Source organism: Methyloversatilis discipulorum (assembly GCF_000527135.1).
In the GTDB taxonomy this organism is placed as follows: Bacteria; Pseudomonadota; Gammaproteobacteria; order Burkholderiales; family Rhodocyclaceae; genus Methyloversatilis; species Methyloversatilis discipulorum.
The window spans coordinates 628,363-685,887 of record NZ_AZUP01000001.1 but is presented as its reverse complement, the minus strand read 5'-3'; the positions used below and the strand labels follow the sequence as shown (position 1 = coordinate 685,887).

The 57,525-nt window shown below is 66.7% G+C and carries 48 protein-coding genes and 3 tRNA genes (2 of these 51 cut by a window edge); 19 read left to right on the top strand and 32 right to left on the bottom strand.

The features are described 5' to 3' along the window. The 3 genes from METFAM1_RS0103130 to METFAM1_RS0103120 all read right to left on the bottom strand — a co-directional run. A protein-coding gene (locus tag METFAM1_RS0103130; RefSeq protein ID WP_019918091.1) for a leukotoxin LktA family filamentous adhesin crosses the window boundary here: on the bottom strand, positions 1–10,757 show its 5' portion. It extends 5,503 nt beyond the left edge of the window; the window shows 10,757 of its 16,260 coding nt (coding positions 1–10,757); it begins with the start codon at positions 10,755–10,757; its stop codon lies off the left edge, out of view. Positions 10,758–10,902: 145 nt separating this feature from the next. After that, positions 10,903–11,616, bottom strand: a complete 714-nt coding sequence (locus METFAM1_RS20095; protein ID WP_232419637.1) for a PEP-CTERM sorting domain-containing protein — start codon at positions 11,614–11,616, stop codon at positions 10,903–10,905. Positions 11,617–11,772: 156 nt separating this feature from the next. After that, complete coding sequence (locus tag METFAM1_RS0103120; protein WP_232419634.1) at positions 11,773–12,423, bottom strand: response regulator; 651 nt, start codon at positions 12,421–12,423, stop codon at positions 11,773–11,775. On the opposite strand from METFAM1_RS0103120, the gene METFAM1_RS0103115 reads away from it, so the two are divergent. Then, entirely contained in the window at positions 12,422–13,798 is a 1,377-nt protein-coding gene (locus METFAM1_RS0103115) for a sensor histidine kinase (RefSeq protein ID WP_088178176.1), read from the top strand. The genes METFAM1_RS0103120 and METFAM1_RS0103115 overlap by 2 nt on opposite strands. 98 nt (positions 13,799–13,896) lie before the next feature. On the opposite strand, the gene parC is transcribed toward METFAM1_RS0103115, so the two are convergent. Next, a complete protein-coding gene (gene parC, locus METFAM1_RS0103110; protein ID WP_019918087.1) occupies positions 13,897–16,149 on the bottom strand; it encodes a DNA topoisomerase IV subunit A in 2,253 nt (750 codons plus the stop codon). Positions 16,150–16,286: 137 nt separating this feature from the next. Then, positions 16,287–18,218: a DNA topoisomerase IV subunit B gene (locus METFAM1_RS0103105; RefSeq protein ID WP_019918086.1), complete on the bottom strand. Its 1,932-nt coding sequence runs from the start codon at positions 18,216–18,218 to the stop codon at positions 16,287–16,289. Between the two features lie 163 nt (positions 18,219–18,381). Between METFAM1_RS0103105 and METFAM1_RS0103100 the strand changes: the two genes are divergently transcribed. After that, positions 18,382–19,278, top strand: coding sequence for a recombination-associated protein RdgC (locus METFAM1_RS0103100; RefSeq protein WP_019918084.1), 897 nt, complete (start codon positions 18,382–18,384; stop codon positions 19,276–19,278). A gap of 158 nt (positions 19,279–19,436) precedes the next feature. After that, positions 19,437–19,904, top strand: a complete 468-nt coding sequence (gene bfr, locus METFAM1_RS0103095; RefSeq protein WP_019918083.1) for a bacterioferritin — start codon at positions 19,437–19,439, stop codon at positions 19,902–19,904. Between the two features lie 144 nt (positions 19,905–20,048). Here the strand turns inward: bfr and METFAM1_RS0103090 are convergent. From METFAM1_RS0103090 to METFAM1_RS0103010, 17 genes are all read right to left on the bottom strand, one after another. Next, positions 20,049–20,124: transfer RNA gene (locus METFAM1_RS0103090), tRNA-His, on the bottom strand. A 54-nt stretch (positions 20,125–20,178) separates the two neighbouring features. Further along, a tRNA-Arg gene (locus METFAM1_RS0103085) sits at positions 20,179–20,255 on the bottom strand. Between the two features lie 29 nt (positions 20,256–20,284). Beyond that, a tRNA-Pro gene (locus METFAM1_RS0103080) sits at positions 20,285–20,361 on the bottom strand. Between the two features lie 100 nt (positions 20,362–20,461). After that, a complete protein-coding gene (gene pnp, locus METFAM1_RS0103075; protein ID WP_019918082.1) occupies positions 20,462–22,549 on the bottom strand; it encodes a polyribonucleotide nucleotidyltransferase in 2,088 nt (695 codons plus the stop codon). Positions 22,550–22,711: 162 nt separating this feature from the next. Further along, positions 22,712–22,981, bottom strand: coding sequence for a 30S ribosomal protein S15 (gene rpsO / locus METFAM1_RS0103070; RefSeq protein WP_019918081.1), 270 nt, complete (start codon positions 22,979–22,981; stop codon positions 22,712–22,714). A 67-nt stretch (positions 22,982–23,048) separates the two neighbouring features. After that, positions 23,049–23,978 carry a tRNA pseudouridine(55) synthase TruB gene (gene truB, locus METFAM1_RS0103065; protein WP_019918080.1) on the bottom strand — a complete coding sequence of 310 codons (930 nt, stop codon included), beginning with the start codon at positions 23,976–23,978 and terminating at the stop codon, positions 23,049–23,051. A gap of 1 nt (position 23,979) precedes the next feature. Further along, on the bottom strand, positions 23,980–24,351 hold the full coding sequence (rbfA, locus tag METFAM1_RS0103060) for a 30S ribosome-binding factor RbfA (protein WP_019918079.1): 372 nt from the start codon (positions 24,349–24,351) through the stop codon (positions 23,980–23,982). An 18-nt stretch (positions 24,352–24,369) separates the two neighbouring features. Beyond that, positions 24,370–27,132, bottom strand: a complete 2,763-nt coding sequence (gene infB, locus METFAM1_RS0103055; protein WP_024300412.1) for a translation initiation factor IF-2 — start codon at positions 27,130–27,132, stop codon at positions 24,370–24,372. 11 nt (positions 27,133–27,143) lie between these two features. Continuing rightward, positions 27,144–28,616, bottom strand: a complete 1,473-nt coding sequence (gene nusA, locus METFAM1_RS0103050) for a transcription termination factor NusA (RefSeq protein ID WP_019918077.1) — start codon at positions 28,614–28,616, stop codon at positions 27,144–27,146. Further along, the gene (gene rimP, locus METFAM1_RS0103045) at positions 28,613–29,065 is read right to left on the bottom strand and encodes a ribosome maturation factor RimP (protein WP_019918076.1); all 453 of its coding nucleotides are present in this window, start codon (positions 29,063–29,065) and stop codon (positions 28,613–28,615) included. Before rimP ends, nusA begins: the two co-directional genes overlap by 4 nt. Before the next feature lie 157 nt (positions 29,066–29,222). Then, positions 29,223–30,320 carry a 23S rRNA pseudouridine(2605) synthase RluB gene (gene rluB / locus METFAM1_RS0103040; protein WP_019918075.1) on the bottom strand — a complete coding sequence of 366 codons (1,098 nt, stop codon included), beginning with the start codon at positions 30,318–30,320 and terminating at the stop codon, positions 29,223–29,225. After that, the gene (gene scpB, locus METFAM1_RS0103035; RefSeq protein ID WP_019918072.1) at positions 30,307–30,879 is read right to left on the bottom strand and encodes an SMC-Scp complex subunit ScpB; all 573 of its coding nucleotides are present in this window, start codon (positions 30,877–30,879) and stop codon (positions 30,307–30,309) included. The genes rluB and scpB overlap by 14 nt, the downstream gene beginning before the upstream one ends. Further along, the gene (locus METFAM1_RS0103030; RefSeq protein WP_019918071.1) at positions 30,836–31,675 is read right to left on the bottom strand and encodes a segregation and condensation protein A; all 840 of its coding nucleotides are present in this window, start codon (positions 31,673–31,675) and stop codon (positions 30,836–30,838) included. Before METFAM1_RS0103030 ends, scpB begins: the two co-directional genes overlap by 44 nt. After that, a complete protein-coding gene (locus METFAM1_RS0103025; RefSeq protein ID WP_024300410.1) occupies positions 31,675–32,877 on the bottom strand; it encodes a tryptophan--tRNA ligase in 1,203 nt (400 codons plus the stop codon). The genes METFAM1_RS0103030 and METFAM1_RS0103025 overlap by 1 nt, the downstream gene beginning before the upstream one ends. An 18-nt stretch (positions 32,878–32,895) precedes the next feature. Then, complete coding sequence (locus tag METFAM1_RS0103020) at positions 32,896–33,552, bottom strand: site-2 protease family protein (protein WP_019918068.1); 657 nt, start codon at positions 33,550–33,552, stop codon at positions 32,896–32,898. 35 nt (positions 33,553–33,587) lie between these two features. Further along, positions 33,588–34,214 carry an L-threonylcarbamoyladenylate synthase gene (locus METFAM1_RS0103015; protein WP_019918066.1) on the bottom strand — a complete coding sequence of 209 codons (627 nt, stop codon included), beginning with the start codon at positions 34,212–34,214 and terminating at the stop codon, positions 33,588–33,590. 36 nt (positions 34,215–34,250) lie between these two features. Further along, positions 34,251–35,108, bottom strand: coding sequence for a 3',5'-nucleoside bisphosphate phosphatase (locus METFAM1_RS0103010; RefSeq protein ID WP_019918065.1), 858 nt, complete (start codon positions 35,106–35,108; stop codon positions 34,251–34,253). Between the two features lie 81 nt (positions 35,109–35,189). On the opposite strand from METFAM1_RS0103010, the gene gcvH reads away from it, so the two are divergent. Then, the gene (gene gcvH / locus METFAM1_RS0103005; protein WP_019918064.1) at positions 35,190–35,567 is read left to right on the top strand and encodes a glycine cleavage system protein GcvH; all 378 of its coding nucleotides are present in this window, start codon (positions 35,190–35,192) and stop codon (positions 35,565–35,567) included. A 36-nt stretch (positions 35,568–35,603) separates the two neighbouring features. On the opposite strand, the gene METFAM1_RS0103000 is transcribed toward gcvH, so the two are convergent. From METFAM1_RS0103000 to ppx, 6 genes are read right to left on the bottom strand one after another with little or no spacing between them, the layout of a single operon-like run. Continuing rightward, positions 35,604–36,320 carry a GAF domain-containing protein gene (locus METFAM1_RS0103000; RefSeq protein ID WP_019918063.1) on the bottom strand — a complete coding sequence of 239 codons (717 nt, stop codon included), beginning with the start codon at positions 36,318–36,320 and terminating at the stop codon, positions 35,604–35,606. Then, positions 36,317–36,907: an ABC-type transport auxiliary lipoprotein family protein gene (locus METFAM1_RS20090; RefSeq protein WP_019918062.1), complete on the bottom strand. Its 591-nt coding sequence runs from the start codon at positions 36,905–36,907 to the stop codon at positions 36,317–36,319. Before METFAM1_RS20090 ends, METFAM1_RS0103000 begins: the two co-directional genes overlap by 4 nt. Before the next feature lie 12 nt (positions 36,908–36,919). Beyond that, entirely contained in the window at positions 36,920–37,888 is a 969-nt protein-coding gene (locus METFAM1_RS0102990) for an MlaD family protein (RefSeq protein ID WP_019918061.1), read from the bottom strand. 2 nt (positions 37,889–37,890) lie between these two features. Next, positions 37,891–38,661, bottom strand: coding sequence for an ABC transporter ATP-binding protein (locus METFAM1_RS0102985; protein ID WP_019918060.1), 771 nt, complete (start codon positions 38,659–38,661; stop codon positions 37,891–37,893). Further along, positions 38,658–39,779, bottom strand: coding sequence for an MlaE family ABC transporter permease (locus METFAM1_RS0102980; RefSeq protein WP_019918059.1), 1,122 nt, complete (start codon positions 39,777–39,779; stop codon positions 38,658–38,660). Before METFAM1_RS0102980 ends, METFAM1_RS0102985 begins: the two co-directional genes overlap by 4 nt. Before the next feature lie 10 nt (positions 39,780–39,789). Next, on the bottom strand, positions 39,790–41,292 hold the full coding sequence (gene ppx, locus METFAM1_RS0102975; protein WP_019918058.1) for an exopolyphosphatase: 1,503 nt from the start codon (positions 41,290–41,292) through the stop codon (positions 39,790–39,792). A gap of 155 nt (positions 41,293–41,447) precedes the next feature. On the opposite strand from ppx, the gene ppk1 reads away from it, so the two are divergent. Beyond that, positions 41,448–43,544 (top strand): polyphosphate kinase 1, encoded by a 2,097-nt coding sequence (ppk1, locus tag METFAM1_RS0102970; RefSeq protein ID WP_019918057.1) that lies wholly within the window; start codon positions 41,448–41,450, stop codon positions 43,542–43,544. A 77-nt stretch (positions 43,545–43,621) separates the two neighbouring features. Then, positions 43,622–44,020 carry a hypothetical protein gene (locus METFAM1_RS0102965; RefSeq protein WP_024300409.1) on the top strand — a complete coding sequence of 133 codons (399 nt, stop codon included), beginning with the start codon at positions 43,622–43,624 and terminating at the stop codon, positions 44,018–44,020. A gap of 68 nt (positions 44,021–44,088) precedes the next feature. On the opposite strand, the gene METFAM1_RS0102960 is transcribed toward METFAM1_RS0102965, so the two are convergent. Next, a complete protein-coding gene (locus METFAM1_RS0102960) occupies positions 44,089–44,571 on the bottom strand; it encodes a thermonuclease family protein (protein ID WP_019918055.1) in 483 nt (160 codons plus the stop codon). A gap of 168 nt (positions 44,572–44,739) precedes the next feature. On the opposite strand from METFAM1_RS0102960, the gene METFAM1_RS0102955 reads away from it, so the two are divergent. The 6 genes from METFAM1_RS0102955 (at position 44,740) to METFAM1_RS0102930 (ending at position 48,742) form a co-directional block, all read left to right on the top strand. Further along, the gene (locus METFAM1_RS0102955) at positions 44,740–45,120 is read left to right on the top strand and encodes an arsenate reductase (protein ID WP_332308736.1); all 381 of its coding nucleotides are present in this window, start codon (positions 44,740–44,742) and stop codon (positions 45,118–45,120) included. Further along, complete coding sequence (hslO, locus tag METFAM1_RS0102950; protein WP_019918053.1) at positions 45,117–45,989, top strand: Hsp33 family molecular chaperone HslO; 873 nt, start codon at positions 45,117–45,119, stop codon at positions 45,987–45,989. Before METFAM1_RS0102955 ends, hslO begins: the two co-directional genes overlap by 4 nt. Before the next feature lie 62 nt (positions 45,990–46,051). Further along, a complete protein-coding gene (gene minC, locus METFAM1_RS0102945) occupies positions 46,052–46,852 on the top strand; it encodes a septum site-determining protein MinC (protein ID WP_019918052.1) in 801 nt (266 codons plus the stop codon). Positions 46,853–46,872: 20 nt separating this feature from the next. Beyond that, complete coding sequence (gene minD / locus METFAM1_RS0102940; protein ID WP_024300408.1) at positions 46,873–47,688, top strand: septum site-determining protein MinD; 816 nt, start codon at positions 46,873–46,875, stop codon at positions 47,686–47,688. Positions 47,689–47,690: 2 nt separating this feature from the next. Beyond that, a complete protein-coding gene (minE, locus tag METFAM1_RS0102935) occupies positions 47,691–47,948 on the top strand; it encodes a cell division topological specificity factor MinE (protein WP_019918050.1) in 258 nt (85 codons plus the stop codon). Continuing rightward, positions 47,945–48,742: a fused MFS/spermidine synthase gene (locus METFAM1_RS0102930; RefSeq protein WP_024300407.1), complete on the top strand. Its 798-nt coding sequence runs from the start codon at positions 47,945–47,947 to the stop codon at positions 48,740–48,742. Before minE ends, METFAM1_RS0102930 begins: the two co-directional genes overlap by 4 nt. 54 nt (positions 48,743–48,796) lie before the next feature. On the opposite strand, the gene METFAM1_RS0102925 is transcribed toward METFAM1_RS0102930, so the two are convergent. The 3 genes from METFAM1_RS0102925 to acuI form a co-directional block, all read right to left on the bottom strand. Next, the gene (locus tag METFAM1_RS0102925) at positions 48,797–49,120 is read right to left on the bottom strand and encodes a c-type cytochrome (RefSeq protein WP_019918047.1); all 324 of its coding nucleotides are present in this window, start codon (positions 49,118–49,120) and stop codon (positions 48,797–48,799) included. 12 nt (positions 49,121–49,132) lie between these two features. After that, positions 49,133–49,450, bottom strand: coding sequence for a c-type cytochrome (locus METFAM1_RS0102920; RefSeq protein ID WP_019918046.1), 318 nt, complete (start codon positions 49,448–49,450; stop codon positions 49,133–49,135). A gap of 129 nt (positions 49,451–49,579) precedes the next feature. Next, complete coding sequence (acuI, locus tag METFAM1_RS0102915; protein ID WP_019918045.1) at positions 49,580–50,569, bottom strand: acrylyl-CoA reductase (NADPH); 990 nt, start codon at positions 50,567–50,569, stop codon at positions 49,580–49,582. Positions 50,570–50,708: 139 nt separating this feature from the next. On the opposite strand from acuI, the gene arsS reads away from it, so the two are divergent. The 7 genes in view from arsS to METFAM1_RS0102880 are tightly spaced (at most 10 nt apart) and all read left to right on the top strand, a layout consistent with a single transcriptional unit that may run on beyond the window. Then, positions 50,709–51,671 carry an arsenosugar biosynthesis radical SAM (seleno)protein ArsS gene (arsS, locus tag METFAM1_RS0102910; protein ID WP_019918044.1) on the top strand — a complete coding sequence of 321 codons (963 nt, stop codon included), beginning with the start codon at positions 50,709–50,711 and terminating at the stop codon, positions 51,669–51,671. A 10-nt stretch (positions 51,672–51,681) separates the two neighbouring features. Then, complete coding sequence (locus METFAM1_RS0102905) at positions 51,682–53,076, top strand: sodium:solute symporter family transporter (protein WP_019918043.1); 1,395 nt, start codon at positions 51,682–51,684, stop codon at positions 53,074–53,076. Further along, the gene (locus tag METFAM1_RS0102900) at positions 53,073–54,020 is read left to right on the top strand and encodes a hypothetical protein (protein WP_232419632.1); all 948 of its coding nucleotides are present in this window, start codon (positions 53,073–53,075) and stop codon (positions 54,018–54,020) included. Before METFAM1_RS0102905 ends, METFAM1_RS0102900 begins: the two co-directional genes overlap by 4 nt. Next, positions 54,017–56,167 carry a dihydrolipoyl dehydrogenase family protein gene (locus METFAM1_RS0102895; protein ID WP_024300406.1) on the top strand — a complete coding sequence of 717 codons (2,151 nt, stop codon included), beginning with the start codon at positions 54,017–54,019 and terminating at the stop codon, positions 56,165–56,167. The genes METFAM1_RS0102900 and METFAM1_RS0102895 overlap by 4 nt, the downstream gene beginning before the upstream one ends. Then, on the top strand, positions 56,164–56,850 hold the full coding sequence (locus METFAM1_RS0102890) for a TIGR04283 family arsenosugar biosynthesis glycosyltransferase (protein WP_019918038.1): 687 nt from the start codon (positions 56,164–56,166) through the stop codon (positions 56,848–56,850). The genes METFAM1_RS0102895 and METFAM1_RS0102890 overlap by 4 nt, the downstream gene beginning before the upstream one ends. After that, entirely contained in the window at positions 56,843–57,472 is a 630-nt protein-coding gene (locus METFAM1_RS0102885; RefSeq protein WP_019918037.1) for a TIGR04282 family arsenosugar biosynthesis glycosyltransferase, read from the top strand. The genes METFAM1_RS0102890 and METFAM1_RS0102885 overlap by 8 nt, the downstream gene beginning before the upstream one ends. Next, positions 57,466–57,525 carry the 5' portion of a DUF3047 domain-containing protein gene (locus METFAM1_RS0102880; protein ID WP_019918036.1) on the top strand. 672 nt of this gene lie beyond the right edge of the window, so 60 of the gene's 732 nt are visible here — the first part of the coding sequence; its start codon is at positions 57,466–57,468; its stop codon lies beyond the right edge, outside the window. The genes METFAM1_RS0102885 and METFAM1_RS0102880 overlap by 7 nt, the downstream gene beginning before the upstream one ends.

Below are 57,525 nucleotides of genomic sequence, written 5' to 3'. Positions count from 1 at the left end.
GCACCGCTGCCGGTCTCGTTGATCGTCATCAGTTGCTGGTTGTGGATGCCGGCGTCGACCAGCCCGCTGACCGACACGCCGGCGCGCGACTGCTCGATGCTGCGGCCGCTGTTCTGTTCGATCGATACGTCGCCGCCACCGAACAGATTGCTCACCCCGCTGGCGATCGCACTGGCCGCCTGGCTGTAGAGGTCGCGTGCCACGCCCTGGCCGTCGACGCGATGGCCGAAACCCTTGTCGGCGCTCAGGTTCACGTCCTTCACGCTGCGCAGCGTGCCGACGATGGTGATCTGGTTGTCCTGGTTCAGCAGTGCGTCGGCACCCCAGTCCGAACTCGAGATCGGTACTGCCGCGTTGTTGTAGAGGTCGGCCGTCGCGACTGTGGAGAACGTGTTGCGCGCGCCATTGGCATCACGCCCGGCGCCGATGTTGATGAAGCCATCCGCGCGGATATCGCTGCCGCTGCCGACAGAAGCCCGCGAACGGACACGCAGGTCGGACAGCGAGTAGCCGTCGGCATAGGCGGCCAGACCCCAGGTCTTGGAATTGGCGCGCACCTCGACGTCGGCCACATCGCGCGCCGCCATATTGAAGTCGCCCACGGTGTCGATCACCGCATTGTTGCCGACGCGCGCTTCGGTCCGACCGATGTCGTCCGCCGATGGCGTCAGCGGAGTAGCGTTCAGCCACGCCTTGGCCTCGGCGTCGGCCGCACTGATCGCGCCGCCGGCCTCGAGCTTGGCGCGGTCGCGCAGCATCACGTCGGACACCGCGTTGAAGTTGGTGCGGCCGGGGTCGTCCTCGTCGCCGAGCACGCGCACACGCGCACCGTCGCCCACCTCGACCAGCGTGATGTTGTCCACCGTCGTTTCGCTGGAACCCGCCGCACCGCCGGCGAGACCGCCGGCCCCGGCGAACACGTTGAATTCGGCGAGCCAGGGCTTGCGCGTCTGGTTCAGCGCAAGCACGTCCAGATCCCAGGTGCGCAGGTTGGCACCGGCCTTGATGCCGGCCACGACGCGCGCATCGATATCGTTGCGCGCCTGCGCACCGCTGGCGCCGACGACACCGGCCGACAGCGAGTCGACGCGCGAATTGAAGGTGGCGGTGTGGTCGGCGCGCACCTCCATGCGTCCGTCTGTCGCCGTGCTGAGCGCCGCTGCCGTCGTGCCGCCGCCGAGCAGCGCCTGCGTGTTCGACAGATTGCGGGTCGACGCCACCGCCACGGCGCCGGCGATGACACCGCCGGAGCCGGCTTCGGCGTCAGCATAGGTCTGGTCGTGTCCGGTGGCCACCACCGACAGCGCCGAGCCGACGCTGCCGGTGTTGCCGTTGTCGATCGACGCCAGCGTGACCGAGCCGGCCGTGGCCGATGCCAGGTTGGCGCCGATGGCGAGCAGACCGCCTATCGTGACGCCGCTGGTTTCCGCTGTCTGGCGCGTCTGGTTCGACGCGTTCAGACTGGTGCTGCCGCTGATGGCAAAGCTGTTGTTGCCGCCCACCGTCGCGTTAACCAGCGCCGTGCTGCCAGCCCAGGAATCGCTGCCATTGGCACCGACCAGCAGCGAGCCGCCGGTGGCGTTCGCGTACGAGTAGGCCGTTTCGCCCAGCGTCGGCAACAGCGTCGCAGCGTTCAGCGACAGGCTGCCGGCGGTGATGCTGTTGTTGCGCCCCATCGTCGCGTAGGACTGGGTCGCCGCCGTTGCTTCCGCCAGCGACACGCCGATCGATACCGCCAGCGAGCCGTTGTAGCCACGCGAAACCGCACTGACCTTCGGCGTGCTGCGTGCGGCGACCGAAATCGCCGAACCCGGCGCACTGACCGTCACCCGGTCGGCAATGGCCGCCCGTGCCGCACCCGTGGCGCTGGCCGTCGCTTCCGATCCGGAACCGGCTGCCACGCCGCCGGAGCCGGCTTTCGAACTTGCACTGACGGCGTCGCTGCGTGTCGACTCGACCGCCAGCGCGCCGCCGCCCAGAGTGACCGAAGTCGCAGCCGCCTGACTGGTGGTATCGGCTTCGCCGATCTGCGCCGTACTGCTGCCCGCCTTGTCGGCACGTGCGATGACGATGCCGGCCGCCACCACGCCTACTGCGTAGCCTTCGGCGTGCGCACTGGCGTCCATCGCGTCACCGGCGAGCACGCGCACGTCGCCGGCCGCGCTGCCGACCGTCGCCTGGGTGCCATCACCCAGCTTGGCGACGACGGTATTGGCCAGATCGGCCGTCGCCACCGCAGCGCCGACGCCGACCAGACCGCCGGCCGCCTGATAGCTCTTCACGTTCACCGCCGCCGTGCCGGCCTCCAGCCGTCCGGTGCTGGCGTCGAGTTCGATGTCACCCGTATCGGCACGCAACGTGATCGCGCCGTCGGTCGTCGCCCGCACATCGTGGCGCACGTCGAGCACGCCGACCGCTGCACCAACGCCGGCAATGCCGCCCAACGCTCCGCCACCGACCAGCACATCCACCTTGTCCTTCTCGGACGCCGTGATGCGGATGTTGCCGCCGGCGCGCAGCGTATTGGCCGCCGTATTGGCGGTATCGACCACGGTCGCGCGCGTCGAGCCGTCCGGCGCGGCGCTGACGCTGCCCTTGGCTGCCACCTTGCCGCTGGCGTTGATGCGCGTGATGTCCGACTGCGAGAAGTTGCTGCCGGTGCTGATGTTCCCTTCGTCATCACCGGTCTTGAGCTGGTCACCGCTGGAGAAGGCATTGGCCTTGCTCAGCGTGCCATTGTTGTCCTTGTCCGCCTCGTCCGACGCGTCGCCGCTCAGGCCGGCATTCATCACCGTGACCGCCACTGCACCGCCGATACCGACGGTGCCGCCGGCCGCCGCAGCGACCGCCGCATTCGACATATTGCGCTCGGCGCGCGCGGTGACCGCGATGTCGTTGTCTACGTCGACATTGCTGTCCTGGATGGTGGCCGTCGTCGTGTTGTCCACCTTGGTCACCGAGGCACCGGCACCTGCACCGCCGATGCCGCCGACCGCCGCCACGCCGGCGCGGCTTTCGGTCACCACGCTGTCGGTCGCCTGCACCGCCAGTCCACCGCTGCGGTCCGCTGCGCTGCCGACCCGGCTGTCGACCACCTTGGCGGTGGTCGTGCTATCGATGATGCCGACCGCCACCGCGCCGGCAATGCCGGCCGCACCGCCACCGGCACCGCCGATGGCCCAGGTGCGCATTTCGGTCGAACTGTCGGCCATCACGTTGACCTGACCGTCGGCATCGATACCGCCGCCATCGACGCGGGCCTCGGTCGTGCTGGTATCGAGGCCCACCGCGAAGGTGCCCGAACCGGCCACGCCGCCGGCCGCCAGGCCGCCTCCGGCCACCAGGAAGACGGAGTCGTGGTCGGCGCGGATGTCGAGCGCGCCGACGCGCCAGACGGCGTCGTCCGAATAGGCTTCGGTGGTGCTGGTGAACTTGGCGACCGAGCCGCTGCCCACCACCGCCACTGCACCGCCAGCGGCGCCGACGACGATGGACGACACGCCCTGGCTGGAGCGCGCCTTCACCGTCGCCGCGCCCTTGGCGGTGACCGAACTTGTGCTGCCGCTGACGCCGGCACGTGTGTCGCGATCGAACACGTTCACGTCGGCCGACGCGCCGACACCGGCGAGGCCGACCGCGATCGAGCCGATGAAGGTGTTGCCGTAGGCGTGGTCGGCCGCCTTGATGCTGACCGCCTGCGCAGTGCTGGCGGCACTGTTGTCGCCGCCATTGAGCACCGAGTCGGTCACCGTGGCGGTGGTTTCGCCGCCGATGATGTTCATGCTAACGGTGGCCGCGACGCCGGCGAAGCTGCCGCCGGCGACGTTGGCGACAGCCGTCGTTGTCTGGTGGGTCGAGGTCGCATTGACCGCGATGCCGCGCACGTTCTCGCGCGTGCGCGACGCGACGAGGTCGGGCGCGACGAAGGGGTTGGACGAAGAATAGCCGCCGCCGCTCTGGTTCATCCGGTCGATGCTGGCGCGCAGGTTCACGCCGCCGATCTCGCCGGTGTTCACGCTGACGCCACTGCCCTGCTGCGCGCGTGCCGCCACCGAACTGCCGCGGATGGCCGCTTCGGTCGCACCACCGATCTCGTTCACCGTGGCCGACGCGCCGACGCCGGCGGCGGTGATGCCGATGCCGGCCGCGCCGGCCAGCACCGTGATCTTGTCGTCCGACTCGGCCAGCACCGCGACGTTGTCGCGCGCTTCGATGTCGGCGCCTTCCTTGATCACCGCACGGGTGTCCGAGTTGATCAGGTTGACCGCCACCGATCCGCCAACGCCGACATCGACGCCACCGCCAATGCCGACTGCCGCGGTCTTGATCGTCGCCAGCGAATCGGCGCTGAGGATCAGGTTGGTCACGTCGAAGCCGCTGCTCTTCAGACCGGACACCGTGGCGTGCGTCGAATTGGCGATCTTGTTCACCGCGATGGCGGCGCCGACGCCGGCCGAGCCACTGATGCCGACCGCGCCGGCCAGCGCATTGATGCGCGCGCTGTCGACCGCGTTGACCGACACCGCAGCGGTGCCGCCGCTGATGTCGGAGCCGGTGACCTCGGCGACCGTCTTGTTGTCCGTGCGGTTGCTCGATGCCGAACCGGCGAAGGCACCGGTAGCCGCACCGGCGCCGGCCACCGAGCCGGATTCGATCAGCGCCGTGTTGCTGCCGGTCAGCGTCAGCGAAGCCGCGCCGCCGATGGTGCTGTCATGGACGCGCGCCTTCGCCGTGTTGCGCACCCAGTTGTCGCCGACCGCTCCGCCCACCGCTGCGTTGCCCGAGAAGGCGGCGGCACCGGCCAGCGACTTGATGGTCGATGTGTCGGATGCCTGCAGCGTGATGGCCGAGTCGTTGTCGACGTTCTCCAGCGTGCTGCCGACGATTTCGGCGGTGGTGACGTTGCCGCCTTCGCCACCGGCATTGGTGTCGCCGGAATACATGCCGATGTGGTTGAGGGTGATCGAACCGGACAGCGCCACGCTCTGTGCGCCGCCAGCGGCCAGCGCCAGCGTCTCGATGGTGGCCGTCTCCAGCGCGGTCAGGCTCAGCGCCGACGCGTTGCGCACGGTCGCGTCATCGATCGAGGCGAGCGTCGTATTGCCGATCTTGTTGTAGCCGAAGGCGCCGCCGACCGCGCTGCCGCCGATGCCCACAGCGACCGCACCGGCCAGCGACTGCAGACGCGAGCTGTCGGTCGCACTGACGGTGACCGTGTTGCCGTCGCCGCTGTCTTCCAGCAGCGCGTCATCGACCGTCGATTCGGTCCGGTTGCCGATGAAGTTCACCGAGATCGACGCACTGACCGCTGGCGAACTGCCCAGCGCCAGCCCGCCGGCGACCGACAGGCTACGGATGCGCGCGTCGGACAGCGAAGTAAGACTCAGCGTGCCCGCGGCGTCGACATGGGCGCGGTCGATCTGCGCCTGCACCGTGTTGAAGATTTCCGAGTAGGCGACCGAGGCGCCGATGGCCACGCTGTTCATGCTGGCCGAGAAACCGCCGGCCAGCGTGTCGATGCGCGAGCGGTCCTTCGCCTCTATCGTGACGCTGGCGGCCGACACGTCGTCGAAGGCGGTGTTGCCCTGCGGCGCACTGACGTTCGCCAGCAGATCGTTGTCGATGAAATTGACCGACACCGAGCCGACACCCGACACCTTGCTCGACGCGCCGACACCGACGGCGATCGAGGTGATCAGCACGTCGGATTCCGCCTTCACGTTCAGCCGGCCGGCCGCGCCGGTGACGTCGACCTTCGAATTCTCGACCTTCGCGGTCAGGTCGTTGTCGATCGAACTCCAGTTGAATGACGCGCCGACCGCATTGCTGTTGCTGCCGATATTGACCTGCAGGATGCCGGCCACCGAGGTGATGCAGTTGCCGCTGGGCGTCGCGCCGGCGCCACTGCGACCGCAGTAGTCCAGCCCCTTGACCGTGTTCTCGCGCTGGTTGCCGGGCTCTATCGTGTCTTCGAGTGCCGCATCGGCGCCGCGGTCCTGCGCCAGTACGTCGACCGCGCCAGTGGCCGTGACCGAGGACAGGCCGACGATCTGCGCCGTGGTGTCGTTGTCGATTTCGGTGATGACGACCGCACCGCCGATCGAATTCGCGTTGTTCGACGCAGACGCCTGTCCGTGCGCAGCACCGGCGCCGATCTCGGTCGCGTTGAAGGCGCGCACGGCCGCGCTGTCGACGCCGCTCACCGTCGAACCGCCGGCGATCTCGGCGGTGACGATGTTGGCGACATCGGAATAGGTGACCGCGCCGCCGGCGCCGGTCTTGCCACCGATGGCCAGCGTGCCGCCGCCGGTACCGATGAACATGCGGTTGTAGGCGGTCACGTCGAGCGCGCGGCCGCCGCCGGCAGCGCCGGTCAGATCGGTCGAATTCAGCGCGGCGCGTATCGTGTTGTCGATGATGGACAGCGACAGCGAGCCGGTCAGCGAATACGAACTCTGGTTCTGATTGCTGCTCGCGTTGGCCGCAACGCCGATGGCGATCGACAGCTGCTCGCCGCCGGCCAGCGCCTGCACCGTCACGTCCTGCGTGTCGTTCAGGTCGGCGTTCTCGACCAGGCCTTCGACCGTGTTGTCGATCATGTTCACCGACACGCTGCCGGTGACCGCGGCCGACTTGTTCTGGCTCGGGTTGTTGGCGCGCGTGAAGGCGGCCGCACCGGAGGCGGTGACGATGTCGAGGTCTGACACGCCGAGCACGGTCAGCTTGGCCGCGCTGCCCCCATCCGCCTGATCCACCGTCACGCCGGCCAGCTTCGCGCGCGTCACGAGCGTCACGTCATTGACCGCCGCGCTGCCGGCGGCTGACAGGCCGAAGCTGGGCTTGGACTGCGTGCCCTGGCTGCTGGTATTGCCCTGCTTCGAGGTCGAGGTCGGCTTCAGTTCGACCATGCCGGCGATCTTGGTCTGCACCTCTTCGTACTTGCTCTTGATGCTGCCGAAGAAGCCGCCCTGCGAACTGCTTTCGCTGCTGCTGCCGCTGACCGCCACCGCGCCGGTCACCGCGATCGCCTCCATGCGACCGCTGGCGCGCGCCTCCACCGTCACGTCGCCGGACTGGATGACGGCATTGGTGATCGCGCGCTGGCTGCTTCGCGTGTCGCCTTCGTTCAGCGCCTCGCTGTCGTTGTCGCCGACCAGCGCCTCGGTGGTGCCGGTGACGCCGTTGTAGGCGATGCCGAGGCCGACGCCGGCCGATTCCGACTTGTTGAAGCCGCCGGCGATCGACCACAGCACCGGTTCGTCAAGCGCGGTGATCGACAGCGTGCCGGCGCGCAGCGTGGCTTCGTCGTCGACCAGCGCCCGCGTGTTGTTCGTCACCTCGACGATGGACACCGAGCCGTTGATGCCGAAGCTCGATCCGTAGCCAGCGATCGTCGCCAGCGAAATGACCAGATCCTTGCCCCCGGCAGAAATGTTCACTTCGTCGGTCGCGCGCGTGCCGGTGACGGTGTAGCTGCGCTGGCCGGCGGTGCTGCCGCTGACGCTTTCGGTTACGCCCTGGATGGCGGCGCCCTCGCGCACGAACACCAGGCTGTCGCCGTTCAGGATTTCCTGCGTATAGGCCATGCCCAGGCCCTTGCTGCCGCTGCCACCACCGGTGCCGCCCGGCAGGAAGTGACCGCCGTGGAACAGCAGCGTCACGTCACGCTTCGCACTGATGTCGGCTGGCGCACCGAAGGACCAGTCCTGCAAGACCTGTTCGTCTTCCGAGGTCGAACTGTCGTCGGCCACGGTTTCGTAACTTGCCGTCCAGGCGCCGCTGGCGTTGCCGGTCAGGTTCAGCTTCGCCGATTCCTGCACCTCGGTCTTCGCCGCGTGATCGAACTGCAGCAGGCTGAACGAGCCGGACAGCGAAATCGCGTTGTTCGAGTTGTCGGACGTGGACTTGGCGGCCGAGGCGCCGTTGAACACGTCGAGGATGCCGGTGAGGTCGTTGAACCAGTCCTTCACCGTGGACAGGCCGTCCCAGCGGGTGAAACTGCCGCCGGTGATCAGCGTCTCGCGCACCGGAATGATCACGTCCGACGCGACCGCGATGCGCGGTGCGGTCACCGTGGCGCTGCGGCCTATGGTGGCGAGCGCGTCATGGCTGAAATTGCCGATGGCGATGCCGGCCGAGAAGGTGTTGCGGGCGGTGTTGCCGGTGGCGCGGTCCTTCGATTGGGAAATCGCCGAGGCCTCGGCCACCACCTGGATGTCCGAGCCCAGCGTGCGCGCCGCCACGACCGCGCGGTCGCTGGCATGCACGTTGGCGTTCGGGCCGATGCTGGCCGACGCCGTCGCGTCGCTGTCCACCCAGGCGATGGCGCCGCCAATGCGCAGCGAGGTCGATTGCGGCTTCTGCGCCTTGGCGTCCGGCTCGGCACCGGAGAGCAGCTTTTCCCACAGTTTTTCCTCGATGAAGCCGCCGGTGTCGGTGATCGGCTTGGCCTTCTCCTTCGCCGCGTCGAGGATGGCGTCGTTCAGCGAGGTGCCGACCTTGGCTTCGGCCGTGGTGGCATTCGAGGTGTTGTCATTGATCGCCAGCACCTGCACCTTGGTCGCGTCGGCGACGTTGGCGTTCAGCGATGCATTCGCTTCCGACGACAGCTGGCTTACCGCGATCGCGGCCGCCGCCTTGCCTTCGTTGCCGAGCGACGCGGTGACCGAGTTGGTGAAGGTGTTGCGATTGGTCGCCGCCACCGTCACGTCGCCCGACACCTGCACCGTGGCGCCGGCCTCTACCGTCGCGTTTGCCTGAACGTCGGCAAAGGTGAGGCCGAGCGCAAAGCTCATCTGCGAACTGGCGTCCTCGCCCGGATCGGCCGCTTCGACCGATGCTTCGAGCGTGGCGTCGTTGTTGGCGCGCACGTTGAGGTTGGCGGCGCGCACGGTGGCACCCGACTTCACGTCCACGGTCGCGGTGGAACTGTTGCGCGCATACAGCGCGCCCAGACCCAGCGGCGTGTTCACCTGGGTGCCCGGGCCGCTGATGCCGGTGTCCGGCGCAGCACCGGCCGACGTGAGGTTGTCGGCCAGCAGTGTCAGGTCCTGCGTCGCCTCGACCACCGAGCCCGCCTTCAGCGTGATGGTCGAGGTGCCGACCGCCTGCGAATGGACGATGTTCAGGCCGAGCAGCGTGGCGCCGATGCCCAGCAGGCCGGTGGCGCCTTCGGTGGCGAAGTTCGCCGCGTTCTGTTCGAAACTGCCTTCGTCGAAGACCCAGCGGTTCTGCACGTCGGTCGATGCGGTCATCGACACGTTGCGACCCTTGACCGTCGCGTTGTCCAGTTCGATCGACGCACTGGCTTCGCGGTAGCCGAGGATGCTCACCGACGACACCTTGTGCGCGGTGAAGGTGACATCACCGCCGCTGAAAAGGCCGCCGCCGTGCGCCAGCACTTTGCTGCCGGACTTGAGCAGGATATTCGGCGCTTCGAAGGTGATGTTGCCGGAGTCGCCGGTCGATACGCCGCCCACGTGGTCGCTGCTGACCAGTCGGCTGGACACGACGATGTTGTCGTTGACCGTGATGCTGTTGGTCGCCTGCAGCAGCAGGTTGGCGCCGCTGACGGTGACGCCGCTGTCGGCGCCGCCCGGTACGCCGCTGTATGCGGTGGCGCCGCGCAGCAGGTTCTGGCTGAGCACGATGTTCAGCGGGTCGATCAGCACCAGGCCGGCCGTACCGCCGCCACGGCCGTCCGCATAGAACTGGCCGCCAGCCAGCTCGACCGTGTCCTTGGCCGAAAACTCGACGAAGCCGCCGTCACCGCGCGAGCCCGCGCTGGCGTCCATCACCGCGCCGCTGCGGATGACCGCGTTGCGCTGCGCCAGTGAATCGATGCGGCCACCATCGGAGCTTTCGCCATCACCGGCGGCCGTCACCATCGCGTCGATATCGGCCACGATGTCGCGACCGGCGCGCAGCGTGATGTCGCCGCCGTCGGTGCCGGCGCCGCCGCGGGCGTCCAGCGTGCCGGCGATTTCGATGTCGTCCGCCGCCGCTATATATATACGGCCGGCGCGCTCGACCACCCGGCTGCCGATGGCCAGGCCCTGCGCATTGACCACGTCGGTGAAATCGGGTGCCTGGCCTTCGAAGCGGGCGCCAGTCAGCACGGCACCCTTGACGCTCACCGTGCCGGCCGCCAGTTCTACGCCGTCGATCGCGTTGATGCGGCCGTCGATGCGGATGGCCGCCGACGACAGCGGCGCCGTGCCGTTCAGCAACTGAGCCAGCGCGCCGGCGTCGACCACGCCCGGCGCGGTGAAGAAGCGGTCAACGAACGCCTGCGTAGGCGTGCTCATCGACACTGCGCCAACGTTCACGATGCCGCCGGCACCGACCACGAAACCGTGCGGATTGGCGAAATAGACGTTGCCGCCGATGCGCCCGTCGCGGATGGCGTTCAGCGTGCCGTGGATGTCGGTGCGCGTGTCGCGCACGATGTTGACCAGGTTCAGAGCGCCGCCCGGCACGTGCAGGTTGGCCGTGTGACCCGCGTTGACGCTGAAGTGCTTGAAGGAGTTGAAGCCGGTGTTGCCGGACACCGTCGCGGTCCGCACGTCGGTCACCGCGCCCGCCGTCGTCACCGTGGTCAAGGTCTGGCCATCGGCCTGTATCGCCTGCGCCCAGGCCGCGGGCGACATCAGCAGCGGCAGACTGGCCACCCCGACCATCAGTCCGTGGCCGTTACGGAGGGTGGCAACCAGAGTGCGCAGCCGGGGCTGGCTGCGGCGACGTTGTGCGGTTTTCATGACCTGGCTCCTGAGTGCTGCAGTGCCCGTGGATGCTGTCCACATGTAGGAATATTTCTTACACAAGTGTAAGCCGATGTGTAAGAAGTGATGTGAATTCTTTCCGCCACCGGCTGCCGGATCCGATTGTTTTCTTTGACTTTCATCAACATTCCGAGCCGTCCGTCACGGTCGGAAGTTCGGTCCTGCGTCGACGGCGTGCACACAGCGCGCCGACGGCCAGCATCGCCAGCATCAGCGAATCCGGCTCCGGGATCGGCGTCACCGTCGGGCCGGTGAGCAGGAAGGTCGCGTACAGGTCGCGCAGGTGGTACGCCGGCGTGTTGGCCGGCAACTGCACCGCCTGCGTGTAGAAGGCATTCGGCGTCACCGTCAGCGTGCCGGTGGCGCCGAGGTCGAACGAGAGCGACTGCATGGCGAAGGCGTTGATCTGATACTGGTCGTTGGCGATCTCCTGCACGCCCAGATCGAACTCGAAATACTTCGTGATGCCGAGCACCGTCAGACCGACCGAGTACGGCTGGTACTCGATGCCGGTCATTCCGGGGTCCGCCGGCCCGGTCCCGGCGAAGAAGGTGAAGAACCGGGTCTGCTGGCCAACGTCCGGGGTCAGGTCCAGCGCCGCGCTCAGGCCGACGAACTGCACGGTGGCGGAGACGGCCGGGGTGGACTGGAAATAGGTCTGCACCGGGGAACCCGTGGTGCTGAAGCTGATCGGCACCGCCTGCACGGCGCCGGCGCACAGGCCGAAGGCGAGCGCCGCTGCCGCCGGGAAACGGTTGATCATCTGAACCCCCTTGTATTGGTCTTTTACGTAGCCTGGTCGCAGACCCCGCGGTTGCCGGCGCGCGCTGCGCATGCGGCAGCGGCGTCCGGCGCTCACGGGTGGATGCGGAATGAGGAATGCCCCGGCTACCCGGAAAATCCATACCGCATTGGAGCGCGCCCACCCGGCGGGGGTAAATACGCACAAGCGCGTAGCGCGGCGGCAATCAGCAGGCAGGCAGGGAATTGCTCACGCTTCGGGCAGCCGGTGCCGCACCGCCCAGGCCACCAGTTCGGCTGCATTGCGCAGTCCGAGCTTGCGCGCGATGTTTTCGCGGTGCTTGCGCACGGTGTGTTCGGAAATGCCCAGTTCGGCACCGATCTGCTTGCTCGACAGACCGCGCCCGACACGCCCGGCAATGTCCATTTCGCGCGTGGTCAGTCCTTCGTGCGCGTCGTCCGTGCCGTGCGCGAACAGGGTCGCCAGTTCCGGGCTCACGTAATAGCCGCCCTCGGACACCGTCATCATTGCGGCGACCAGCGCGTCGGCGTCGTCCGTCTTCAGCATGTAGCCCTGGGCGCCGAAGGCCAGCGCGGCCTGGAAGGAGGCGGCGTCCTGACGCGCGGTCACCACCAGCACCCGCGTCGCCAGACCGGCGGCGGCGATGGCCTGCATCACGCCAAGGCCGTCCAGACCGGGCAGGCCGAGATCGAGCAGCAGCACGTCGGGCGACAGGCTGCGCACCAGCTCAAGCGCCCGCTCGCCGTCGCCACAGTCGCCCAGCCAGCGCACGCGCGGCTCGGCCGACAGCATCAGACGCAAGCCCTGGCGCACCAGCGCGTGGTCTTCGGCAACGACGATGCTAATCTCGCGGGCGTCCATGACTGCGGAAACTACCATGACCGGAACATCCGCCACGCTCGACGACGCCACGTCGCCCGGCGATTCGGACGCCGTCCGGCGCGACCTGCTGGGTGTGCTTTTCGGTCACACGCCCACCATCGTCGCCGGCAATCTGGCGGTGTCGCTGACCGCGTCCGCGGTGCTGGTGAGCGCCCAGGGGCACGGCATCGTCTGGCTCTGGCTGGCCGCGATATGGGTTCTGGTCGGCCTGCGTTACGCGCTGGTCCGCCAGCTGCGGCCGCAACTGGCCACGCTGCAGGGTGGCGGTCTCGACCGTGTCGAGGCGGCCTACACCACTGTTGCCGGATTCACCGGTCTGGCCTGGGGCCTGCTGCCCTGGCTAGGCTACGAGGGGCGCGACCCCTTCATGGACTTCTTCAGCGTCGCCATGCTGGCGGGCATGGCCGGCGGCGCGGTCACCGCCACCACCGCCCTGCCGCGCGCACTCAACCTCTACCTCGTCTGCGCGCTGCTGCCCTTCATCGTCAAGTCGTGGCTGATGGGCGGGCTGATCAATATCGGCGGCGGCCTCACCTTCCTGTTCTACCTGCTGGTGCTGGTGTCCTTCGGCCGCAACGCACACGCGACGATGCGCAACGCACTGCTGCTGACCCGTCAGAACGCTCGTCTGGCGGACGATCTGCGGCAGGAACGCGACGCCGTCAAGGCCGCCATGCGCGCCAAGAACCTCTTTCTGGCCGGCGTCACGCACGACCTGCGCCAGCCGGTCCACGCGGTCGGACTGCATGTGCGCTACCTGCGCTCGCAGGACCCGGCGGGTCTCGGCCGCGACCAGCTCGAAGAAGTCTGCGGCGGCATGGACGCCGCGGTACGTGCGATGAGCCGGCAGCTCACGCGGCTGCTCGAACTGTCGCGACTGGAGGCCGGCGAAGCCCGTGTGCTGCGGCGGGCAGTGCCACTGTCCGAGGTGTGGGCCGCCTGCGCCGCGCAGTTCATGCCGCTGGCGCAGGAAAAGGGACTGGACCTGCGCTTCCGTCCGACTGCGCGGGTGGCAGACAGCGATGCAATGATGCTGCAGTCCATTCTCGACAACCTGGTGTCGAACGCGGTGCGCTATACCGAGCGCGGCCGCGTGCTGGTCGCCGCCCGGCCGCGAGGCGACAGCGTGCAGCTGCAGGTGTGGGACACCGGCCCCGGCATCGCCGCCGAGCATCTGCCGCTCATCTTCGTTCCGTATCGTCGCTTCGACGACCGCAGCGCCCGCCACGACGAAGGTCAGGGCCTCGGACTGGCGCTGGCGCGCGGTCAGGCCGACGCACTCGGCCACGCACTCGCGGTGCGCTCGCGCCCCGGTCACGGCAGCACCTTCACCGTTACGGTGCCGCGCGCCGGGGCAGCGCCGCGCGGGTGACCGACGCCGCCAGCGTGCGGCATCTACAGAGCGCCCCCTTCGTCACCCGCTGCAATCGAGCAAGCTCCCTCGGGAGCCTGCCGACGCTGCAGACCCGTTCAGCCTTCGAGCTTCCTGCCCTTGGTCGCCCGCACGCCGCGCCAGTTCATCAGCGACGCTTCGTCGATGTTCAGCGTCTTCGGCCGGCCGCGCGAGCCCGGCACAGTCAGCGCGAGACGTTCGCGGAACACGTCGAGCAACTGCAGCGACTCGCCGTCGGGCAAGGTCATGATCTTGACGCCCTTGCCGCCCGACAGCTCCTTCATCTCTTCCAGCGGGAAGGCCAGCAGGCGGTCGCCGCCCTGCGCGACCACCCACTTGTCGCCCGGCCGCAGTTTCACCGGCGGCAGCGCAGTACTGCCGTCCGTGTTGAGGAAGGCCTTGCCGGCGCGCTGGCGGCTCACCATGTCCTCGATCGCGCAGACAAAGCCGTAGCCGCCGTCGGACGCCACCAGGAAACGGCTGCCCGGCTCGCCGGTCAGCACGGCCACCAGCTTCTTGCCGGCGAGATCGGCCAGCGAGGACACCGGCACGCCGTCGCCCTTGCCACTCGGCAGATCGGTCGGCTTGATGGTGTAGCTGCGGCCGTCGCCGTCGATCAGCACGACCGGCCACACGGTGCGGCACTTCAGCACCGCCAGCGGACCATCGCCGGCCTTCCAGGTCAGCGCGGCCTCGTCCACGTCATGGCCGGAGCGCAGCCGGCCGAAACCACCGCGTGACACGATGACGGTGACCGCCTCGTCGATCTGCGGCACTTCGCGCGAGCGAGTCGCCTGCGCGTCGGCATTGATCAGCGTGCGGCGCTCGTCGCCGAAACGCTCGACGTCGGCGCGCACCTCGTCGCGCACGAAGGTGCGCAGTGCGGCATCGCTGCCGAGAATGCCGAGCAGGCCGGTGCGTTCGGCGTCCAGTGCGTCGCGCTCGCCCTGCAGCTTGATGGCCTCCAGCTTGGCCAGTTGGCGCAGCCGGATTTCCAGCACGTCTTCGGCCTGACGCTCGGTGATGCCGAAGCCGGCCATCAAGTCGGCCTTCGGATCGTCGGCGGCGCGGATGATGGCGATCGCGCGGTCGATGTCGAGCAGGATGGCCAGACGGCCATCGAGGATGTGCATGCGCTCGTCGATGTCGGCGATGCGCTGCGTGAGCCGTCGCGACACGGCAGCGAGACGGTAGTCGCACCACTGGCGCAACACGGCCGGCAGGCCGATCTGGCCCGGGCGACGGTGGGTGTCGAGCAGCGTCAGGTTCAGGCTGGCGTTGCACTCGAGGTCGGTATAAGCGAACAGGAAGGCCAGCAGGTCTTCCTGGCTCACCGCGCGCGACTTCGGTTCGATCACCAGACGCACCGGGTGGCGCGCGTCGGATTCGTCGCGCACCGAATCGATCAGCGAGGTCGCCAGCGTCTTGGTGCGCGCCTGGTCGTCACTGATCTTCTTCTTGTCGCCCTTGGGCTTGGGGTTCGCCAGATCGTCGATGCGGCTCATCACGGCACCGGTACTCACGCCCGGCGGCAGCGCGGTAACCACGATCTGCCACTGGCCGCGCGCCAGCGCCTCGACCTCGTAATTGGCGCGCATGCGGAAGGAGCCGCGCCCTTCCTTGTAGGCGGCGACGATGCTCTCGCGCGACGAAATGAGCGTGGCGCCGTTCGGGAAGTCCGGTCCCTGGAAGCAGTCGATCACGTCGTCGTCCGGCATGCGCGGATCGATCAGCAGCTTGCAGGTGGCGTCGCCGATTTCGCGCAGATTGTGCGGCGGGATTTCGCAGGCCATGCCGACCGCGATGCCGGAGGCGCCATTGGCCAGCACGACGGGCAAGCGCGCCGGCAGCAGCGAAGGTTCCTGCTGCGTGCCGTCGTAGTTGGGCTGGAACTCGATCACGCCGGCGTTCAGCTCGGACAGCAGCACGTGGCGCGCGAACGGCGTCAGGCGGCACTCGGTGTAACGCATGGCGGCCGCGTTGTCGCCGTCCATCGAACCGAAATTGCCCTGCCCGTCGATCAGCGGATAGCGCAGCGTGAAGGGCTGGGCCAGACGGACCATGGCTTCGTATACCGACGAATCGCCGTGCGGGTGGTACTTGCCGATCACGTCGCCGACCACGCGGGCGGATTTCTTGTGCGCGGCATCGGGCCGGGCGAAGCCGTCCATCGCGAACAGGATGCGGCGCTGCACCGGCTTCATGCCGTCTTCCAGCCCCGGCAGCGCGCGCGAGGTCACCACCGACATCGCATAGGTCAAATAGGCCTGCGCCGCGTGCGCATCGACCGGAATGTCGGCGATGTCGGGTTCGAACAGGTTGTCAGTCAACGGAGTGCTCCGGGTGTTTCGTTGTGTGTTTGGAGGGGCTGGGGACGAGGGGCTAGAGACTAGGGAAGAGGTGTGGCTTTGCCACACGGGATGAACGCAACACCGCGCGGCGCTCCAGTCCCTAGTCCCTGCCCTCCTCAAGCATCCGGCACGACCTTGTCGCCTTCCAGTTCCATCCAGCGACGGCGGCGTTCGGCTTCTTTCTTGCCCATCAGCATGGTGAAGGTGTTCAGCACCAGATCGGGGTCGGCCCCCTGGGTGATGCGGATGAGCCGGCGCGTTTCCGGATTCATCGCGGTTTCCTTCAGTTCGTCCGGATTCATTTCGCCCAGACCCTTGAAGCGGCTCACCGTCAGCGCGCTCTCGGCAATACCGTCGGCAATCAGGTTGGCCAGTATGGTGTCGCGCTCGGCCTCGTCCAACGCGTAAAGACGGCGCGCCGGTCGGGTCTTGGTCGGCGCGATCTTCACGCAGTACAGCGGCGGCTGGCCGATGAACACGTGGCCACGTTCGATCAGCTTCGGGAAGTGACGCAGGAAGAGCGTGAGTTGCAGCGTCTGGATGTGGGCGCCATCGACGTCGGCATCCGACAGAATGATGATCTTGTGATAACGCAGGCCGTCGAGCACCGCGTCCGGCGCGTCCGGCTTGTGCGGGTCGATGCCCAGCGCCACCGCGATGTCGTGCACTTCGTTGTTGGCGAAGATCTCCGACGAGTCGATCTCGAAGGTGTTGAGCACCTTGCCGCGCAGCGGCAGCACCGCCTGGAACTGCCGGTCGCGCGCCTGCTTGGCGCTACCGCCGGCGGAGTCGCCCTCGACCAGGAAGATTTCGTTCTGTTCCGGCGAGGTGCCGGTGGCGTCGGTGAGCTTGCCCGGCAGCAGCGTGACGCCGGAACCGGCGCGCTTTTCCACCACCTTGCCCGCCCGCGCGCGGGTTTGCGCACTCTTGATCGCCAGACCGGCGATGCGCTGCGCCTCGGTCGCGTGGTCGTTGAGCCAGCGGTCCAGCGTGTCCTTGATCGCTTCGTACACGAGCTTCACCGCCTCGCGGTTGTTCAGCTTGTCCTTGGTCTGCCCCTGGAAGCGCGGCTCCAGCACCTTGGCGCTGAGCACATAGCTCGCATGCTGCGACACGTCTTCCGACTGCAGCGCGAGCTTGGCCGGCATCAGGCCGTGGTGGGTGGCGTAGTCCTTCACCGATTCGAACAGCGCCTGCCGCATGCCGGACTCGTGCATGCCGCCGCCCGGCGTCGGAATCAGGTTCACGAAGGACTCGCGCACCGACACGCCCTCGGGGAAGGCGATCGCCCATTCGGCGCCCTCGCCCTCGTCGTAGCCGGCGATCGCCGTGCGCGCACCGCAGAACAGCTCGCACTTCGCGTCGCCGATCTCCTCGCGCAGATAGCCTTCGAGACCATTGGCGTACTGCCACTCCTGCACCGCCCCGCTCTCTTCGTCCTCGAAACGGATGCGCACGCCGGGCAGCATGGCGCTGCGCGCGCGCAGCAGATGCTCGATGTCGGCACGCTTCACCTTCGAGCTGGCGAAGTACTTCGGATCCGGCCAGGCGCGCACGCGGGTGCCGGTATGCGACTTCGGGCAGCTGCCGACTTCGGTCAGTCCCTGCGAAATGCCGTGGTCGAAGGTGATCGAATGTTCCTTGCCGCCGCGCTTGACCGTCGCCTCCAGCCGGGTCGACAGCGCATTGGTCACCGTCACGCCGACACCGTGCAGACCGCCGGCGATCTTGTAGGCCTTGCCCTCGAATTTGCCGCCCGAGTGCGGGATGGTGAAGATGACCTCGATCGCCGGCACCTTCTTGGTCGGGTGGATATCGACCGGAATGCCGCGACCGTTGTCCTCGACCGACACCGAGCCGTCGCCGTGCATCACGACGCGGATGCCGTCGGCGAAGCCGCCCTGCGCCTCGTCGCAGGCGTTGTCGATCATTTCCTGGATGATGTGGTTCGGACTTTCGGTCCGGGTGTACATGTCCGGCCGCTTCTGGATCGGCGCAATGCCCTCGAGCACCTGGATTTCAGCGGCGTTGTAGCTGGGAGTCGTCATCGGAGTGAATCAGCGGAACGGGAGCGCGGCACGCGCCGCGCGGAAGGCCGCTAGTGTGCACGGAGAGGGGCGCGGCCGTCGATATTGACATGCGCCCACCGACGCGGCAGCGCCTGCCGCCCGACTCCACTCATATACACTGCGTCCCTTTTTGCCCGACGCCATGTGGTTCAAGAACCTGCAGATCTACCGCCTCACCGCCCCCTTCGCGCTCGCACCTGAACAACTCGACGAAAAGCTCGCCGCCAAGGCCTTCCAGCCGGGCAGCAGCGCGGAAATGCAGCGCATGGGCTGGATGTCGCCGCGCGACAACGGCGCGCTGGTGCACGCGGTCGGCGGTCAGATGCTGATCACGCTGCGCACCGAAAAGAAGCTGCTGCCGGCCACCGTCATCAATCAGGTCGCCAAGGCACGTGCCCAGGAAATCGAGGAAAAGCAGGGCTACAAACCCGGCCGCAAGGAAATGCGCGAGCTGAAGGACAGCGTCACCAACGAACTGCTGCCGCGCGCCTTCGCCATCTGGCGCGATACGCAGGTGTGGATAGACCCGGTCAAGGGTCGCATCGTGGTCGACGCAGCCGCCAGCGCCAAGGGCGACGAGGTGATGCAGCTGCTGAACGAGTGCGTCGAACAGCTGGGCGCCCGACCGCTGCAGACCGCGCTGTCGCCGGTATCGGCGATGACCTCCTGGCTGGCCGCCGACGAAGCGCCTGCCGGCTTCAGCATCGATCAGGACACCGAACTGCGCTCCAGCACGCAGTCCAAAGCGACCGTGCGCTACGTGCGCCATGCGCTGGAAGCGGACGACCTGCGTCGCCACATCGAAGCCGGCAAGCAGTGCACCCGTCTGGCGCTGAGCTGGATGGACCGTGTTTCGTTCACGCTGACGGAGAACCTCGCAGTCAAGCGGGTCGCGCCGCTGGATGTGCTGACCGAGAACGACGACGGCAGCGGCGATGAAGCCGAGCGTTTCGACACCGATTTCGCGCTGATGACCGGCGAGGTCAGCCGCCTGATCGATCACCTCGAAGAAGCGCTGGGCGGCGTCACGTCGAACTGAGCGCATCACCGGGAAGAAAGACCGATACGGCGACTGCGAATGAATACGGTTCTCACCACGACTTCGCGGGACGCCACCAAACCCAGCACAGAAGCCAGAATGGGCGCATCATCGAACAATCTTCGTATGCGCCGGACATCCGGGAAGTGAGATAAGCCATGCAAGGAAAACAGGTCATCCTCGACGCGCTGAACGCGCTCTTGGTCTACGAACTGGCGGCACGCGACCAGTACTTCATCCATTCGCGCATGCTCGACGAATGGGGCTTCAGCAAGGCCGCCGCGCGCATCGCGCATGAAATGGAAGACGAAACGGGCCACGCCGACGCGCTGATACGCCGCATCCTGATGCTGAGCGGTACGCCTGACATGAAACCCGCCCCGCTCAATGTCGGCCACGACGTCGTCAGCATTTTCGAGAACGATCTGGCGGTGGAGATTTCAGTCGTGAAGCATCTGCGCGAAGTGATGGCACTGACCGAGAAGGAGCAGGATTACGTCACCCGTGATCTGCTGCTGCCGATGCTGAAGGACACCGAAGAGGACCACGCGCACTGGCTGGAACAGCAACTGCGCCTGATCAAGCTGATGGGCGAGCAGAACTACCTGCAGAGCGCTGCGGGCTGAATGCTGACGGCGGCGATGGCCGGGGCGTGCGCTCCGCCATCGCTGCACGATGCCATGCCTCGGCACGTGCCATGACGACGCGCACCTCGCGCGCGACAAATGTCGGCGCGACGGGCTCGCACAATCAACAACAGGGGAATTGGGTGGGGTGGCTGATGGGACTCGAACCCACGACAACTGGAATCACAATCCAGGACTCTACCAACTGAGCTACAGCCACCACTGGAACGGATGCCAAACGGGCAACCGCTTTGAAACTCTCTCAGGCCTTTGCTGGCCTGCCCGGCAGGAATCGAACCCGCAACCTACGGCTTAGAAGGCCGTTGCTCTATCCAGTTGAGCTACGGGCAGGTACTAAGAACGGTGTTGCGGACCGATTATGGTCGGGGTGGAGGGATTCGAACCCCCGACATCTTGCTCCCAAAGCAAGCGCGCTACCGGGCTGCGCTACACCCCGAGAGGCCGAGATATTACCGGCCGACCGGGGTGCGGTCAATGCCTGCAGAGCGTTTCAGCGAAATATCTTCAAAGAAATTCGCTGGACGCCCCGCAGGACATCAGCCCTGCTCGCCGTTTGCCTCCGGCGCAGCCAGCAGTGCCTTCATCGACAGGCGGATGCGACCCTTCTCGTCGGTCTCGAGCACCTTCACCTTCACCTGCTGACCTTCCTTCAGGTGATCGGCGACGTTGGCGATGCGCTCGTTAGCGATCTGCGAAATGTGCAGCAGACCGTCCTTGCCCGGCAGCACGCTGACGATTGCACCGAAGTCCAGCAGACGCAGCACCGTGCCGTCATAAACCTTGCCCACTTCCACTTCGGCGGTGATCGCCTCGATGCGGCGCTTGGCGTGCTCGGCCGCTTCCGAATTCACCGATGCGATGGTGATGGTGCCGTCGTCGCCGATGTCGATCGTGGCGCCGGTCTCTTCGGTCAGCGCGCGGATCACCGCACCACCCTTGCCGATCACGTCACGGATCTTTTCCGGATTGATCTTCATCGTCAGCAGACGCGGTGCGTAGGTCGACACGCCTTCACGGGCGCCCGACATCGACTCCTGCATGATGCCGAGGATGTGCTTGCGCGCTTCGTGGGCCTGGGCCAGCGCAACCTGCATGATTTCCTTGGTGATGCCCTGGATCTTGATGTCCATCTGCAGCGCGGTGATGCCGCTGTCGGTACCGGCCACCTTGAAGTCCATGTCGCCGAGGTGATCCTCGTCGCCGAGGATGTCGGTCAGCACCGCGAAACGGTTGCCATCCTTGATCAGGCCCATCGCGATACCGGCAACATGCGCCTTCAGCGGCACGCCGGCGTCCATCAGTGCGAGCGAGCCGCCGCACACCGAAGCCATCGACGACGAACCGTTCGATTCGGTGATTTCCGACACCACGCGCATCGAGTAGCTGAACTCTTCCGGCGACGGCAGCACAGCGAGCAGCGCGCGCTTGGCCAGACGACCATGGCCAATCTCGCGGCGCTTCGGTGCGCCGAAGCGGCCGGTTTCACCGGTGGCGAACGGCGGCATGTTGTAGTGAAGCATGAAGCGGTCGCGGTACTCGCCGCCCAGCGCGTCGATGATCTGCTCGTCGCGGCCGGTGCCCAGCGTGGCGATCACCAGCGCCTGCGTCTCGCCGCGCGTGAACAGCGCCGAACCGTGGGTACGCGGCATCACGCTGTTGCGAATCGCGATCGGACGCACGGTGCGCGTGTCGCGACCGTCGATGCGCGGCTCGCCGTTCAGGATGCGGCTGCGCACGATGCGCGCTTCCATGTCGAAGAAGTAGTTCTTGATCGTGTTCACGTCCGGCGCCGTCGCGGCGTCGGCGGTCAGCGCAGCGATCACTTCGTCGCGCAGGGCGTTCACGCTCTGGCTGCGCACCTGCTTCTGCGTGATGCGGTAGGCATCCTGCAGCTTGGCTTCGGCCAGCTCGGAAATGCGGTTCCACAGCGCTTCGTCGCGGGCCGGCGCCTGCCAGTCCCACTCCGGCTTGCCGGCGACTTCGACCAGTTCATTGATCGCATTGATCGCGGCCTGCATCTGCTCGTGGCCATAGACCACGGCGCCCAGCATGACTTCTTCCGACAGTTCCATCGCTTCCGACTCGACCATCAGCACGGCTGCTTCGGTACCGGCGACGACCAGGTTCAGCTTGCTGTCCTTCAGCTGCGAGGCAGTCGGGTTGACGATGTACTGGCCATCGATATAGCCCACGCGGGCGGCGCCGATCGGGCCACTGAACGGGATGCCGGAGATCGCCAGTGCGGCGGATGCGCCGATCATGGCCGGAATGTCGGCATCGACTTCCGGGTTCAGAGACAGCACCTGAACGATGACCTGAACTTCGTTGTAGAAGCCTTCCGGGAACAGCGGGCGGATCGGGCGATCGATCAGACGCGAGGTCAGCGTTTCCTTCTCGGTCGGACGGCCCTCGCGCTTGAAGAAACCGCCGGGGATACGGCCCGCGGCGTAGAACTTTTCTGCGTAATCAACGGTGAGCGGGAAAAAATCCTGGCCGGCCTTTGCCGACTTCTGGGCCACGACGGTCGCCAACACGACGGTTTCTTCGACGTTTACGATGACGGCGCCGCTCGATTGACGCGCGATCTCGCCGGTTTCCAGCACCACTTTCTGGGTGCCGAACATGAATTCCTTGCGGGTAGCGTTAAGCAAGTCGATTCCTTTCGATTCGATGAGTGGCGGGCATCGTCCGCCCGCCAGAAAAAACAAACCGGCGGAGCCGCAAAGGACTCACGCCGGTATGTGGTGTCAAGCCTGCGAAGGCTCAGACATTGCCTTCGGATGCAATTACTTGCGCAGACCGAGGCGGCCGATCAGCGAACGATAGCCGTCTGCGTTGGTGCGCTTCAGGTAGTCAAGCAGCTTGCGACGCTGGCTCACCATCTTGAGCAGACCACGACGCGAGTGGTGGTCCTTGACGTGTTCCTTGAAGTGACCGGTCAGGTCGTTGATGCGTGCGGTCAGCAGGGCGACTTGAACTTCGGGCGACCCCGTATCGCCGGCCGCGCGCTGGAAGTCGGCCACGATGCGGGCTTTATCGGCGGAAACGATAGCCATTGATCTAAACTCTCTCGTTTGGAAAACCCAAAATTATACGCCACAGTTGCGCAATCTCAAGCCTATTTCAAGGCTTTTGCGCACTTTCCTGCGGCAACAGGCGCTTCACCCGCAAGCGGGCGCCGCGTACGACGACCAGACCGAGAAAAGCCGGTCCGGCATAGGCGCGCAACACGCCTTCTTCTTGCAACGCAATGTCCGCGTCGACCGCTGAAAGCGACACCGACTGGCCATTGATCAGGCGCTGCGCATCCGCGTCGGCAATCCGGCAGAGCGGCATGTCCTGCAACAGGATGTCGGCGGGATTCAACAGCGACGCGCGCGCGTCATCGTCAAGCGCGGCGATCTGCTCAAGCGTCACCGCACGATCAAGTCGCAAGGGCCCGGTGCGCGTTCGGCGCAGTCCGGTCAGGTGAGCGCCGCAGCCCAGCATCGCGCCGATGTCTTCAGCCAGCGTACGGATATAGGTGCCCTTGCTGCACAGCACGCGCATCGAAAATGACGGCAGCGCGACATCCAGCAGTTCGATCTCGTGGATGCGCACATGGCGGACCGCACGCTCGATGGTTTCGCCGGCGCGGGCGTATTCGTAGAGCGGTTTGCCGGCGTGCTTGAGCGCCGAGTGCATCGGCGGTATCTGCTCGATGTCGCCGGTATGCGCATCGACGGCGCCGCGCAGCGCAGCTTCGTCGATCGCGACTTCGCGGGTTTCGAGTACTTCGCCTTCGGCATCTCCGGTCGTCGTCCGCACACCGAGCCGCACCTGGGCGACATACTCCTTGTCGGCATCCAGCATCAGCCCGGCAAAGCGCGTCGCCTCGCCGAAGCAGACCGGCAGCAGGCCGCTGGCCAGCGGATCGAGCGTGCCGGTGTGCCCGGCGCGGGCGGCCTGAAACAGACGACGCGCCTTCTGCAGCGCGTCGTTCGAACTGAGACCTATGGGTTTGTCGAGCAACAGCACACCGTTGATCGCCTTCCAGCGCGAGCGTGGCTGCAACTCAATCCTCGCCGGTGGAGGGGCCGGAATGCAGGGCCTTGTCGATCAGGCGGGACAGCTGGTCGGCACGTTCCATCGTCTGGTCATGCACGAAGTGCAGCTGCGGCGTGGTGTGTATGCGCACGCGGCGGCCGATTTCGCGGCGCAGGAAGCCGGACGCGCGCACCAGACCTTCATGAATCAGCTTCTGCGCATCACCTTCGGCCAGCGTGCTGTAGTAGATCTTGGCGTGCGCATAGTCCGGCGTCAGCTCGACCGCGGTCAGCGACACCATGCCGACGCGCGGGTCCTTCAGTTCGGTGGCGATCAGCTTCGCGAGTTCGCGGCGGATCGCCTCCGATACACGGTCACTGCGGGAGTAACGTTCGCTCATCGAGTGTGCACGTCAGGCTCAGGCTAGCTTGCGGGCGATTTCCTGGATTTCGAAGACCTCGAGCTGGTCGCCTTCTTCGATCTCGTTGTAACCGCGCAGCGACAGACCGCACTCGTAACCTTCCTTGACTTCCTTGACGTCGTCCTTGAAGCGCTTGAGCGAATCGAGCTCGCCGGTCCACACCACCACGTTGTTGCGCAGCAGGCGGGCGCTGGCGCCACGCTTGACCAGACCCGAAAGCACCATACAACCGGCAATCGTGCCGATCTTGGTGCCGCGGAACACCTGGCGGATTTCCACCGTACCAAGCACGTGCTCGCGCTTTTCCGGCGCCAGCATGCCCGACAGCGCAGCCTTCACCTCATCGACCGCTTCGTAGATGATGGTGTAGTAACGCAGATCGACACCGAAGTTCTCGGCCAGCTTGCGTGCACCGACGTCGGCGCGGACGTTGAAGCCGATGATGACGCCCTTGGAAGCCTGCGCCAGGTTCACGTCGGTTTCCGAGATCGCACCGACCGCGGCATGGATCACCTGCACGCGCACTTCGTCGGTGGACAGCTTCATCAGCGACTGCACCAGCGCTTCCTGCGAACCCTGTACGTCGGCCTTGATGATGAGCGGCAGCACGCGGACCTCGCCCTCGCCCATCTGCTCGAACATCGATTCCAGCTTGGCGGCCTGTTGCTTCGCCAGCTTCACGTCGCGGAACTTGCCCTGACGGAACAGCGCAATTTCACGCGCCTTGCGTTCGTCGGCCAGCACCATCGCCTCGTCACCGGCGGCCGGCACGTCGGACAGACCCTGAATTTCCACCGGGATGGACGGACCCGCTTCGCTGATCGCCTTGCCGGACTCGTCCAGCATGGCGCGCACACGGCCGAATACCTGACCGCACAGCAGGATGTCGCCGCGCTTCAGCGTACCCGACTGCACCAGCACCGACGCGACCGGGCCCTTGCCTTTGTCGAGCCGCGCTTCGATCACCAGACCGCGGGCGGGAGCTTCCTTCGGCGCCTTCAGTTCAAGCACTTCAGCCTGCAGCAGCACGTTCTCGAGCAGTTCGTCGATGCCCGTCCCCTTCTTTGCCGACACCGGGATGAAGGGCGAGTCGCCACCGTATTCTTCCGGCACCACACCTTCGGCCACCAGTTCCTGCTTGACGCGGTCCGGGTTGGCTTCCGGTTTGTCGATCTTGTTGATCGCCACGACCATCGGCACGCCGGCCGCCTTTGCGTGGTGGATGGCTTCACGCGTCTGCGGCATCACGCCGTCGTCCGCCGCCACCACCAGGATGACCAGATCGGTCGCTTTCGCACCGCGGGCACGCATGGCCGTGAAGGCCTCGTGACCCGGGGTGTCGAGGAAGGTGATCATGCCGCGCGGCGTATCGACGTGATAGGCGCCGATGTGCTGCGTGATGCCGCCCGCTTCGCCAGCGGCCACACGGGCACGGCGGATGTAGTCGAGCAGCGAGGTCTTGCCGTGATCGACGTGACCCATGACAGTGACGACCGGTGCGCGCGGCAGCAGCTCGACATCCTTGTGCTCATCGTCGGCCTCGCCGAGGAAGGCTTCCGGATCGTCCAGCTTGGCGGGCTTGGCAACGTGGCCCATTTCCTCGACCAGGATCATTGCGGTTTCCTGGTCCAGCACCTGGTTGATGGTGACCATCTGACCAAGCTTCATCAGCACCTTGATCAGTTCGGTCGCCTTGATCGCCATCTTGTGGGCGAGGTCGGCGACGGAAATCGTTTCCGGCACCAGCACCTCGCGTACGACGGCTTCGATCGGCGCCTGCTGCTGGCCCTGATCGTGGTCGCGATGGTTACGGCCCTTCGGGCCACCACGCCAGCCACCGGTACCGGCGTCGCCGCGCGTCTTGATCTGACGGCGCTTGGCGGCGTCGTCCTTCCAGTTCGAACCCGGCTTGGCCTTGGCGGCCGCCGGCGCCGCCGGCTTGGCCTTGGCGGCCTTGTCGTCGGGCTTGGCCGGTTTGTGCAGCGTTCCGGCAGGCGCCTTCGCTGCCGCCGCCTTGGCCTCTTCCTCCGCTTTGGCCTTGGCTTCGGCCTCGGCTTGCGCGCGCACCAGACGGGCTTCCGTCTCCTGGCGCATGCGGATTTCGCGTTCCTGCTTTTCCTTGAGCTCACGCGCCTGGTGGGCGAGCAGTTCGGAGTGGCGCTTGGCTTCGCGTTCGCGCGCGGTCAGCGGACGCGGCTCGGTCGGCGCAGCCGCCTCGGCCACGACTTCCGGAGCGCTTTCGGCCACCGGCTCGGGCGTCTCGACCGGCGCGGGTTCGGGTTCGGGCTCAGGTTCCGGCTCGGGTTCGGGCTCAGGTTCCGGCGCCACTTCGAGCACCGGTTCCGGCACCACCGGCGTCGGCTCGGGCTCGGGAGCAAAGGTCGCTTCGTCAGCCACGACGTCGGCCGCGAGCTCTTCGGTCGCCGCCGCCTGCGCTGCTTCTTCGGCCAGCAGTTCGGCCGGATCGCGCTTGACCAGCACGCGCTTCTTGCGCACTTCGACCTGCACGGTACGCGCCTGACCGGACGAATTGGTCGCCTTGATCTCGGTGGTCTGACGACGGGTCAGCGTGATCTTGGTCTTTCCCGCCGTATCGCCGTGCTGACGCCGCAAGTAGTCGAGCAGGCGCGTCTTGTCCTGCTCGGTCAGCGAATCGCCTTCGCTCTTCTTGTCCACACCGGCCTGCTTCAGCTGCTCAAGCAGCGCGGCCGCGGGGATTTTCAGCTCGGTCGCAAACTGGGAAACACTCATCAACGCCATACCGTCCTCAATTATTCAAACCAGTGCGCGCGCGCAGTGGTGATCAGCGATGTCGCGCGCGCAGCATCGATGCCGGCGATCTCGACCAGTTCATCAACAGCGAGATCAGCCAGATCATCGCGCGTGCGCACATTGGCGCGCGCCAGCTGCGCCGCCAGCTGCTTGTCCATGCCGTCCAGTGCAAGCAGGGCGTCATCGACCTGCTCCAGCTGCTCTTCGTCGACGATGGCTTCGGTCAGCAGCACGTTACGTGCGCGAGTGCGCAGTTCGTTCACCGTGTCTTCGTCAAACGCCTCGATCTCGAGCATTTCGGCCAGCGGCACGTAGGCCACTTCCTCCAGCGTCGAGAAACCCTCCTCGATCAGGATGTCCGCCACTTCTTCATCCACGTCCAGCTTGGCCATGAACAGCAGGCGGATGGCGGCGTTCTCTGCGTCCGACTTGGCGGCCGACTGCTCGACCGTCATCAGGTTGATCTTCCAGCCGGTCAGCTCGGACGCGAGGCGCACGTTCTGGCCGCTGCGGCCGATGGCGATCGCAAGATTGTCCTCGCTGACCACGACGTCCATGCTATGCGCGTCCTCATCCACCACGATGGAGGCGACTTCGGCCGGCGCCAGCGCGCCAATGACGAACTGCGCCGGATCAGGCGACCACAGGATGATGTCGACGCGCTCACCGCCCAGCTCGTTGGTCACCGCCTGCACGCGCGAACCGCGCATGCCGATGCAGGTGCCTTGCGGATCGACGCGCGGATCGTTCGACTTGACAGCAATCTTGGCGCGGATGCCCGGGTCACGGGCAGCACCCTTGATCTCGATGAGGCCGTCTTCGATCTCCGGCACTTCGAGTTCGAACAGCTTCATGATGAACTCGGGCGCGGTACGCGACAGGATGATCTGCGGGCCGCGCGCCTGACGATCGACACGCAGCAGCACTGCCTTGACGCGGTCGCCGACGCGCAGGTTCTCGCGGGCAATGATGTGTTCGCGCGGCAGCAGCGCCTCCAGACGACCCACCTCGACGATGGCATTGCCGCGCTCGATGCGTTTGATGGTGCCGGTGACCAGATGGTCCTTGCGTTCGAGGAAGTCGTTCAGGATCTGTTCGCGCTCGGCGTCGCGGATGCGCTGCAGGATGACCTGCTTGGCGGCCTGCGCACCGATGCGGCCGAAATCGACCGGCTCCAGCGCTTCTTCGATGTAGTCGTCGACCTGGATGTCGGCGATCTGCTCGCGCGCATCGATCAGGCCGATCTCGGCCTCGTCGTTCTCGACCAGTTCGTCCGGCAGCACATGCCAGCGACGGAAGGCTTCGTACTCGCCGGTTTCGCGGTCGATCGACACGCGCACGTCGGCGTCATCATGGGTACGTTTCTTGGTGGCCGAAGCCAGCGCGGTTTCGAGAGCGCCGAAAACCACTTCGCGGGACACATTCTTTTCGCGTGCCAGTGCATCGACCAGCAACAGAATCTCGCGACTCATCGTTTCAACTCCTGCTTGCGTTCAAAGTCCGGCACCAGGCGGGCACGTTCGATCTGCGACAGTTCGAACTCATAGGCTTCGCCCTTGACATCAAGGGTGAGCCGGTCGTTGGCCACGCCGGCCAGTCGACCGGTGAAATTGCGTTGATTGCCCACCGGCACGCGCAGGCGCAGCTGCGCCTCCTGCCCGGTGAAGCGAACGAAGTCGGCGGCCTTGCGCAGCGGGCGATCAAGCCCCGGGGAGGACACTTCAAGACGGTCGTAATCGACGTTTTCGACCATGAAAAGACGGGTCAGGTGATTGCTCACCGTTACACAGTCATCCACCATGATGCCCTTGTCGGTGTCGATGAAGACACGCAGCAGACGGCCTCTTGGCGAGGTTTCAAGATCGACGAATTCGTAGCCGAGCCCTGTTACCGCCTGCTCGATCAGTTCCGCAACACTCATCCCAGCAACACACTTCCGGATGTACAAATAAAAAATGGGCTGACCGCCCATCGAAAAACGCCGGCAGGGCCAGCGCAACAAGCCGAGGAGTGTAACAGAGGCCATCCATCCCCTCAAGCTGCAAGGATGGACGGCCCCGCTCAACGGTGGTATGTCGTCAGGCCTCGCCGCCGCCTGCCGCAGGCTTGGCGGACGGGCGGCGACGGCGTCGCGGCGCGCGCTTGCGCGCCGGCGCATCGCCCTCACCGCCCTGCGGCGACGGAGCGCTTTGTTGCGGCGCAGCGCGATTGCCGCCCTCACCCGCTTCGCGCGGCTTGCGCGGACCGCGGCGACGGCCGCGCTTGGGCGAGGTCGGCGCCTCGCCGTCGACCGGCGGCCGGGCTTCTTCCGCCGGGCCCTTGCGCTGCTTGCCCTTGGCCGGCACCACCGACAGCAGCTTCTCGACCTGTTCCGCCTTGAGCTCCTCCGACTTGCCGCGCGCCAGACGTCGCGGCAGCTCGAACGGGCCGTAGCGCACGCGCATCAGGCGGCTCACCGTCAGGCCGATCGCCTCGAACATGCGACGCACCTCGCGGTTGCGGCCTTCGGACAGCGTGACGCGGTACCAGTGGTTCGAGCCCTCGCCGCCACCGTCGGCCAGCGAGTTGAACTTGGCGATGCCGTCTTCGAGCTCGATGCCCTCGGTCAGCTTCTTCGACTGTTCCGGCGTGAGTTCCCCGATCAGCCGCACCGCGTACTCGCGTTCGAGCTCGTAGCTCGGGTGCATCAGCTTGTTGGCCAGCTCACCGCTGGTGGTGAATACCAGCAGACCTGACGTGTTGAAGTCGAGACGACCGACCGCGATCCAGCGGCCGCCGCCCACCTTGGGCAGCTTGTCGAACACGGACGGCCGGCCTTCCGGGTCGTCGCGCGACACGATTTCGCCTTCCGGCTTGTGATAGATGAGCACGCGCGGGGCACGCTGGGCAAAGTGGATGTGGATCAGCTTGCCATTGACGCGGACCTTGTCCTCCGGCCCGACCCGCTGGCCGACGTGCGCCGGCAGCGAATTGACGCTGATGCGACCGGCGACGATCCAGTCTTCCAGTTCGCGGCGCGAACCGAGGCCCATGTCGGCCAGCATCTTGTGCAGTTTCTGCGGCTCGTTGAACACCACCGGGCCGCGCCGCTTGTTCTTGCTGTCCTGCGAGCGGTAATTGGCCACGTTGCCATTGACCTCGCCACCGCCGCCCGGTCTGCGTCTACCTTGCATCATTGAATTCCATCACCTTCTGTAGTTCGGCCAATGGCGGCAGCTCAGCGAGCGTGCGCAGGCCCAGATCGTCGAGAAAACGTCGTGTCGTTGCATACAGCGCCGGCCGGCCGGGGACTTCGCGGTAACCCACGCTGTCTATCCAGCCGCGCCCTTCGAGCGCCTTGATGATGCCCGGCGACACCGCCACACCGCGGATGTCCTCGATGTCGCCGCGCGTCACCGGCTGGCGGTACGCAATGATCGCCAGCGTTTCCAGCACCGCTCTGGAATACTTCGCGGGCTTTTCGTTCTTCAGTCTATCCAGGTAGGGCTGGACGTCCGCTGTGGTGCGGAAACGCCAGCCTGACGACACCTGGACCAGTTCGATGCCCCGCCCCGCCCAGTCCTCGCGCAACTCGTCGAGCAGACGACGGATCAGCGCGTGGTCGAGCTCCTGTTCGAACAGCTTGCGCAGTTCGCCCGTACTCATCGCGTCCTGACTGGCGAGCAGCGCGGCTTCGAGTACGCGCTTGACCTCAGACGGGCTCGGCGACTGCGGCTGTTCGGGCAGTTCGGACATAAATCGGCGCAAAGGCTTCGAGCTGAAGCAGTTCAATCAGGTTCTCGCGGGCCAGTTCGAGCACCGCGAGAAAATTCACCACCATTTGGGCGGCCGGCGCGCCGACCTCGAACAGCTGGTCGAAACGCAGGTCGCCTTCTTCGTGCAGCCGGCGCAGGATTCCGGACATGAACTCACGCACCGACAGCGCCTCGCGCGTCACCTTGTGATGGCGAGTCATGTCGGCACGGCGCATCAGCGCCAGCCAGGCCAGTTGCAGATCGGTCGCACTGACGTTCGGCTGGATCTCGACCAGCCGCTCGGCCACCTGCACGCCCACCCATTCGTGCTCGCGCTGAATGCGCGGAATCGCGTCCAGTGCCAGCGCGGCCGCCTTCATCTGTTCGTACTCGATCAACCGGCGCACCAGTTCCGCACGCGGGTCCTCGCCCTCGTCGGCGGCTTCGCGCGGCGGCCGCGGCAGCAGCATGCGAGACTTGATCTCGAGCAGCATGGCGGCCATCAACAGGTATTCCGCCGCCAGTTCCAGGCGCTGCGAGCGCATCGCCTCGACGTAGACGAGGTATTGCGCGGTCAGCGGCGCCATCGGAATGTCGAGAATATCGACGTTGGCCTTGCGTATCAGGTAGAGCAGCAGATCGAGCGGCCCCTGGAACGCATCCAGGAACACTTCGAGCGCGTCGGGCGGAATGTACAGGTCGAGCGGAAGTTTTTCCAGCGCCTCGCCGTACAGGCGCGCCGGTGGCGCGGCCTTTTCGGCCGGCACCGGTTCAGCGATGAGCGCCTCGCCGGACATCAGGCGTAGTTCAGACCCATGGCCTCGCGCACATCGCGCATCGTTTCCGACGCCAGCTTTCGCGCCCGTTCGCAGCCATCGGCGACGATGTTGCGCAACAGCATCGGATCCTCCTCATATTGCTTCGCCCGCTCGTGGATCGGCGCCTGTTCCTTCAGCACCGCGTCGATCACCGGCTGCTTGCACTCCAGGCAGCCGATGCCGGCCGAGCGGCAACCTTCCTGCACCCACTGCTTGACCGAGTCGTCCGAGTAGATGACGTGGAACTGCCACACCGGGCAGCGGTCCGGATCGCCCGGATCGGTACGGCGCACGCGCTGGGTGTCAGTCATCATGCCGCGGATCTTCTTGGTGACGACCTCGGGTTCCTCGCGCAGCATCAGCGTGTTGTTGTAGGACTTGGACATCTTCTGACCGTCCAGACCCGGCATGCGCGCCGCCTCGGTCAGCAGCGCACCCGGCTCGGCCAGAATCATCTTGCCGCCGCCCTCAAGGTAACCGTACAGACGCTCGCGGTCACCCAGGCTCAGGCTCTGCGCCTCTTCGAGCAGCGCCTTGCCCTGCGCCAGCGCGTCCTCCTTGCCTTCCTGCTGGTACAGGCGGCGCAGTTCCTCGTACAGCTTGCCGCGCTTGCCGCCCAGCTTCTTCACCGCCTCGCGCGCCTTGTCCTCGAAGCCCGGCTCGCGTCCGTACAGGTGATTGAAGCGGCGGGCCACTTCGCGCGTCAGTTCGACGTGCGGCACCTGATCCTCGCCCACCGGCACCAGATTGGCGCGATAGATCAGGATGTCGGCCGACTGCAGCAGCGGATAGCCGAGGAAGCCGTAGGTCGCGAGATCGCGGTCGGCCAGCTTTTCCTGCTGGTCCTTGTAGGTCGGCACCCGCTCCAGCCAGCCGAGCGGACACATCATCGACAGCAGCAGGTGCAGTTCGGCGTGCTCCGGTACCCGCGACTGGATGAACAGCGTCGCCTGGTTGGGATCGACGCCAGCGGCCAGCCAGTCGATCAGCATGTCCCACACGCTGCGCTCGATCACCTGGGTGTCTTCGTAATTGGTGGTCAGCGCGTGCCAGTCGGCGACGAAGAACAGACAGGGGTATTCGTGCTGCAGCTTGACCCAGTTCTTCAGCACGCCGTGGTAATGACCAAGATGCAGGCGACCGGTGGGGCGCATGCCGGAAAGAACGCGTTCTGCGTACATGTTATCGATTCATCCGGTTCAGAAAAGCAGGGACATCAGCAGCGCGTTCGCCAGCACGAGCAGCGGACGCAGGATGTCGTCGAGTACGTGCGACACCAGCAGCGCGATCAGGATAAACATGCCGTAAGGCTCGATGCGCGCGAACACCATGGACGGCCCGCGCGGCAGCAGGCTCACCATGATGCGTCCGCCGTCGAGCGGCGGTATGGGCAGAAGGTTCAGCACCATCAGCACCAGATTGATCAGTATGCCGGCCTTGGCCATCAGCAGCAGCGGCTCGGCGAAGTAGTGACCGGGCATGCCGAGCGCCAGCTTCATTGCCAGCCCCCAGCCCACTGCCATCACCAGATTGGCGGCCGGACCGGCTGCCGCAACCCAGAACATGTCCTGCTTCGGGCGACGCAGCCGCGAAAAGTCGACCGGCACCGGCTTGGCCCAGCCGAACAGCAGGCCCTCGTGACCCGCCATCGCGCCGACGAAGTACATGACCAGCGGCACCAGTATCGTGCCGACCGGATCGATGTGCTTCAAGGGGTTGGCGGTGATCCGGCCGGCCAGATGCGCGGTCGGGTCCCCCTTCATCAGTGCGGCGTATCCGTGGGCCGCCTCGTGCAGCGTAATGGCAAGCACGACCGGCAGCACGATGACCGCCAAGCGTGCAATGCTTTCGTCCATAGGCGGGCGGATGCTAGCAGAACGTGGCCGGCACGTCAGTCCAGGCCGAAGCGCGCGACGTCGCCCGCGCCGGCGCGCACCAGTTCGGGCGTGCCCGACGACAGGTCGATCACCGAGGTCGGTTGCGTACCGCAGTGACCGGCGTCGATCACCAGATCGAGCTCGTGCTGCAGGCGCTCGCGGATGTCTTCGGCGTCAGTCAGCGGCAGATCTTCGCCGGGCAGCAAAAGGGTCGAGCCGAGCAGCGGTTCGCCCAGCGCCTCCAGCAATGCCGACACGACCGGATGGTCCGGCACCCGCAGGCCGATGGTCTTGCGCTTCGGATGCAGGATGCGCCGCGGCAGCTCGCGCGTCGCCTCCAGAATGAAGGTGTAGGGCCCCGGCGTCGCGCTCTTGAGCAGACGGAACTGCGCGTTATCGACCTTCGCCAGAGTGGCGATTTCAGACAGGTCGCGGCACATCATCGTGAAGTGATGATGCACATCCACGTCGCGGATGCGACGGATGCGTTCGAGCACGCGCGCGTCACCCATATGGCCCACCAGCGACCAGGCGCAGTCGGTCGGAATGGCCGCCAGTCCGCCATCGCGGAGGATGTCGGCGGCGTGTCGTATCAGGCGGGGTTGCGGATTGTCGGGATGTACGGTGAAAAGCTGTGCCACGTGGATGTATTCGTCAGAGGGTGTGGAAAAGCGGCGTCAGGCCGGGCAGGCGACACGCGAGCCGAGCTCGGGCGCATGCCACACCGGTTCGACACCGGCCGGCAGCTGGGCGCCTCGTCCAAGGTCGATCGGACTTTCGTCCGGCGCATGGAAATCGGACGCGCGCGAGGCGTAGAAACCGAAATCGCGGGCCAGCCGGGCGAAATGTCTGACCTCGGCGTCGCCGTGCGAGCCGGACACCACTTCGATGGCCTGCCCTCCGGCATCACGGAAGTCGCCGAGCAAGCGCAGCAACTGATCGCCGGAAATGCGATAGCGGCCCGGATGGGCGACCACGGCGACGCCGCCGGCGCCACGTATCCACGCCACCGCCTGCTCCAGCGCCGTCCATTGGTGTTCGATGTAGCCGGGGCGACCGCGCACCAGATAGTTGTGGAACACCGCGTGCACGTCCGGCGCATAACCCTGCTCGACCAGCACGCGAGCGAAGTGTGAGCGACCAACCAGCGACGGATTGCCGGCATGGCGCATCGCGTTGGCGTAGGCCTCGCGCACGCCCAGCGCTTCCAGCGCCTCGGCCATGCGCAATGCGCGCTCGTCGCGGCCGCCGCGCACACTGGCCAGGCCCTGCTCCAGTGGCGCGTGGCGCGGATCGATGCCAAGACCGACGACGTGGACAGTTGTGCCGTGCCAGGTGACAGAGACCTCGACACCGTCGATGAAACGCATGCCCAGCGCACGCGCATGCTCACGCGCTTCGTCGAGTCCGCCCAGGTTGTCGTGATCGGTCAGCGACCACAGCTCGACGCCATTGGCCGCTGCGCGCGCGGCGAGCGCGGCCGGCGACAGTACGCCGTCGGAGTGGCAGGAGTGACAGTGCAGATCGGCATTCATAGCCTCGGGATTCTAGCAGGCGGCCGCAGCACGTCCCGCGCGGCTACAATCGTGCCCGGTCAAACCCACCAGGAAAAAGCAATGAATCATCCGGACAATCTTCGCTACACCGACACACACGAATGGGTCAGGGTCGAACAGGATGGCACCGTGACGGTCGGCATCACCGACCACGCGCAGGATGCCCTCGGAGATGTGGTCTTTCTGCAGCTGCCCGATGTCGGCCGCACCGTCGCCCGTACCGAGGCGATGGCGGTGATCGAGTCGGTCAAATCTGCCTCCGACATCCACGCCCCGGTGTCGGGCACGGTCACCGCGGTCAACGCCCCGGTCGCCGACCAGCCCGAATCGGTCAATCAGGATCCCTACGGCGCCTGGATGTTCGTCATCAAGCCGGACAATGCGGCGGAACTTGATGATCTGCTGAGCGCCGACGCCTACAGCGCCTCACTCGGCTGACGCGACGCGGCGCCGGTCAGCCCCGGCGCCGATGATTCACTGCCGGCCGCGCTCCATGCGCTGGCCGTGCTTGCGCAGACTGGCAGACAGCTGGTCGATGATCTCGCCGGCCGCGCCGACGATCTGGTTGTTGCCGAAACCGGCCGCCTTCATTTCCCGATAGAAGGATTTCGCCAGCATGCGCGCCACCTGCGCCGGCTGCGCCGCGCCTTGCGAGAAGGCTTCCGCCAGCGCCGTCACCTCCTCGCCCTGCAGCGCCCGCTGCGCGAACTCCGATTTGACCAGGAAGGCCAATTGCGCGGTCTGCACCGACTTCCCGCCGAACAGTGCGAGACAGTCGAGCATGCCCTCTTCCGCCTCCGAGAACGCCGGCTGACCACGACCGCGTCGCACGTTGATCACGCCCAGTATGCGTCCGTCGAGCGGCAGCGGCGTGCAGATGAAGCTGCCGCCCTCGCCGCGCGCCCGGCCGGCCGCCTGCTGCGCGTCGGCATCGATGACGCGACGTGCCCGGCCGCTGGCGAACACCTCGCCCGCCACCGAACTGCCGCTGCTCACCCGCGCATTGACCACTTCCTGCGCCAGTTCGCCACGCCAGGCCGCAATGCCCAGCACGGCGTCGTGCCCCTCACCGTCGGCCAGCATGATGGTGACGCGCTCGCACGGCAGGCGCGCCCAGCACGTCTCGGCCACCTGATCCAATGCCGCCTGCAGCAGACCGTTGTCGCGAGGCGCTGCATTTCCCGGATTCATGATTCACACCTCCTGCTCAGCCCTTCAGCCTCCGCCCGATCGAGCCAGTCGGCGATCCGCACACCCAGTGCATCGACACCACGCGACAGCGCCGCAACACCGGACGGCGCATCGGCGCCGGTCGCCTTCTCGGTCAGCGAGAAGCGCATGCGATCGACGATGGTCCTGCCATTGGCGCCGACCAATGTGGCGACGCCGGATATCAGCGCCGCCGAGTCGTCCGGCCGGTCGAACACCTGTATGAACTCGTCCAGTTCGACCACCAGGCGGCAGGTTGACGGCGCGCCCGGGCTGTCCAGCATGCGTCGCAGCGCGACCGACAGCAGCTCCGCCGGTGGTGCCGCCCAGCGACTCAATGCGTAGCTGCGTCGGCGTGTTTCGCTCTCGTAGGCAAGGCGATAGTGGATGGCGGTGCCGTCCAGCCAATTCGGGGCACGCACGTCGGTCAGCACCGGCACGCGCGCCAGCGGGCGGGCCGCACGTTGGCTGCCCAGATCGTGAAGTTCGGACGTCGGCGAACGCGGCAGCAGCGGCCCGCAAGCGGCCAGCGTGATCGACAGCAGCGCGCTCGCCCAAAATGATTTCATCTCCGATGCTCCTCAGTCGCGCGCGCTGCCGGCGGCGGGATCGAAACCGGGCTCGCCGGGTCCGGGCTGCTGCGCCTCGCGTCCGAGCAGCAGCATCTGTGGCGAAGACTCGAGCTCGCCCAGCACACGGCGCAACTGGCGGGCGTCGCGGTTCGCTTCATCAAGCAGCGTCTGCAGCCGCGGCAAGGTATCGCCGTTGATCTGCTGCCCCATGCTCGCAGCCAGCGCGTCGAGCCGCGATGACAGCTGCTGCATCGATGCCAGCACTGTCCGCAGTTCCTGCGCCAGCGGCGCGCCCTGGGCGCTGACCGCCTCGAGCTGACCGAGGATGCGCCCGCTGCGTTCGATATTTTCTGCCGACAGCAACGCCTGTGCGCGTTGCAGCGTTTCACGCAGATCGCCGGCGACGCCCGGCAGATGGACCAGCGTCCGGTCCAGGTGCGCGGTCGCCGACTGCAGGCTGCCCAGTGTCGCGCCTATGCGTTCGAGATTGCGGTCGTCGAGCAGCACATGCAGCCGCAACATCACCTGACGCATCACGTCCATCGTGTCGCTGGCCTTGTTGCCCAGCCCGCCGAACTGCGAACCACGCAGCGGGATGCGCGCGTCGGCCGGCGACAGCGGCGTCGGGTCGGAACCGTCGTCCGTCATGTCGATCAGCGCCAGACCAGTCACGCCAAGATAGCCCAGCTCGGCGCGCGTGCCCGCGGTCACCGGATAGCGCGCCGGAATCGAGATGCGGACGTGGATTTCGCGCGGGTTGTCCGGGTTGATGGAAATATCCCTCACCTTGCCGACACGGATGCCGCGGTAGCGCACCTGCGCTTGCGGACTCAGGCCACCGACATCGGCCGTGGTCACCAGCAGATACTCCTGTCCGGCGTCGTCCCCGCTGGACAGATACCAGATGGCCAGTCCGACGGCGACACTCATCAGCAGCAGGAACAGACCTGCAGCCAGTGCGTGGGCGCGGCTTTCCATGATCAGCTCCCGCTGCGCGCGAGCACGCGCGACATGCGTTCGGCACAGAAGAAACTGCGGATGAAGGGATGATCGTGTTTCATGACGTGATCAAGTGGACCGTAAGCGAGTATACGTCGCTCGCCGAGCACGGCGACCTGCGTCGCCAGCGCCGCCAGCGTATCGAGATCGTGGGTCACCAGCACCACGGTCAGACCAAGCTGATCGCGCAAGCGGCGGATCAGCGCGACAAAGGCCTCCGAACGGTCCGGATCCAGGCCCGCGGTCGGTTCGTCGAGCAGCAGCAGCTCAGGTTCGAGCGCCAGCGCGCGCGCCAGCGCGACCCGCTTGATCATGCCGCCGGACAGCTCGGCCGGCATCAGCCAGGCATGCTGCGGCTCCAGCTCGACCATGGCGAGCTTGATCATGACCAGATCATGGATGGCATCGCGATCGAGCCAGCGCAGTTCGCGCAGCGGAAAGGCGATGTTCTCCAGCACGTTGAGTGCGGAAAACAGCGCGCCCTGCTGGAACAGCACGCCGAAACGTCGCCGCAGCTGGCGGTCGGCCAGCGCATCGCCGGAAAAGAGCGGCTGACCGAACACGCGTATCTGGCCCTGCTGCGGCCGCAGCAGGCCGATCACCTGGCGCAGCAGTGTGGTCTTGCCGCTGCCCGAACCACCGACCAGCGCCAGCACCTCGCCTGCCGGCAGGGCGAGATCCAGCCCCTCGTGCACGACGTTGCTGCCGAAGCGCGTGACCAAGCCGCGAATGTCGATGACCGCGTCGTTCATGTCGGCATGCCGATGTGGCGCGTGGCAATGGCGAACACCGCGTCGACCAGGATGACGCAGGTGATCGCACTGACCACCGAACGCGTCGTGTTGGCCGACAGGCTTTCGGTGTTCGGCTTGACGGTCAGTCCGAAGTGGCAGGCGACCAGCGCGATCACCAGACCGAAAGCCAGGCCCTTGCCCAGACCGATGCACAGATTGGCGATCGGCACTACGCGCGACAGCGTTTCGAGAAAGAAACCGTAGCTGATGTCGAGCTGTATCGACGCCGCCACCATGCCGCCGAACAGCGCCGCCGACGAGGTCCACAGCACCAGCAGCGGCATCGCAGCCAGCAGCGCCAGCACCTTGGGCAATACCAGCCGCAGCGTGGCCGGCACGCCCATCGTGGTCAGCGCATCGATCTCTTCGGTCACCCGCATCACGCCGAGCTGCGCGGTCATCGCCGAACCGGAGCGACCGGCCACCAGCACCGCCACCAGCACCGGCCCCAGTTCCCGCACGATGCCGATGCCGAGGATGTTGATGATGAATACGTCGGCGCCGAAGGTTTTCAGCTGCAGCGCCGACAGATAGGACAGCACGACGCCGATCAGGAAGCCCACCAGCGCGGTGATCGGCAGCGCCGTCACGCCGGTCTTGTACAGATTGGCCGACAGCTCGCGCAGCGGCGCGTCGTGCGGGCGACGCAATGCGGCGGCGAGATCGAACAGCATCTGGCCGGTCAGCGCGATCATGCCGATCAGCTGGCGCCACAACGCGATGCCGACGCGCCCGAGCGCGACGATCGAATCGCCTGCGCGCGACTTCGGCGCACCGGCGCGGCGGCGCACACCCAGCGCCGCCGCCGACTCCAGCATCCGGCGCGTGCGCGGATCGGCTTCCAGCCCGTCCGGCAGCCGGTCGCCCCAGCCACGCCACAGCACGCTGGCGCCGAGCGAATCAAGGCGGCTCACGGCGGCGAGATTCCAGGTCTCGATCCGGCCTGTTTCGGCCGCGGCGAGTTGCGCGCGCAAGGCGTCGAGGCGCCCTTCCAGTCCCGTCAGCGTCCAGTCGCCGGTCAGCACGGCAACGCGCAACGGCCCGGACATCTCGAACGTAATCGTCGGGACGTCCATGATCTGGCGTTCAGGCGGCCGACTGGCCCTTGGCGCGCTGCGGACGCAGCTTGAGCTCGATGCCTATGGCCGCCCACAGGCGTTGCTCGTCCTGCAGGCTGGCAGCCGTCAGCGGTGACGCCGACAGCCATTCGGCGCGCGCCGACATGACGTAGCCCGCGCCGCTGCGATCAAGGCGCAGCGGCAGTTCGTCGTAGTCGTCGCGGCTGCGATGCAGCAGCACGGCCAGCCGCAGACAGAGGATGAGCGGCCAGTCGCGCAGGTCGGCGGCGGCGGAATTCACCTTTTCCAGCTTGCCGCGATGGGCCAGCACCAGCCGCGCGAGTCGCGCCTGGTCCATGCGCGAGAAACCGGGCATGTCAGCGTTGCCGACGATGTAAGCGCTGTGCTTGTGGTAGCCGGCATGCGCCACCGAAATGCCCAGCTCATGCAGGCGCGCGGCCCAGCTCAGCAGGTGCAGATCCGGATGATCGTCGCCGGCATTCGGTTCGAGCTGCCGGAACAGCTTGAGCGCCGTAGCGTGAACACGATCGGCCTGGCGCTGATCCACCTGGTAGCGGCGCACGAATTGCAGCACGGTCGCATCGCGCAGGTCGCGATGGTGATAGCGCCCGAGCAGGTCGTACAGCACGCCCAGTCGCAGCGCTCCCTCGGAAAAGCTCATGCGTTCGAGACGGAAGGCGTCGAACACCGCAGACATGATAGCGAATCCACCGGCCAGCACTGGCAGCCGATCCGGACGAAGCCCTGCCACACCGAGGCGATTCACGTCGCCGACCCGCAGCAGCAGCGAACGCAGCTTGTCCATGCCTTCACGCGTGAGCGCGCCCTGGCACCAGCCGTTCAGTTCCATGATGTCGAGCAGCGCACGGGCCGTGCCGCTGGAACCGACCGCCTCGTCCCAGCCGAGCGAACGGTAGTCCTGCTCTATGGTCTCCAGTTCGCGTCGCGCCGCCAGTTCGGCCTCGCGCAGCGACTTCTTGTCCATCCGACCGTCCGGGAAATAGCGCAGGCTGAAGGCGACGCAGCCCATGTAGAGCGATTCGAGCGCCATCGGCTCGAAGCTGCGACCGATGATGAACTCGGTCGAGCCACCGCCGATATCGACCACCAGTTGCTGACTGGAAGGATTGGGCAGCGTGTGAGCAACGCCAACGTAGATCAGCCGCGCCTCCTCGCGCCCGGCGATCACCTCGATCGGGAAGCCCAGAGCCGCCTCGGCCTGCGGCAGGAACTGCGGCGCGTTCTTCGCCACGCGCAACGTATTGGTCGCCACCGCGCGCACCTGGTCCGGCGCGAAGCCACGTAGACGCTCGTTGAAACGGGACAGCGCCTCCAGCCCCCTGAGCTGCGAGGCGCCGTCGAGCAGCTTGCCGTGCCCCAGACCGGCCGCCAGGCGGACGGTTTCCTTCACGCCGTCGAGCGGGTAGATCTGGTCATCGATCACCCGCGCCACCTGGAGCCGGAAACTGTTGGACCCGAGGTCGACGGCGGCGAGAAGTTCGTAGCTCATGCGGCGATGCAATAAAAGAGGCCAGCGCGGAGTGTAGCAGCGCGCACGCCGCGCGCCGTCAAGCACGAAGCGCCCGGACGCTGTAATAATTCCATAGCACTTGTGTCACAAAATACCGGGTCGCATAACAACAAGTTCAGAGACAGAAACCGATCATGCCGTCCATCCTGCCGGTGCCCCGCTACGCACCCGATCACTTCATCAACCGCGAACTGTCGCTGATCGCCTTCAACCGGCGCGTACTGGCGCAGGCGGCGGACGAGCGCGTGCCGCTGCTCGAACGGCTGAAATTCCTGTGCATCGTGTCGAGCAACCTCGATGAGTTCTTCGAGGTGCGCATCGGCGGCCTGCGCGAACACATCCGCATGGGCGCACGCGGCGTTACCTCCGACGGCCGCTCGGCTCAGGAGGCGCTGCGCCTGATCGCCGCCGAGGCGCACCAGCTGATCGCCGAACAGTATTCGCTGCTGAACGACGTCATCCTGCCGCTGCTGGAGAAGGAAGGCATCGTCTTCCTGCGCCGCGGCGACTGGACCGAGGCGCAGCGCGAGTGGGTACGCGACTACTTCATGCGCGAGCTGATGCCGGTGCTGACGCCGATCGGACTCGACCCCTCACACCCCTTCCCGCGCGTGCTGAACAAGAGCCTGAACTTCGCCGTCGAGCTTGAAGGCCGCGACGCCTTCGGCCGCAGTTCGCGTTATGCCATCGTGCAAGCGCCGCGCGCGCTGCCGCGGGTGATCAAGCTGCCGAAGGACCTGACCGGCGTTGACCACGGCTTCGTGTTCCTGTCGTCGGCCATGCACATGAATGTCGGCGACCTGTTCGAAGGCATGAATGTGCTCGGCTGCTACCAGTTCCGCGTCACCCGCAACTCCGACCTCTTCCTCGACGAGGAAGAGGTGAAGAACCTGCGCCAGGCGCTGCAGGGCGAACTGCCGCAGCGCCACTACGGCGACGCCGTGCGCCTCGAAGTCGCGGACAACTGCTCCGAACACATGGCGGATTTCCTGCTGCAGCAGTTCAACCTGACGCGCGACGACCTCTACCGCGCACCGGGCATCGTGAACCTCGTGCGCCTGATGCAGGTGCCAGACTGGGTCGAGCGCCCGGATCTGAAATACCCGCCCTTCGTGCCCCAGGTGCCGCGCGCGATGGAGAAGCGCTACGACATCTTCGCGATGATCCGCAAGCAGGACCTGCTGCTGCATCACCCCTTCCAGTCCTTCAAGCCGGTGATCGACCTGGTACAGCAGGCGGTCGACGACCCGGAAGTCGTGGCGATCAAGATGACGGTGTACCGTACCGGCACCGATTCCGTGCTGATGGAAGCCCTGGTACGTGCCGCGCTGAAGGGCAAGGAAGTCACTGTCGTGGTCGAACTGATGGCGCGCTTCGACGAAGAAGCGAACATCAACTGGGCGTCGCGCCTCGAAGAGGCCGGCGCGCATGTCGTGTATGGCGTATTCGGCTACAAGACGCACGCCAAACTGCTGATGGTGGTGCGGCGCGAACAGGTGGACGGCGTGCATCGCTTCCGCCGCTTCGTGCACCTCGGTACCGGCAACTACCACCCGCGCACCGCGCGCTTCTACACCGACTTCGGCCTGATGACCGCGAACGAGCAGATCGGCGAAGACGTGAACGAAGTATTCAAGCAGCTGACCGGCCTCGGCCACGCCGGCACGCTCACCCACCTTTGGCAGGCACCCTTCACGCTGCACAGCAATGTCATCGCCGCCATCGGGCAGGAAGCGGAGAACGCCCGCGCCGGCCGCAAGGGTCGCATCATCGCCAAGATGAATTCGCTGGTCGAGGACGAAACCATCGAAGCGCTCTACGCGGCCAGCCAGGCCGGTGTCGACATCGACCTCATCGTGCGCGGCGTCTGCGCGCTGCGCCCGGGCGTGCCCGGCCTGTCGGACAAGATCACCGTACGCTCGGTGGTCGGTCGCTTCCTCGAACACTCGCGCATCTATCACTTCCATGCCGATGGCGAAGAAAAGCTCTACCTCGCCAGCGCCGACTGGATGGAGCGCAACTTCTTCCGCCGCATCGAGGTGGCCTTCCCGGTGCTCGATCCGAAGCTGAAGCGACGCATCATGAAAGAGGGTCTGCGCCCCTATCTGCTGGACAACAGCCAGTCGTGGGAAATGGAACCGGATGGCCGCTACCGGCGACGGGTATCGCGCGCCGCGCGGCATTGCGCACAGGACACGCTACTGGCGGAGTATTCGCGCGGCGCTCTGTGAGCGCCTCACGGCACTCAAGCGGCGGGGGCGCGCTGCCGTAGACGGGGTGTGTGCCCAATCTCCGGAAGCGCCCCCAGGTGAAAGCTGTCCCCTCCATCGTGCTGATCGCGTGCGCAGTCGCCCTGACCGCGTGCGACAAGTTGCCCATTCCCGATCCCAATCGCGCCGCGGCGCAGAAGGAGCTGGAGGCCAAGGCCGTCGGCGGCGCCTGCCGCCACGCTGGCCGCGCACTCGAGGACTGTTACGCCTTGAACCCGAAGGCGTCGAAGGCCGCCATCTTCGCCGGTTGGCGCGAAATGAACGACTACATGACGCAGAACAAGATCGAGGTCGTGCTGCCGACGGTCAGCCCGAAAAACACCCGCAAACTGAAGCCGGTCGACGCCGAAACGGTCGCCGACGAGGCAGTGGCGGACGACGCACCGGCCGCGAAGGAAACACACGGCAGCCGGAACCCTGCGCTGACCGCAGGCTGATCCTCAGTCGACAGGACAATGAAAAAGGGCCCGGTGATTACCGGGCCCTTTTTCATTCGGCGCTGGACTCAGCGCGCGCTGACCAGTTCGCTCACGTCGCGTCCATCGACCCTTACCCGGGCCAGCGTGACGTCGCCGGCATCCATGCCCAGCGGTTCGATGCTGACACGGCCCGAATCCAGCAGTTGCTGCAGGCGCTGCTTGGCCATGCCGGACGCGCCAGCCATTTCTATGCCGTCCAGGCCGGCTGCACGGACGCGGACGCCGTCCGCGTAGAAGGTGCTGCCATCGACGGCGTAGTGGCGCTGCGCCGGCGGCTTGGGCGGACGGAAGGCCGGCACCGCGACAGCGAGCGGCGCCGAGCGCTTGGCCGCCGCCTGCACGGTGGGCGAAACACGTTTCTTGGAGGCGATCTTGGCCGCAGGGCGGACCGCCGACTTGACCTGTTTGCCGCTGGCGACCGAACGCGCGGCATGCGCAACGTCGGCGGCAAACATCGAAAATCCGAAAACCAGCGTCAGGGCATAGAGGCCCGGGCGTCGAAACATCATGCACGTCTCCCACTGTTGATGCCGCGAACGATCTTGAAAGCCGATCAATTTCGCGTGCCAGTTTGTTGTTTCGGATAAATTTTCCAAATCTTAACCATTGCAGCACGATGACGCCAGCCCCGGGAGGCCATTCGTCGCCCGCAGCAGGCGCCGGCGGCGCAACGTACAATGCGCGCTCTCCGGATTCCACCCCTGAACACCCCCATGCTTTGCGTCTTCGGTATCAAGCGTTGCGACACCATGTCGCGTGCCTTCGCCTGGCTTGCCGACCGGCACATCGACTTCCAGCTGCATGACTACAAGAAGGATGGCGTGCCGGCGGACGCGCTGGCCGACTGGATACGCCGCGCCGGCTGGCAGGCCGTCGTCAATACGCGCGGCACCACCTTCCGCAAGCTGCCGCCCGAGCAAACCGCCGATCTCGACGCCGATCGCGCCTTCGCGCTGCTCAGCGCCAACCCGTCGGCCATCCGCCGGCCCATCGTCGACCACGACGGCGAACTGCTGATCGGTTTCGACCCGCAACGCTGGTCGGAGGTGCTCGGATGAGCGCATCTGACCTGATCCAGCGCTTCATGTTCGAAGGTCTGGACATACGCGGCGCCCGCGTGCGCCTGTCCGAGGGCTGGCAGTCCATGCTGCGCGGCCGCGGCTACGGACCCGTCGTGACGCGCCTGCTCGGCGAAGTGACCGTGGTGTCGCTGATGGTGGGCGGCCAGCTCAAGCAGCCGGGCCGGCTGACGGTTCAGGTGCGCGGCAATGGCGCCATGGGCATGCTGGTGGTCGATTGCGACCAGCAACTGCGCATCCGCGGCATGGCGAGTGCGCCGGCCGATCTGGTCGAAGCACCGCTGCCCGAACTGCTGGGCGACGGCCATCTGGTGATGACCATGCAGCCCGAAAGCTCGCCTACGCCTTACCAGAGCGTGGTACCGCTCGAAGGCGCCACCGTGGCCGAGGTGTTCGAACACTTCCTCGAACAGTCCGAACAGCAGCCCACCGCCTTGTGGCTGGCTGCCGACGGCGACACGGCGAGCGGATTGTTCCTGCAGAAGCTGCCGGGCGCCGATCAGCGCGACACCGACGGCTGGGCCCGTGTGTGCCATCTGGCCGCCACGGTGACGCCCGACGAACTGAAGACGCTGGACACCGAAACACTGCTCAGCCGACTGTTCCACGAGGAGATACAGGCCGGCGGAATCCGCGTGTTCGAGGCACAGACGCCGCGCCATCACTGCCCGCGTGACGAGGAAAAGGTCCGTCGACTCGTGCTGTCGCTGGGCCGCGCCGAGGTCGAATCCATCCTCGCCGAGAAGGGCGAGCTGCACATCCATGACGACATGTGCAATCACGACTACCGCTTCAGCGCGGCCGACATCGCCCGCCTGTTCGGCGATCCGCCGGCTGCGGTGCATTGAAGCGCCGTGTTGCCCGCAGGTCGGGCACTGAGTAGACTTTCGACATTTCCCGCGGACTCCCCATGGCGCGCAAGCCCGATACTTCGGCCATAGAACTTAAAAGCGCCACGCTCGAAGCGATGCGTGCCGTGCTGCGCAGCAACGACAGCATAGCCATCGCCGCAGCGCTCGACGCGCGGCTCGGCAGCATGCCCGGCTTCTTTTCCGGCGAACCGGTGGTGATCGACTGCAGCGAACTGCCGGCCGACGCCCGCCCCGATCTGCCGGCCATCCGCGACGCACTGGGCCGTCACGCGCTGACCGCAGTCGCCGTGCAGGCCGCGTGCGATGCAGCAGCGGACGACGCGCGCGCGCTCGGCATGGCCGTACTGGCCGCCGACAGCGCACCCCGCTCCGTGCCCACCCCGGCGCCGGAGCCCGTGCCGACGCCGGAAATTTCGGCCCCGGCGCCTGCACCAGCCCCTGAACCGGTGGCGGCAGCTGTGCCGGAAGCCGTGGTCACGCAGGCGCAGCGACGCACCGAAATCATCGACAAGCCCCTGCGCTCGGGTCAGCGCATCTATGCCCGCGGCTGCGATCTGGTCGTGCTGGCCATGGTCAGCGCTGGCGCCGAAGTGATCGCCGACGGCAACATCCACATCTACGCACCGCTGCGCGGCCGCGCGCTGGCCGGCGCCTCGGGCGACACGCAGGCGCGCATCTTCACCACCTGCTTCGAGGCGGAACTGGTATCGATCGCCGGCGTGTACAGGACCTTCGAACACACGGCCAGCGGCGAACTGCTGCGCCGACCGGCGCACGTGCGCCTGGAAGACCATTCGGACAAACAGGTATTGACCGTCGCCGCTTTGGCGACCACCTGAATCACAAGAGGGAGAACACAGTGACCCGTATCGTAGTCGTGACATCCGGCAAGGGCGGCGTGGGCAAGACCACCACCAGCGCCGCGTTTTCGTCCGGCCTTGCACTGCGCGGCAAGAAGACCGCGGTGATCGATTTCGACGTCGGCCTGCGCAACCTCGACCTCATCATGGGCTGCGAACGCCGCGTGGTGTATGACTTCGTGAACGTGATCCACGGCGAAGCCAACCTGACGCAGGCGCTGATCAAGGACAAGCACTGCGACAACCTGTTCGTGCTGCCGGCCTCGCAGACGCGCGACAAGGACGCACTGACCGAGGAAGGCGTCGAGAAGGTGCTGAAGGACCTCGCCGACATGGGTTTCGACTACATCGTCTGCGACTCGCCGGCCGGCATCGAGCACGGTGCGGTGATGGCGCTCACCTTCGCCGATGAGGCGGTCATCGTGACCAATCCGGAAGTCAGTTCGGTGCGCGACTCGGACCGCATCCTCGGCATCCTGCAATCGAAATCGCGCCGCGCGCGCGACGGCCGCGAGCCGGTGAAGGAACATCTGGTGGTCACCCGCTACTCGCCCAAGCGCGCCGTTGAAGGCGAGATGCTGAGCCACGTCGACGTGCAGGAAATCCTGCGCATTCCGGTGCTGGGCGTGATCCCGGAATCGGAAATCGTGCTGCAGGCCTCGAACCAGGGCACGCCGGCCATCCACATGGAAGGCAGCGACGTCGCCCAGGCGTACGAAGACGTGGTCGCGCGCTTCCTCGGCGAGGAGCGTCCGCTGCGCTTCGTCGACTACGAAAAGCCCGGCCTGCTCAAGCGCCTGTTCGGAGGGAAGTAAGCATGTCCCTGCTTTCCCTGATCTTCGGCCAGAAGCAGAAGACCGCTTCGATCGCGAAGGAACGCCTGCAGCTCATCATCGCGCGCGAACGCGGATCGAACTCGGCGCCCGACTTCCTGCCGGCGCTGCAGCAGGAACTGGTGGCGGTGATTTCCAAGTACGTGCGCGTGAACCCGGAAGACATCAAGGTCCAGCTCGAAAAGCAGGACAACTACGAGGTACTCGAAGTCAACATCGTGCTGCCCGAGCAGCGCAATTGAGCCTCGCTACGCTGTTGGGCAGCGGCCGCACGAAGACACCGCGTAACTCGATAGACGTGTCCGAGGCGGCCGGCGTGCGCTACCTGCACTTCGGTTCCGAATGGGTGCAGGGCGCCATGCGCGTCGCGCGCCCGTTCGCGCTGGAGCTCGAATACACGCGCGAAATGATGCTGCCGCTGCTGTTCGCGCCGAACGATGCGTGGCCTGCGCGCGTGCTGGTGATCGGGCTGGGCGCGGGCTCAGTTACCAAATTCCTGCATCGTTACTGCCCGCAGTCGACCATCACCGTGGTCGAGATCGATCCGCGCATGCCGGCCATTGCGGCGATGCATTTCCGGCTGCCGGCCGAGGATGAGCGCCTGCGCATCGTCATCGACGACGGCGCGAAATTCATCGCCGAAAGCGAGACGGAGTGGGATTTCATCCTGGTCGATGGCTATGACCACCGGGCGCGTGCCAATGCGCTCGACACCGCCGCCTTCCATCAGCACTGCCGCGCACACCTGGCCGCCGACGGGCGCGTCAGCCTGAACATGTTCGGCCGCACGCGCGGCTTCCGTGCTAGTGCGCAGCGCCTGATCGACGCCCACGACGGGCGGGCGCTGGTGCTGCCCTCGCTGGACGAAGGCAACGCGATCTGTATCGCCGGCGGCGCCGAAACGATAGACCTGTCGCTCGACACCTTGCGCGAGCGCGCCCGCCAGCTGCGCGCGCAGACCACGCTGAATCTGACGCCCACCCTGAGCCGTCTGGAAAAGGCAGGTTATTGCCCCGGCGGCCGGCTCACGCTCTGAGCGGGCAACAAAAAAGCCGGCAATGCCGGCTTTTTTGTTGGCGCGAAGGCGAACTCAGCGACGGGTGACCAGCGGACCGGCCTGCGACGCGAAGTAGGCGGCCAGATCGGCCATGTCCTGGTCGCTCAGCGCACCGACCTGAGCCGCCATGATGGCGTTCTTGCGCGTGCCCTTCTTGTATTGCTGCAGCGCCTGCAGCAGGTAGTCCTCGTGCTGACCACCGATGCGCGGGAAGGCCGGCGCCGGGCTGTTGCCGTCGGCACCATGACAGGCGGCGCAGGCAGCGGACTTTTCCTTGCCCTTGGCGGCATCGCCGGCGTGGGCGACAGACATGCCCACCATGGCGGCGAGCGCAACGAATGCGAATTTCTTCATCATGGCCTGCGTTCCTTATTTCTGGGCGCCGTAGTAGGCGGCGAGGTCGGCCATGTCCTGCTCGGTCAGGCTGGCAGCGATACCGGTCATCGTCGGGTGCTTGCGGTCACCGTTCTTGTAGGCCTGCAACGCGGCCACGATGTACTCCGGGTACTGACCGCCGATGCGGGGCACCTTGTAGGTCTTCGGGAATGCGGTCTGGTAGCCCGGAATGCCGTGACAGCCGACGCACATCGAAATCTTGTCCTTGGCTGCGTCGGCATTGCCCTCAGCAGCGAAGGCGAGCGGGCTGGCGCAGACGGCTACGACAGCAAGAAGGGTCCTGGCGCTCATCGAGTCTCTCTTCTTATGGGTTGAAGTGGATTCCTGCAAAATCGCGGCGCAGTTTAGCCAAGTACTTGATGAGCGTCAAAATTAGTGCGCCGCAACAGTGCTTGTCGACCGCGCCGCAGGCGCCTCCCGTCAGGCCACCGAGGTATCGACCACGAGGCGGCCGCGCACCTGTCCGTCGATGAAACGCGGCGCCACCGCGATCACGTCGGACAGCGGCACCACCTGCGTGATGCGATCCAGCAGGTCCAGCGGCATGTCGCGCACGATGCGGGCCCAGGCCGCCTCGCGCGGGGCGCGCGCGACGGTGACGCTGTTGATGCCATAGAGGGTGACACCACGCAGGATGAACGGCGCCACCGTAGCCGGGAAGTCCATGCCTTGCGCCAGTCCGCAGGCCGCCACCGCACCGTTCTCGCGCGTCGCCGCGCAGGCATTGACCAGCGTGTGCGAGCCGACGCTGTCGACGACGCCCGCCCAGCGCTCCTTCGCCAGCGGCCGGCCGGGCGCCGACAGCGTGGCGCGGTCGATCACCGATTCGGCGCCCAGCGACTTCAGGTAGTCGGTCTCTGCCAGCCGGCCGGTGCTGGCCACCACGCGGTAACCGAGCCTGGCCAGCAGCGCTACTGCGACCGAACCAACGCCGCCGCTGGCGCCGGTCACCAGCACCTCGCCGTCGCCCGGCTGCAGGCCGTGACGTTCCAGCGCCATGACGCACAGCATGGCGGTGAAACCGGCCGTGCCGACCGCCATTGCATGCATCGCATCGAGCCCGGCCGGCAGACCCACCAGCCAGTCGCCCTTCACCTGCGCGCGCTGAGCCAGACCGCCCCAGTGACCTTCGCCAACCCCGAAACCGGTCAGCACCACCGCGTCGCCGGCCTTCCACAGCGGGTGACTGCTCTGCTCCACCGTGCCGGCGAAATCGATGCCCGGCACCATGGGCCACTTGCGCACGATGGGGCTGCGCCCGGTGATGGCCAGCGCGTCCTTGTAGTTCAGGCTGGACCAGCTGACGGCGACGCGCACATCGCCTTCCGGCAGCGCTGATTCGTCAAGATCCTTGAGGCTGGCGATCGTCTTGCCGCCCTCGCCCTGCTCCAGCAATATGCCTTTGAACATTCTTTCCTTCCTCCGGTCGTTGGCGTGGGTACGTCGTCGATGACGTATCCCGGTGCCGGGCAAGCATACTGCACCCTGACCGTAAGCTTTTCCGCCCGTGGGCGGTCTGCTGCCGTACAGACATCGAGGACCTCTCTGCATGCACGCCACCCTGCCGCTGCTGTCCCGCACCGATTTTCCGCCGCTGCGCCGGCGCCACACCGAAGTGCTGCAGGTCAATCTGGGCTACACCTGCAACCAGAGCTGCCTGCACTGTCACGTGAATGCCGGACCGACGCGCACCGAACAGATGAGCGCCGAGAACATCCGCGCCGTGCTCGACTTCATCCGCGCCAGCGACATCCGTCAGCTCGATCTGACCGGCGGCGCGCCGGAAATGAATCCGCACTTCCGCAGCGTGGTTACCGAGGCGCGCGCGCTCGGCGTCGCGGTGATGGACCGCTGCAACCTCACCATCCTGTCCGAACCGGGCCACGAGGGATTGGCGACATTCCTGGCCGAACAGGGCGTGCAGGTGACCGCGTCGCTGCCCTGTTACCTGGAGGATAACGTCGACCGCCAGCGCGGCAATGGCGTGTTCGCGCGCAGCATCGCCGGACTGAAGCAACTGAACGCGCTCGGCTACGGCCGTGCCGGCAGCGGTCTCGAACTGAATCTGGTGTTCAACCCGCAAGGCCCTGCCCTGCCGCCGCCGCAAGCCCAGCTCGAAGCGGCGTATCGCGAGCATCTGGGCCGCGAGTACGGCATCGTGTTCACCCGGCTGCTGACGCTGGCCAACATGCCGATCCAGCGCTTCGGCTCGACGCTGGTATCGAAAGGCCAGTTCGCCGATTACATGGAACTGCTGCGCGGCGCCCACCGCGACGACAACCTTCAGCACGTGATGTGCCGCAACCAGTTGAGCGTGGACTGGCAGGGCCACGTCTACGACTGCGATTTCAACCAGATGCTGGGCCTGCCGCTGCGCGTCGAGGGGCGGCCGCGCACCCATCTGTCGCAACTGCTGGGGCGCGACCTCGACGGCAATCCGGTGGTGGTGGCCGATCACTGCTATGGCTGCACCGCCGGACAGGGTTCGTCCTGTGGCGGCGCACTGAACTGAGGTCGACGCGATGAACGATCCGCTGCTTTTCGGTGCCGCCTTCTGGGGCTTTCTCATCCTGTACGGCGCCGGCATGTACGCGCTGTCGCCGCGCGCGGTCGGTCACGCCGGCTTCTTCCGCGGCCACGACGAAGCGGGCCGCCCGGCTGCCACATGGGCGCTCGGCGCCAGCATCTTCATTTCGTGGATATTCGCCAAGTCCATCACCAACGCGGCCAACCTCGGCGCCACCTACGGCATCGTCGGCGGCCTCGCCTACGCCACCTACTGGCTGTCCATCCCGCTCGCCGGCTGGGCCATCCTGCGGCTGCGTCGCAGGTATGCGGCGACCGGTCTGCTGTCCTTCCTGATCACCCGTCACGGCCGTCTGGCGGCGCTGGCTTTTTCGCTGGCCATCCTCGTTCGACTGTTCAACGAAGTGTGGAGCAACACCTCGGTGGTTGGTGGCTACTACGGCGAAGCGGGTTCGGCCGGTTTTATCGGTGCGGCGCTGCTGTTTACCGCGGCCACGCTGTTCTACAGCCTGAAGGGTGGACTGCGGTCTTCCATCTACACCGACGTGCTGCAGACCGTGCTGTTCGTCGGCTTCTTCGCCGTCGTCATGCTGATGGTGCTGCCGACGCACGGACCGGCGACGCTGCTGTCGACCGGCGACTGGCGCCTCGACGCCGGCGTCGACCTGCTGCTGGTGGCCGCACTGCAGGTACTGTCATACCCCTTCCACGACCCGGTGCTGACCGACCGTGGCTTCATCACCGACGAGCGCCGCATGCTGCGCGCCTTCGTCTGGGCCGGCGTGCTCGGCTTCGCCTGCATCCTGCTGTTTTCGCTGGTCGGCGTGCACGCACGGCTGGAAGGCATCGCCGGCGGCGACAACGTGCCGGCGGCACTCGCCCGCAGCATGGGACCGGCGGCGCTGTTCGTGATGACCATCGTGATGGTCGCGGCCGCCGGTTCGACGCTGGACTCGACCTTCTCTTCGGTCGCCCGCCACGTCGCGCAGGAACTGCCGCAACTGGCCGGCCGCCCGGAGCCGGTGCGCGCCATCGGCGTCGGCATGCTGGCGATGGCGGCGATCGCGCTGCTCGGCAACATTCCGATGATCGCCGGCACCGACATCCTGAAGGCGACGACGATCAGCGGCACCATGGTGATCGGGCTGGCGCCGATCTTCCTGCTGGCCGGTTTCACGCAGCCCGGCACGCGCGCCGCCGCGCTCTCCTTCCATCTCGCCTTCTGGACCGGCATGATCCTCGGCGTGCTGCTTGCCGCCAATCTGATACCGGACAGCTGGGCCATCGGCAGCGGCAAGTACGCCAAGCTGCTCGGCGTCAATCTTTACGGGCTGCTGCTGTGCACGGCCGGCTACCTGCTGCCTTCCCTGCTGACACGACGGGCGCCATGACTATGGACGACGACATCGCGCACAGCAGGCCCGGCCGCAGCTGCCCGCTGCACTACCGTTACGGTGCAGGCGCACTCGCCAGTACCGCGCACGACCTCGCGGCCGACACGCTGTACGTGGTCGGCGGCCTGTACGGCAACCGCCCCGCGCTCGACGCGCTCGTCCGCCTGCTGGAAGGCGAGCGCGGCCCGGTGCGCGTGCTGTTCAACGGCGACTTCCACTGGTTCGACATCGACGCCGCCCACTTCGCCGACGTGCAGCGCCGCGTGCTCGCCTTCGATGCAATCGCCGGCAATGTCGAGGCCGAACTGGCCGATGACACGGACGACGCCGGTTGCGGCTGCGCCTACCCGGACGAGGTGCCGGAAGCAGTGGTCACCCGCTCGAATCTGATCCACGCCCGGCTGTCGCAGACCGTGCGCCACGACCCGATGTGGCGCGGCGAACTGGCGGCGCTCGATTACTGGCGCGCGGTGCGCGTCGGCGAGGCACGCGTCGGTGTGGTCCACGGCGACGCCCATGCGCTCGCCGGCTGGACTTTCGACGCGCGCGCGCTGCACGACCCGGCGCAGCGCGCAGCGCACGAAGCGGCCTTCGCTGCCGCCCGCTGCGACGTGTTCGCCTGCAGCCACACCTGTCTGCCCGCGCTTGCGCGCTTCGGAGAGGGCGCAGTGATCAACAACGGCGCCGCCGGCATGCCCAACTTCCGCGGCGCGCTGCATGGCGTCGTATCGCGCATCGCCGTCACGCCGTCGCCGCATAGTCCTCTGTACGGCACCCGCGTCCGTGGCGTGCATATCGACGCCTTGCCGCTGCATTACGACCACGCCCGCTGGCTGGACGAATTCGACAATCAGTGGCCGGCCGCTTCGCCCGCCGCGCTGAACTACCGCGAACGCATCCTGCGCGGACCGCAGTGGACACCCCGCGACGCCGCACCATGAACGCGCGCAAACTGGCCCTGCTGCTGGTACTGCTCGCGCTGGTCGGCGCCTTTTTCGTGTTCGACCTCGGCCGCTTTTTCGATCTCGCCTGGTTCAAGGCGCAGCAGCAGATGCTGAACGAGCGCGTCGCCGCAGCGCCATGGACGGCGGCGGCAATCTACTTCGTGGTCTATGTCGCCGTCACCGCGCTGTCGCTGCCCGGCGCAGCGGTGATGACGCTGGCCGGCGGCGCGCTGTTCGGCTTCTGGGTGGCGCTCGCGCTGGTGTCCTTCGCCTCCAGCCTGGGCGCCCTGCTCGCCTTCCTGATCGCGCGCTTCCTGCTGCGTGACTGGGTACAGGCCAAAGTGGGCAAGTCACTCGACGCGATTAACCGCGGCGTCGAACGCGACGGCGCTCTTTACCTGTTCACGCTGCGTCTGGTGCCCGCATTCCCCTTCTTCGTCATCAACCTGGCGATGGCACTGACCCGGCTGCCGGCACGCACCTTCTACTGGGTGAGTCAGGTCGGCATGCTGGCCGGCACCGCGGTGTACGTGAATGCGGGCACCCAGCTCGGGCAGATCGACTCGCTCGCCGGCATCCTGTCGCCCGGCCTGATCGGCGCCTTCGTGCTGCTGGGCCTGTTCCCGCTGATCGCGCGCAAGCTGATCGATGTCGTGCGCGCCCGTGCCGTCTACAAACGCTGGCCGCAGCCGGCGCGCTTCGACCACAACGTGGTGGTGATCGGCGGTGGCAGTGCCGGGCTGGTTACGGCCTACATCGCGGCCGCCGTGAAGGCCAGCGTGGCACTGGTCGAGAAGCACCGCATGGGCGGTGACTGCCTGAATACCGGCTGCGTGCCGTCGAAGGCACTGATCCGCTCGGCGCGCTTCGTCGCGCAGGCCGCGAAGGCGCAATCGCTGGGCATGAAGTCGGCGCAGGTGGACTTCGATTTCGCCGACGTGATGGAGCGCGTCGCCCGCGTCGTACGCACGATAGAGCCGCACGACTCGGTCGAGCGCTACCACGCGCTCGGCGTCGACTGCATTCAAGGCAATGCGCGCATCACCTCGCCATGGACGGTCGAGGTCTATGGCGAAGACGGCCGAGCGCGCACGCTGAGCACGCGCAACATCGTCATCGCCGCCGGCGCCCGCCCCTTCGTGCCGCCGATACCGGGCATCGAAGAGATGGAGGTACTGACCTCGGACACCGTATGGTCGCTGCGCACGCTGCCGCAACGCCTGCTGGTGCTGGGCGGTGGGCCGATAGGGTGCGAGCTGGCGCAGGCCTTCGCCCGCTTCGGTGCCGCGGTGACCCAGGTCGAGATGGCAGAGCGGCTGATGCTGCGCGAAGATCCCGAGGTGTCGGCGCTGGTCGAGAAGCAGTTCGCCGCCGACGGCGTGCAGGTGCTGACCCGGCACAAGGCGGTACGCTTCGCGGTCGAAGGCGATGAGCGCGTGCTGTACGCCGAAGGCGCGGCCGGCGAGGTGCGCGTGGCATTCGACGCATTGCTGTGCGCGGTCGGCCGCACGCCGAATGTCAGCGGCTACGGACTGGAGGAACTGGGCATCGCGCTGCGCCCGAACCGCACGGTCGACACCAATGACTACCTGCAGACGCTGTATCCCAACATCTACGCCTGCGGCGACGTGACCGGTCCTTACCAGTTCACGCACATGGCGGCCCATCAGGCCTGGTATGCGGCGGTCAATGCGCTGTTCGGCCGCTTCCGCCGTTTCCGCGTCGATTACTCGGTCGTCCCCTGGGCCACCTTCACCGAACCGGAGGTCGCCCGCGTCGGCCTCAACGAAAGCGAAGCCGCCGAAAAGGGCGTGCCCTTCGAAGCGACCGTCTACGGGCTTGACGACCTCGACCGCGCCATCGCCGACGAAGCCGCGCACGGCTTCGTCAAGGTGCTGACGGTGCCCGGGCGCGATCGCATACTGGGCGTCACCATCGTCGGCGAACACGCTGGCGAACTGATCGCCGAATACGTGCTGGCGATGCGCCACGGACTGGGACTGAACAAGCTGCTCGGCACGATACACATCTACCCGACCATGAACGAGGCGAACAAGTACGCCGCCGGCGTGTGGAAGCGCGCGCACGCGCCGCAGAAGCTGCTCGAATGGGTGGGCCGCTATCACGCGTGGATGCGCGGATGAACCGGCTGTCCATCATCGTGCCGGTGCTGGACGAGGCGCCGGGCATCGTCGCGACGCTGCAGGCGCTGCAGCCGCTGCGCGCGGCCGGTGCGCAGATCATCGTCGCCGACGGCGGCAGCCGCGACGACAGCTGCGCGCTGGCGCGGCCCTTGTGCGACGTGCTGGTCGCGTCGTCGCGAGGGCGCGCGCTGCAGATGAATGCCGGCGCCGCGCGTGCCCGCGGCGAGGTGCTGCTCTTCCTGCACGCCGACAGCGCGCTGCCGGACGGCGCGACCTTGCTGATCGACAACGCGCTCGACAGCGGCGCGCAGTGGGGCCGCTTCGACGTCGCGATCGAAGGCCGCTCGCCGCTGCTGCGCGTGGTTGCCTTCATGATGAATCTGCGCTCGCGCCTGTCCGGCATCGCCACCGGCGACCAGGCGATTTTCTGCACGCGTGCGCTGTTCGACCACCTCGGCGGCTTCGCCCCGATCGCGCTGATGGAAGACATCGACTTCTCGCGCCGCGCACTGAGCCTCAGTGCGCCAGCCTGTCTGCGGGCACGCGTACGCACCTCGGGGCGCCGCTGGGAGAAGCATGGCGTGTTGCGTACTGTGTGGCTGATGTGGCGCCTTCGCCTGCGTTACTTCTTCGGCGCCGACCCGCAGGCGCTGGCACGCAGCTATCGGCCGCACCATGACTGAGTCGACTGCGGTACTGGTGTTCGCCCGCGCGCCAGTACCGGGCGCTGCAAAGACGCGGCTGATGCCAGCACTCGGCGCCGACGGCGCGGCGCGCGCCAGCGCAGCGCTGACAAGGAGAGCGCTGCGCGCCGCGATCGAGGCCGGCATCGGCACGGTCGAGCTGTGGTGCGCACCCGATTGCGGTCACCCCTTCTTTACCGACTGCGCGCGCGACTTCGGGGTCACGCTGCATGCACAGTCGGCAGGCGACGTCGGCCGGCGCATGGCGCAGGCCTTCGACGACGCACTGTCGCGGCACGCGCGCGTCGTGCTGATCGGCGCCGACGCGGTGTCGCTGCAGGCCGCCGATCTGGCGGCCGCCGCCGCTGCGCTGCGCGACCACGACGCCGCCTTCGCGCCCGCCGAGGACGGCGGCTACCTGCTGGTGGCGCTGCGCAGCCGGCAGCCGGCGCTGTTCGACGGCCCGATCTGGGGCACCCCTTCGGTATGGACGCAGACACGCGCGCGCCTCGACGTGCTGGGCCTGCGCACCAGCGTGCTGCCGACCGGCTACGACGTCGATCACCCGGCCGACTGGCAGCGCGCGCTGCGCGAAGGCCTGCTGGAGGGCGACGCATGCTGACCCGTCTGCGCCTGCTGCTGTGGGCGGCCGCGCTGGCGCTGGCCGGCGAGGTG

Bases quoted from the DNA above. Each gene is read 5' to 3' on its own strand.
- rbfA (WP_019918079.1), bottom strand. From the start codon at position 24,351: ATGAGCGAACGTTACTCCCGCAGTGACCGTGTATCGGAGGCGATCCGC.
- arsS (WP_019918044.1), top strand. From the start codon at position 50,709: ATGCACGCCACCCTGCCGCTGCTGTCCCGCACCGATTTTCCGCCGCTG.
- rluB (WP_019918075.1), bottom strand. From the start codon at position 30,320: ATGATGCAAGGTAGACGCAGACCGGGCGGCGGTGGCGAGGTCAATGGC.
- METFAM1_RS0103115 (WP_088178176.1), top strand. From the start codon at position 12,422: ATGACCGGAACATCCGCCACGCTCGACGACGCCACGTCGCCCGGCGAT.
- infB (WP_024300412.1), bottom strand. From the start codon at position 27,132: ATGGCGTTGATGAGTGTTTCCCAGTTTGCGACCGAGCTGAAAATCCCC.
- METFAM1_RS0103105 (WP_019918086.1), bottom strand. From the start codon at position 18,218: ATGACGACTCCCAGCTACAACGCCGCTGAAATCCAGGTGCTCGAGGGC.
- METFAM1_RS0103020 (WP_019918068.1), bottom strand. From the start codon at position 33,552: ATGGACGAAAGCATTGCACGCTTGGCGGTCATCGTGCTGCCGGTCGTG.
- METFAM1_RS0102895 (WP_024300406.1), top strand. From the start codon at position 54,017: ATGAACGCGCGCAAACTGGCCCTGCTGCTGGTACTGCTCGCGCTGGTC.
- METFAM1_RS0103000 (WP_019918063.1), bottom strand. From the start codon at position 36,320: ATGAATCCGGGAAATGCAGCGCCTCGCGACAACGGTCTGCTGCAGGCG.
- METFAM1_RS0102890 (WP_019918038.1), top strand. From the start codon at position 56,164: ATGAACCGGCTGTCCATCATCGTGCCGGTGCTGGACGAGGCGCCGGGC.
- METFAM1_RS0102980 (WP_019918059.1), bottom strand. From the start codon at position 39,779: ATGGACGTCCCGACGATTACGTTCGAGATGTCCGGGCCGTTGCGCGTT.
- METFAM1_RS20095 (WP_232419637.1), bottom strand. From the start codon at position 11,616: ATGCGCAGCGCGCGCCGGCAACCGCGGGGTCTGCGACCAGGCTACGTA.
- METFAM1_RS0103120 (WP_232419634.1), bottom strand. From the start codon at position 12,423: ATGGTAGTTTCCGCAGTCATGGACGCCCGCGAGATTAGCATCGTCGTT.
- METFAM1_RS0103025 (WP_024300410.1), bottom strand. From the start codon at position 32,877: ATGTACGCAGAACGCGTTCTTTCCGGCATGCGCCCCACCGGTCGCCTG.
- METFAM1_RS20090 (WP_019918062.1), bottom strand. From the start codon at position 36,907: ATGAAATCATTTTGGGCGAGCGCGCTGCTGTCGATCACGCTGGCCGCT.
- bfr (WP_019918083.1), top strand. From the start codon at position 19,437: ATGCAAGGAAAACAGGTCATCCTCGACGCGCTGAACGCGCTCTTGGTC.
- pnp (WP_019918082.1), bottom strand. From the start codon at position 22,549: ATGTTCGGCACCCAGAAAGTGGTGCTGGAAACCGGCGAGATCGCGCGT.
- METFAM1_RS0102925 (WP_019918047.1), bottom strand. From the start codon at position 49,120: ATGATGAAGAAATTCGCATTCGTTGCGCTCGCCGCCATGGTGGGCATG.
- rpsO (WP_019918081.1), bottom strand. From the start codon at position 22,981: ATGGCTATCGTTTCCGCCGATAAAGCCCGCATCGTGGCCGACTTCCAG.
- nusA (WP_019918077.1), bottom strand. From the start codon at position 28,616: ATGAGTCGCGAGATTCTGTTGCTGGTCGATGCACTGGCACGCGAAAAG.
- ppk1 (WP_019918057.1), top strand. From the start codon at position 41,448: ATGCCGTCCATCCTGCCGGTGCCCCGCTACGCACCCGATCACTTCATC.
- hslO (WP_019918053.1), top strand. From the start codon at position 45,117: ATGAGCGCATCTGACCTGATCCAGCGCTTCATGTTCGAAGGTCTGGAC.
- METFAM1_RS0102990 (WP_019918061.1), bottom strand. From the start codon at position 37,888: ATGGAAAGCCGCGCCCACGCACTGGCTGCAGGTCTGTTCCTGCTGCTG.
- METFAM1_RS0102960 (WP_019918055.1), bottom strand. From the start codon at position 44,571: ATGATGTTTCGACGCCCGGGCCTCTATGCCCTGACGCTGGTTTTCGGA.
- scpB (WP_019918072.1), bottom strand. From the start codon at position 30,879: ATGTCCGAACTGCCCGAACAGCCGCAGTCGCCGAGCCCGTCTGAGGTC.
- METFAM1_RS0102920 (WP_019918046.1), bottom strand. From the start codon at position 49,450: ATGAGCGCCAGGACCCTTCTTGCTGTCGTAGCCGTCTGCGCCAGCCCG.
- acuI (WP_019918045.1), bottom strand. From the start codon at position 50,569: ATGTTCAAAGGCATATTGCTGGAGCAGGGCGAGGGCGGCAAGACGATC.
- METFAM1_RS0103010 (WP_019918065.1), bottom strand. From the start codon at position 35,108: ATGAATGCCGATCTGCACTGTCACTCCTGCCACTCCGACGGCGTACTG.
- METFAM1_RS0102985 (WP_019918060.1), bottom strand. From the start codon at position 38,661: ATGAACGACGCGGTCATCGACATTCGCGGCTTGGTCACGCGCTTCGGC.
- METFAM1_RS0102955 (WP_332308736.1), top strand. From the start codon at position 44,740: ATGCGCGCTCTCCGGATTCCACCCCTGAACACCCCCATGCTTTGCGTC.
- minC (WP_019918052.1), top strand. From the start codon at position 46,052: ATGGCGCGCAAGCCCGATACTTCGGCCATAGAACTTAAAAGCGCCACG.
- METFAM1_RS0103030 (WP_019918071.1), bottom strand. From the start codon at position 31,675: ATGTCCGGCGAGGCGCTCATCGCTGAACCGGTGCCGGCCGAAAAGGCC.
- METFAM1_RS0102900 (WP_232419632.1), top strand. From the start codon at position 53,073: ATGACTATGGACGACGACATCGCGCACAGCAGGCCCGGCCGCAGCTGC.
- METFAM1_RS0102885 (WP_019918037.1), top strand. From the start codon at position 56,843: ATGACTGAGTCGACTGCGGTACTGGTGTTCGCCCGCGCGCCAGTACCG.
- gcvH (WP_019918064.1), top strand. From the start codon at position 35,190: ATGAATCATCCGGACAATCTTCGCTACACCGACACACACGAATGGGTC.
- minE (WP_019918050.1), top strand. From the start codon at position 47,691: ATGTCCCTGCTTTCCCTGATCTTCGGCCAGAAGCAGAAGACCGCTTCG.
- METFAM1_RS0102905 (WP_019918043.1), top strand. From the start codon at position 51,682: ATGAACGATCCGCTGCTTTTCGGTGCCGCCTTCTGGGGCTTTCTCATC.
- ppx (WP_019918058.1), bottom strand. From the start codon at position 41,292: ATGAGCTACGAACTTCTCGCCGCCGTCGACCTCGGGTCCAACAGTTTC.
- rimP (WP_019918076.1), bottom strand. From the start codon at position 29,065: ATGAGTGTTGCGGAACTGATCGAGCAGGCGGTAACAGGGCTCGGCTAC.
- METFAM1_RS0103100 (WP_019918084.1), top strand. From the start codon at position 18,382: ATGTGGTTCAAGAACCTGCAGATCTACCGCCTCACCGCCCCCTTCGCG.